Origin of the sequence: Paenibacillus sinensis (assembly GCF_019904155.1) — a bacterium.
GTDB classification, from domain to species: Bacteria; Bacillota; Bacilli; order Paenibacillales; family Paenibacillaceae; genus Paenibacillus_AQ; species Paenibacillus_AQ sinensis.
In genome coordinates, this window is the sequence record NZ_JAHCMB010000148.1 from 1 (window position 1) to 57,671 (window position 57,671).

The 57,671-nt window shown below is 54.3% G+C and carries 51 protein-coding genes and 1 rRNA gene (1 of these 52 running past the window's edge); 15 read left to right on the plus strand and 37 right to left on the minus strand.

Features of this window, described 5'->3' with window-relative positions; translation table 11 throughout:
* A 16S ribosomal RNA gene (locus KIH86_RS16235) occupies positions 1-292 on the minus strand; the annotation flags it as partial.
* A gap of 454 nt (positions 293-746) precedes the next feature.
* On the opposite strand from KIH86_RS16235, the gene KIH86_RS16240 reads away from it, so the two are divergent.
* Positions 747-1,055 (plus strand): carboxymuconolactone decarboxylase family protein, encoded by a 309-nt coding sequence (locus tag KIH86_RS16240; RefSeq protein WP_223087606.1) that lies wholly within the window; start codon positions 747-749, stop codon positions 1,053-1,055.
* Between the two features lie 66 nt (positions 1,056-1,121).
* Here the strand turns inward: KIH86_RS16240 and KIH86_RS16245 are convergent, their stop codons facing one another.
* From KIH86_RS16245 to KIH86_RS16255, 3 genes are all read right to left on the minus strand, one after another.
* Complete coding sequence (locus KIH86_RS16245) at positions 1,122-2,138, minus strand: hypothetical protein (RefSeq protein ID WP_223087603.1); 1,017 nt, start codon at positions 2,136-2,138, stop codon at positions 1,122-1,124.
* A 72-nt stretch (positions 2,139-2,210) separates the two neighbouring features.
* Positions 2,211-2,984 carry an SDR family NAD(P)-dependent oxidoreductase gene (locus KIH86_RS16250; protein WP_223087600.1) on the minus strand — a complete coding sequence of 258 codons (774 nt, stop codon included), beginning with the start codon at positions 2,982-2,984 and terminating at the stop codon, positions 2,211-2,213.
* A gap of 21 nt (positions 2,985-3,005) precedes the next feature.
* Positions 3,006-3,524 (minus strand): GNAT family N-acetyltransferase, encoded by a 519-nt coding sequence (locus KIH86_RS16255; RefSeq protein WP_223087598.1) that lies wholly within the window; start codon positions 3,522-3,524, stop codon positions 3,006-3,008.
* Positions 3,525-3,682: 158 nt separating this feature from the next.
* On the opposite strand from KIH86_RS16255, the gene xerS reads away from it, so the two are divergent.
* Positions 3,683-4,765 carry a tyrosine recombinase XerS gene (xerS, locus tag KIH86_RS16260; protein WP_223087595.1) on the plus strand — a complete coding sequence of 361 codons (1,083 nt, stop codon included), beginning with the start codon at positions 3,683-3,685 and terminating at the stop codon, positions 4,763-4,765.
* 224 nt (positions 4,766-4,989) lie between these two features.
* Here the strand turns inward: xerS and mobB are convergent, their stop codons facing one another.
* The 7 genes from mobB to KIH86_RS16295 form a co-directional block, all read right to left on the minus strand.
* Positions 4,990-5,655: a molybdopterin-guanine dinucleotide biosynthesis protein B gene (gene mobB, locus KIH86_RS16265; protein ID WP_223110562.1), complete on the minus strand. Its 666-nt coding sequence runs from the start codon at positions 5,653-5,655 to the stop codon at positions 4,990-4,992.
* Positions 5,652-6,911 carry a molybdopterin molybdotransferase MoeA gene (locus KIH86_RS16270; RefSeq protein ID WP_223087775.1) on the minus strand — a complete coding sequence of 420 codons (1,260 nt, stop codon included), beginning with the start codon at positions 6,909-6,911 and terminating at the stop codon, positions 5,652-5,654. The genes mobB and KIH86_RS16270 overlap by 4 nt, the downstream gene beginning before the upstream one ends.
* 168 nt (positions 6,912-7,079) lie before the next feature.
* Positions 7,080-7,586 carry a DUF4178 domain-containing protein gene (locus KIH86_RS16275; protein WP_223087591.1) on the minus strand — a complete coding sequence of 169 codons (507 nt, stop codon included), beginning with the start codon at positions 7,584-7,586 and terminating at the stop codon, positions 7,080-7,082.
* A 99-nt stretch (positions 7,587-7,685) separates the two neighbouring features.
* Positions 7,686-8,354, minus strand: a complete 669-nt coding sequence (locus tag KIH86_RS16280; protein ID WP_038696408.1) for a PspA/IM30 family protein — start codon at positions 8,352-8,354, stop codon at positions 7,686-7,688.
* Positions 8,355-8,423: 69 nt separating this feature from the next.
* Complete coding sequence (lpdD, locus tag KIH86_RS16285; protein ID WP_223087588.1) at positions 8,424-8,762, minus strand: prenylated flavin chaperone LpdD; 339 nt, start codon at positions 8,760-8,762, stop codon at positions 8,424-8,426.
* A gap of 39 nt (positions 8,763-8,801) precedes the next feature.
* Positions 8,802-9,770, minus strand: coding sequence for a dihydroorotate dehydrogenase (locus tag KIH86_RS16290; protein ID WP_223087586.1), 969 nt, complete (start codon positions 9,768-9,770; stop codon positions 8,802-8,804).
* Positions 9,763-10,467, minus strand: a complete 705-nt coding sequence (locus KIH86_RS16295) for a dihydroorotate dehydrogenase electron transfer subunit (protein ID WP_223087583.1) — start codon at positions 10,465-10,467, stop codon at positions 9,763-9,765. Before KIH86_RS16295 ends, KIH86_RS16290 begins: the two co-directional genes overlap by 8 nt.
* Positions 10,468-10,611: 144 nt before the next feature.
* Here KIH86_RS16295 and KIH86_RS16300 point away from each other — a divergent pair, with 144 nt between their 5' ends.
* Complete coding sequence (locus KIH86_RS16300) at positions 10,612-11,457, plus strand: polysaccharide deacetylase family protein (protein WP_223087581.1); 846 nt, start codon at positions 10,612-10,614, stop codon at positions 11,455-11,457.
* Between the two features lie 164 nt (positions 11,458-11,621).
* Here the strand turns inward: KIH86_RS16300 and KIH86_RS16305 are convergent, their stop codons facing one another.
* Entirely contained in the window at positions 11,622-12,269 is a 648-nt protein-coding gene (locus KIH86_RS16305; RefSeq protein WP_407672291.1) for a 3D domain-containing protein, read from the minus strand.
* A 455-nt stretch (positions 12,270-12,724) separates the two neighbouring features.
* Here KIH86_RS16305 and ppk1 point away from each other — a divergent pair, with 455 nt between their 5' ends.
* On the plus strand, positions 12,725-14,821 hold the full coding sequence (ppk1, locus tag KIH86_RS16310; protein WP_223087574.1) for a polyphosphate kinase 1: 2,097 nt from the start codon (positions 12,725-12,727) through the stop codon (positions 14,819-14,821).
* Here the strand turns inward: ppk1 and KIH86_RS16315 are convergent.
* From KIH86_RS16315 to KIH86_RS16330, 4 genes are all read right to left on the minus strand, one after another.
* Positions 14,793-16,322 carry a Ppx/GppA phosphatase family protein gene (locus KIH86_RS16315; RefSeq protein WP_223087572.1) on the minus strand — a complete coding sequence of 510 codons (1,530 nt, stop codon included), beginning with the start codon at positions 16,320-16,322 and terminating at the stop codon, positions 14,793-14,795. The genes ppk1 and KIH86_RS16315 overlap by 29 nt on opposite strands.
* 177 nt (positions 16,323-16,499) lie before the next feature.
* The gene (locus tag KIH86_RS16320) at positions 16,500-17,222 is read right to left on the minus strand and encodes an amino acid ABC transporter ATP-binding protein (protein WP_223087570.1); all 723 of its coding nucleotides are present in this window, start codon (positions 17,220-17,222) and stop codon (positions 16,500-16,502) included.
* Positions 17,209-17,871, minus strand: coding sequence for an amino acid ABC transporter permease (locus KIH86_RS16325; protein WP_223087568.1), 663 nt, complete (start codon positions 17,869-17,871; stop codon positions 17,209-17,211). Before KIH86_RS16325 ends, KIH86_RS16320 begins: the two co-directional genes overlap by 14 nt.
* Before the next feature lie 117 nt (positions 17,872-17,988).
* Positions 17,989-18,810 carry a transporter substrate-binding domain-containing protein gene (locus KIH86_RS16330; RefSeq protein WP_223087566.1) on the minus strand — a complete coding sequence of 274 codons (822 nt, stop codon included), beginning with the start codon at positions 18,808-18,810 and terminating at the stop codon, positions 17,989-17,991.
* A gap of 248 nt (positions 18,811-19,058) precedes the next feature.
* Here KIH86_RS16330 and KIH86_RS16335 point away from each other — a divergent pair, with 248 nt between their 5' ends.
* On the plus strand, positions 19,059-20,807 hold the full coding sequence (locus KIH86_RS16335; RefSeq protein ID WP_223087564.1) for an alpha-glycosidase: 1,749 nt from the start codon (positions 19,059-19,061) through the stop codon (positions 20,805-20,807).
* Between the two features lie 160 nt (positions 20,808-20,967).
* Here the strand turns inward: KIH86_RS16335 and glgA are convergent, their stop codons facing one another.
* Together glgA and glgB are read right to left on the minus strand one after the other, a co-directional pair.
* Positions 20,968-22,440 carry a glycogen synthase GlgA gene (glgA, locus tag KIH86_RS16340; protein ID WP_223087562.1) on the minus strand — a complete coding sequence of 491 codons (1,473 nt, stop codon included), beginning with the start codon at positions 22,438-22,440 and terminating at the stop codon, positions 20,968-20,970.
* A 24-nt stretch (positions 22,441-22,464) separates the two neighbouring features.
* Positions 22,465-24,546, minus strand: coding sequence for a 1,4-alpha-glucan branching protein GlgB (glgB, locus tag KIH86_RS16345; RefSeq protein WP_223087773.1), 2,082 nt, complete (start codon positions 24,544-24,546; stop codon positions 22,465-22,467).
* Positions 24,547-24,880: 334 nt separating this feature from the next.
* On the opposite strand from glgB, the gene KIH86_RS16350 reads away from it, so the two are divergent.
* Entirely contained in the window at positions 24,881-26,104 is a 1,224-nt protein-coding gene (locus tag KIH86_RS16350; RefSeq protein WP_223087560.1) for a glucose-1-phosphate adenylyltransferase, read from the plus strand.
* A gap of 115 nt (positions 26,105-26,219) precedes the next feature.
* On the opposite strand, the gene KIH86_RS16355 is transcribed toward KIH86_RS16350, so the two are convergent.
* From KIH86_RS16355 to KIH86_RS16380, 6 genes are all read right to left on the minus strand, one after another.
* Positions 26,220-27,311: a GNAT family N-acetyltransferase gene (locus KIH86_RS16355; RefSeq protein ID WP_223087558.1), complete on the minus strand. Its 1,092-nt coding sequence runs from the start codon at positions 27,309-27,311 to the stop codon at positions 26,220-26,222.
* Positions 27,308-28,774, minus strand: coding sequence for a HAMP domain-containing sensor histidine kinase (locus tag KIH86_RS16360; RefSeq protein ID WP_223087556.1), 1,467 nt, complete (start codon positions 28,772-28,774; stop codon positions 27,308-27,310). The genes KIH86_RS16355 and KIH86_RS16360 overlap by 4 nt, the downstream gene beginning before the upstream one ends.
* The gene (locus tag KIH86_RS16365) at positions 28,771-29,469 is read right to left on the minus strand and encodes a response regulator transcription factor (RefSeq protein WP_038696429.1); all 699 of its coding nucleotides are present in this window, start codon (positions 29,467-29,469) and stop codon (positions 28,771-28,773) included. The genes KIH86_RS16360 and KIH86_RS16365 overlap by 4 nt, the downstream gene beginning before the upstream one ends.
* Positions 29,462-30,778: a hypothetical protein gene (locus tag KIH86_RS16370; protein ID WP_235775449.1), complete on the minus strand. Its 1,317-nt coding sequence runs from the start codon at positions 30,776-30,778 to the stop codon at positions 29,462-29,464. The genes KIH86_RS16365 and KIH86_RS16370 overlap by 8 nt, the downstream gene beginning before the upstream one ends.
* 41 nt (positions 30,779-30,819) lie before the next feature.
* Positions 30,820-31,548: a phosphonate ABC transporter ATP-binding protein gene (locus KIH86_RS16375; RefSeq protein ID WP_223087553.1), complete on the minus strand. Its 729-nt coding sequence runs from the start codon at positions 31,546-31,548 to the stop codon at positions 30,820-30,822.
* Between the two features lie 95 nt (positions 31,549-31,643).
* Positions 31,644-32,819 (minus strand): MFS transporter, encoded by a 1,176-nt coding sequence (locus KIH86_RS16380; RefSeq protein ID WP_235775450.1) that lies wholly within the window; start codon positions 32,817-32,819, stop codon positions 31,644-31,646.
* Between the two features lie 132 nt (positions 32,820-32,951).
* Between KIH86_RS16380 and KIH86_RS16385 the strand changes: the two genes are divergently transcribed.
* From KIH86_RS16385 to KIH86_RS16395, 3 genes are all read left to right on the plus strand, one after another.
* On the plus strand, positions 32,952-33,872 hold the full coding sequence (locus KIH86_RS16385; protein ID WP_223087550.1) for an ArsR/SmtB family transcription factor: 921 nt from the start codon (positions 32,952-32,954) through the stop codon (positions 33,870-33,872).
* Between the two features lie 48 nt (positions 33,873-33,920).
* Positions 33,921-34,679, plus strand: a complete 759-nt coding sequence (locus tag KIH86_RS16390) for an HAD family hydrolase (protein WP_223087548.1) — start codon at positions 33,921-33,923, stop codon at positions 34,677-34,679.
* 103 nt (positions 34,680-34,782) lie between these two features.
* A complete protein-coding gene (locus KIH86_RS16395) occupies positions 34,783-35,520 on the plus strand; it encodes a DsbA family protein (protein WP_223087545.1) in 738 nt (245 codons plus the stop codon).
* Between the two features lie 100 nt (positions 35,521-35,620).
* Here the strand turns inward: KIH86_RS16395 and KIH86_RS16400 are convergent, their stop codons facing one another.
* On the minus strand, positions 35,621-37,777 hold the full coding sequence (locus KIH86_RS16400) for a glycoside hydrolase family 36 protein (RefSeq protein ID WP_223087542.1): 2,157 nt from the start codon (positions 37,775-37,777) through the stop codon (positions 35,621-35,623).
* 246 nt (positions 37,778-38,023) lie between these two features.
* Between KIH86_RS16400 and KIH86_RS16405 the strand changes: the two genes are divergently transcribed.
* From KIH86_RS16405 to KIH86_RS16415, 3 genes are all read left to right on the plus strand, one after another.
* The gene (locus KIH86_RS16405) at positions 38,024-38,890 is read left to right on the plus strand and encodes a helix-turn-helix transcriptional regulator (RefSeq protein WP_223110563.1); all 867 of its coding nucleotides are present in this window, start codon (positions 38,024-38,026) and stop codon (positions 38,888-38,890) included.
* Between the two features lie 114 nt (positions 38,891-39,004).
* Positions 39,005-39,457: a MarR family winged helix-turn-helix transcriptional regulator gene (locus KIH86_RS16410; protein ID WP_223087536.1), complete on the plus strand. Its 453-nt coding sequence runs from the start codon at positions 39,005-39,007 to the stop codon at positions 39,455-39,457.
* Between the two features lie 18 nt (positions 39,458-39,475).
* Positions 39,476-39,997, plus strand: a complete 522-nt coding sequence (locus KIH86_RS16415; protein ID WP_223087532.1) for a GNAT family N-acetyltransferase — start codon at positions 39,476-39,478, stop codon at positions 39,995-39,997.
* An 81-nt stretch (positions 39,998-40,078) separates the two neighbouring features.
* On the opposite strand, the gene KIH86_RS16420 is transcribed toward KIH86_RS16415, so the two are convergent.
* The 9 genes from KIH86_RS16420 to pdhA form a co-directional block, all read right to left on the minus strand.
* Positions 40,079-42,421, minus strand: a complete 2,343-nt coding sequence (locus KIH86_RS16420; RefSeq protein WP_223087530.1) for a type IA DNA topoisomerase — start codon at positions 42,419-42,421, stop codon at positions 40,079-40,081.
* Positions 42,422-42,816: 395 nt separating this feature from the next.
* Entirely contained in the window at positions 42,817-44,649 is a 1,833-nt protein-coding gene (locus KIH86_RS16425; RefSeq protein ID WP_223087528.1) for a proline--tRNA ligase, read from the minus strand.
* A 614-nt stretch (positions 44,650-45,263) separates the two neighbouring features.
* Entirely contained in the window at positions 45,264-46,751 is a 1,488-nt protein-coding gene (locus tag KIH86_RS16430; RefSeq protein WP_223087526.1) for a glutamate synthase subunit beta, read from the minus strand.
* A gap of 211 nt (positions 46,752-46,962) precedes the next feature.
* On the minus strand, positions 46,963-47,469 hold the full coding sequence (locus KIH86_RS16435; RefSeq protein ID WP_223087765.1) for a dihydrofolate reductase: 507 nt from the start codon (positions 47,467-47,469) through the stop codon (positions 46,963-46,965).
* Positions 47,470-47,520: 51 nt separating this feature from the next.
* Entirely contained in the window at positions 47,521-48,315 is a 795-nt protein-coding gene (locus KIH86_RS16440) for a thymidylate synthase (RefSeq protein ID WP_223087523.1), read from the minus strand.
* A 259-nt stretch (positions 48,316-48,574) separates the two neighbouring features.
* Positions 48,575-49,990 carry a dihydrolipoyl dehydrogenase gene (gene lpdA, locus KIH86_RS16445; RefSeq protein ID WP_223087520.1) on the minus strand — a complete coding sequence of 472 codons (1,416 nt, stop codon included), beginning with the start codon at positions 49,988-49,990 and terminating at the stop codon, positions 48,575-48,577.
* 3 nt (positions 49,991-49,993) lie between these two features.
* Positions 49,994-51,319: a dihydrolipoamide acetyltransferase family protein gene (locus KIH86_RS16450; RefSeq protein WP_223087518.1), complete on the minus strand. Its 1,326-nt coding sequence runs from the start codon at positions 51,317-51,319 to the stop codon at positions 49,994-49,996.
* 34 nt (positions 51,320-51,353) lie between these two features.
* Positions 51,354-52,331, minus strand: a complete 978-nt coding sequence (locus KIH86_RS16455; protein ID WP_223087516.1) for an alpha-ketoacid dehydrogenase subunit beta — start codon at positions 52,329-52,331, stop codon at positions 51,354-51,356.
* A gap of 29 nt (positions 52,332-52,360) precedes the next feature.
* Positions 52,361-53,428 (minus strand): pyruvate dehydrogenase (acetyl-transferring) E1 component subunit alpha, encoded by a 1,068-nt coding sequence (pdhA, locus tag KIH86_RS16460; RefSeq protein WP_223087513.1) that lies wholly within the window; start codon positions 53,426-53,428, stop codon positions 52,361-52,363.
* A 267-nt stretch (positions 53,429-53,695) separates the two neighbouring features.
* Here pdhA and KIH86_RS16465 point away from each other — a divergent pair, with 267 nt between their 5' ends.
* Positions 53,696-54,427: an alpha/beta hydrolase gene (locus KIH86_RS16465; protein WP_223087511.1), complete on the plus strand. Its 732-nt coding sequence runs from the start codon at positions 53,696-53,698 to the stop codon at positions 54,425-54,427.
* A gap of 147 nt (positions 54,428-54,574) precedes the next feature.
* Here the strand turns inward: KIH86_RS16465 and KIH86_RS16470 are convergent, their stop codons facing one another.
* On the minus strand, positions 54,575-55,036 hold the full coding sequence (locus KIH86_RS16470; protein WP_223087508.1) for a low molecular weight protein-tyrosine-phosphatase: 462 nt from the start codon (positions 55,034-55,036) through the stop codon (positions 54,575-54,577).
* A 162-nt stretch (positions 55,037-55,198) separates the two neighbouring features.
* Between KIH86_RS16470 and KIH86_RS16475 the strand changes: the two genes are divergently transcribed.
* Together KIH86_RS16475 and KIH86_RS16480 are read left to right on the plus strand one after the other, a co-directional pair.
* Positions 55,199-55,840 carry a thiamine diphosphokinase gene (locus tag KIH86_RS16475; RefSeq protein ID WP_223087506.1) on the plus strand — a complete coding sequence of 214 codons (642 nt, stop codon included), beginning with the start codon at positions 55,199-55,201 and terminating at the stop codon, positions 55,838-55,840.
* 277 nt (positions 55,841-56,117) lie between these two features.
* Positions 56,118-56,621: a C40 family peptidase gene (locus KIH86_RS16480; RefSeq protein ID WP_223087504.1), complete on the plus strand. Its 504-nt coding sequence runs from the start codon at positions 56,118-56,120 to the stop codon at positions 56,619-56,621.
* Between the two features lie 19 nt (positions 56,622-56,640).
* Here KIH86_RS16480 and KIH86_RS16485 read toward each other — a convergent pair whose 3' ends face one another.
* Together KIH86_RS16485 and KIH86_RS16490 are read right to left on the minus strand one after the other, a co-directional pair.
* On the minus strand, positions 56,641-57,510 hold the full coding sequence (locus tag KIH86_RS16485) for a response regulator transcription factor (protein WP_223110566.1): 870 nt from the start codon (positions 57,508-57,510) through the stop codon (positions 56,641-56,643).
* A gap of 67 nt (positions 57,511-57,577) precedes the next feature.
* Positions 57,578-57,671, minus strand: the final stretch of a protein-coding gene (locus tag KIH86_RS16490) for a ThiF family adenylyltransferase (RefSeq protein WP_223087499.1). Its footprint extends 977 nt past the window's final position; 94 of the gene's 1,071 nt are visible here — the last part of the coding sequence; the start codon falls outside the window, past its right edge; the stop codon is at positions 57,578-57,580.

The following is a 57,671-nucleotide window of genomic DNA, read 5'->3' on the forward strand; positions in this document are numbered from 1 at the left end:
GCTACGCATCGTCGCCTTGGTGAGCCGTTACCCCACCAACTAGCTAATGCGCCGCAGGCCCATCCCTCAGTAACAGATTACTCCGTCTTTCATCCTTCCCTCAGGCGAAGAAAGGAATTATCCGGTATTAGCTACCGTTTCCGGTAGTTATCCCAGTCTGAAGGGCAGGTTGCCTACGTGTTACTCACCCGTCCGCCGCTAAGTTATTCGGGAGCAAGCTCCTTCATAACTCCGCTCGACTTGCATGTATTAGGCACGNGATTGGGTCGATCTCAGCTGAGCCGATCATTCCGGAACGAGTATAGAAAGAGCTGATTGCTCATTTTGAATCTGACGAGAAATTAATTCTCATTTAATACTCACTCGTTGTTCAGTTTTCAAAGATCAAGCTTCATTTAAGACTTTCATCGTCGCTTGTGTTCCTCAGCAGCAACTCTTATATCTTATCACAACCAAGTGATCAACGCAAGCTTTTTTATTTCTTTTTGAATCAGCAGCTCGTGTTTCTTGGCCGGAAATAGAATATATCATATTCAGATAGAGTCAATCAAGTGGTAGATTCAACCGGTTGCTAATGCACTGTCCTTTTTTTCATATAGGGATGTATAGCACTGAGCATCATTTTGCACCGGTTGTCGATCCCTTGAAGTACTGTGACTTTTAGAACTGGCACAATTTGCAATTGTGATAGAGTAGGTAGAGACGATAGGATCGAACAATCGCACTTATTATGAGGAGGTATACGAATGAGCATCAGTCAATCTTTTATGACATTTGCCAAAGAAGCGCCGCAGCAGCAAAGTGCCTGGAGAGAACTCGTGGAACGGATGGACAGCGCCAGTAAACTGGATAAGAAGACACAAGCACTTGCATATTTGGCAGTCTTGGCAGCAGCCCGTCTGGAGGGCGGGATTCCTTTTCATGTGAAACAGGCTAAAGAACTCGGTGCAACAAGAGATGAGATTATCAGCAGCATCCTGGTCGGTCTGCCAGCGGTCGGAAATGCTGTCATTCAGGCGCTGCCCGCCGCGCTTTCCGCTTTTGACGAGGAATAGAACAACAACGGCTGCGGAGAACATGCATCTTCCCCACAGCCGTCTTTCCAGTACCCCTGATGCTTACTAATCAATCTGCGCGACCTTCCACTCACCCTGCTTGTTTTTCAGTAGAGAAATTGTATAGATCCCCTCGGACAAATAGCCGTTATCGTGCATGGCCTGATACTCCAGCAGAAAATCCACCCGCTTCGTATCCTTGGGCTGTCCCTCATAGGTCAAGGAACTGAAGCGGAACTTGACGTCCGGACTGAAGAGATAGCTGAAATAATCCGCGGTCTCCGGGGAATACATGGCGGAATTGAACAGTTTCCGGTCATTCCCGGCCCACCCTTTCAGACAGTCCATGACCGCGTCAACCATCTGCTTCTGCCCTTCCCCGCTCAGTTTTGGGCGCGCAACATATACACCGGGCTCGGGCAGCTGTCTCTTCTCCAGATACTGGGCTGAACCCACCATTTGCGTAAAAAGAGGAAGCAGCGCTTCTCTCTCAGCAAGCGTTAACCGGACTTCGGCTGTGTAAGGCTTGCCATGAACGCTGAAGGCAAAATAATCGGCAGACGTATTGCCGTCTTTCACTGTCCCTTTGTATTCTTTGTACAGCAGCAGAACCGGCTCCCGCTCCTCCGTCCGTACCGTCAGCCCGCCCGGGTGAAAGACCACATAATTCCGGTGATCAGGCGTTCCCCAAGCCTTGCTCTTCCCCATCTGGAATTCCGCCATTGTCTCGGGAACAAAAACAGCGATCGGTGTCAGGGAATCACTTAACAGCTTGGCGTTGACATCGCTGCCGTCTATAGTGTAACCGCGCCCCGAACCGTTATAATCCGGCACCTTGCCATCCGAAAAGACCGACTTGGAAGCAGCAGGCAGGGCAGACGGCACCGAAGAAGGCGCAGCGCTCTTGATGGCCGGCATTCCTGATGCGAATGGAACCGGCGAAGACGGGGCGGACGGCGATTTAACGGTATATCCAGGTACAGCTGCTGCACTATTCTGGTTAGCTTCGTTGACCGCCGCACAGCCCATAAGAAGGGTAAGCGGGATTAACGAAGCCGCCGCGCATTTTCGAGTCCAGTTCATGGAACAATCACCTCTACCCCTAGACGGAATGTCTCTGGAAAAAGTTACAGCTTGCCCCGCGATCCGATCGCTCTAGAATCCGAAAATGCTTAATCCGCCGTCAACAAGCAGGGTCTGACCGGTCATATAATTGGACGCCTCCGAAGCGAGGAAGACAACAGGACCCACGAGTTCCTCCAGGCTTCCGACCCGCCCCATCGGGGTCCGGTCCGTAATCCGTTTCAGATAGGCTTCATCATTCAGAAGCTTCTCGGTAAGCGGTGTGCGGAAATACCACGGACCTACCGCGTTGACCCGGATACCGTACTGCGCCCACTCCAACGCCAGATTCTTGGTCATCTGGATCATGGCCGCTTTGGTCGAACCGTATACAACGCCTGTGCGCAGCGCAGTATGGCCGCCGACAGAGGAGATATTAATGATGCTGCCGCCCCCCTGCTCCTTCATGATCCGGGCCGCGATCTGGGAGCCCATGAAGGCTGACTTCAGATTGGTGGACATGATGGTCTCCCATTCCTCATCGGTCACGTCAATGGCGGGGGTGCGGATATTCATTCCCGCATTATTCACCAGAAGATCAAGTCCCCCCAAATCGGCGGAAGCGCGGGTAATGGCATCCTCCAGCTGCTCGCGGCTCGTGACGTCGGCCGGGTAGCAGAAGCTCCGGGACGAAGTATGCTCTGCAATCAGCGCAGCAGTCTCCTCAAGATCGCTCTGTGTACGGGAGAGCAGCGCGACGTCGCACCCGGCCTCAGCCAGACCGACGGCAAGCGCGCGACCGATCCCTTTTCCCGCTCCGGTGACGAGCACCTTTTTACCCTGCAGATTGAAAGATGGCAAGTACATGGTTTCACTCTCCTGATCTCGTTATTTATTGACGCCTCCGGACTTGCCGGCGTGCAGCGTGCTGAAATACTGACTCGGATTGCCCTGCTGGGGATTATGCTTCTCCTCAAAAACTCCGCCGGTGTACTCGCTGATCACCTTATGCCAGAACGTTCTGGCCGGCGTATTGGCGCGGATCTGCGACACCTTCCAATCCCCCTGGAACATGTCGAACAGCCGATGGGCAGCCCAGGTGCCGACGCCGAAGCGGCGGTATTTCTGCATCACAAAAAACTCGGTCATATAGAACTGGCCTTCCTTGCTGCGAAGGAGCCTGTCCACCAAGGCAAAGCCCGCAGGCCGCTCATTGCAGGTAATCAGGTAAGCATATTTATTGTGGCCGCTGTTCCAGTACGCCTCAAGGCCGGGATATGCGGGAAATGCGCCTTCCCGGTCCACATCCAATTCCAGATAGCGGGTGAAATCGTACAGATAGAACTGCATCAGTCTGCTGATAATCGCTTTTCGCTCGGCGGGAACAAGCTCAAGTCCGAGTTCCAATGGAGTCACCTCTGCTAGTCGCTTTTTTCGTTTCTTTCACACATGATATAACTTTGCAATCCAAGGAGCAAGGCGGCAAGGTGATGCCTTTAAAAGTAATCCGCAGCGAAACATGATAAAATGAGTGCATTACGATTTTACCGGAAGAAGGTGACCCCATGAGCATTCAAAAATGGAGCGACCGTCAGAAGCTCGAACTGAAGCTGCCGGCCATGCCCTGGTTCGTTCGCCAGTTCATCGACTTCAAGCTCCCCGATCTTTCTCCTTCCACACTTCTGGAATATGTACGCGATTACGAGTCGTTCTTCGGATGGCTGCGCGCCGAGGGCATCTCGCAGGCCGCTTCCAACGCGGAGGTTACGCTGCTCGATCTGGAGACGCTTCATATGGACAGCATCACCGGTTACCGCCTTCATCTGACCTCGCGTGCCGAAAGCGCCAATTCACGGATCACGGTATCCCGCAAGCTGTCCGCGCTGCGCTCGCTGTTTCATTACCTCAGTCAGATTGCCGAGGACGAAAATTTCTACCCGCTGCTCAAACGAAACATCATGGCTAAGGTGGAGATCAAACGAATTCACAAGCCTAAGGATACGGCAGCCAAGCTGAAGGGTAAAATTCTGGAGGAAGACGAGCTGCTGGAATTCGTCGGGTATATCCTGGAGGGCTATGGAAAGGACGTTGAGGGCAACAAGCAGGCCTACTATGCGTTTCAGCTCAATCGCGAACGGGACGCCTGCATTGCCAGCCTGATTCTCAATTCCGGGCTTCGCGTGTCCGAAGTCGTCAACTTGAACGTGGACGATCTGGATCTGAACAACAAGCTGCTGTATGTATTCCGGAAGGGCAACAATGATGAAACCTTTAAGACTCCGGTCTATTTCCGGGAGCAGGCCAAGGACGAGCTGAGAGCTTATTTGAATCTCCGGCAGACCCGGTACGTCACACCCAAGAAGGAAAAAGCGCTGTTCGTCGCCAAGCCCAACGGCAGCAACGAAGGCAAGCGCATGACGAAGCGGGCGATTCAGGAAATGATCATCAAATATGCCAAGCGGTTCGGCAAGCCGTATTTAACGGTCCACAAGCTTCGGCATTCCTTTGCAACCGACTATTATCTTCAAAATGATATCTATAAAACCAAGGAACAGCTCGGACACGCCTCCACGGAGACAACCGAAGTCTATGCGCATCTTACGGACAAGACAATGTCCGAAGCAATCGAGCGGCGTCAGGATTCCTGAGAACGGTGCGACCAGCTTCAGCCAAATGTCAGTGTCTGCCGTTCACACCAATGATCATGAACCAGTTCCTGAAATCAGGCCGCACCGAACCGGTGCGGCTTTCTTTGCTGATCCGGCCTTCAGATCGCCTTCAAACTGTGAGATAATGTTGGCAAGTTAGGCGCTTGATGGTGGCTTCGGCATGAGGTGAGGGAGCGTATAGATGCTTTTCTATTGTGAATTTTTCATATATTGTAATTTGATAATAAGGTTCGTTGCTGCTGTAAAAAACCGGCGACTGCATGCAGATCGCCGATTTCAAACACTGGACAGGCCAGAGTGTCAAATTCGCCCGAAGCGCGAATTGCTGGCCAGCAGACGGCAGCCCTCACATTCTTCAGACCGCCGATCAGTTCCAGATCCGTATGCTCCCGTACAAGAACCATTTTGGGAAAATCCTCATTCTTAAAGCCCTCGACAAGCACATAATCATAGCTGCAGAAGCCGCTAATGAGTTCCTTCAGTCTTCTGCTTCTCGACTCCCAGACGAAAGAGCTCTCATTCGACGTGATGGACACCCCTTCCGCCCCGGCCTCCCGATGAAGCCAGGTATCCGTTCCAGGCTGATCGGCCTCGAAGCCGTGAACATCATGCTTGATTACAGCCACGCTGAATCCCTGCTCGCGAAGAATTGGAATCAGAGCGGCGATCAGCGTCGTCTTGCCCCTGTTCTTGTAGCCGACGATTTGGCATACGACAGGCCGACGCCTTCCGGCTTGTCCCGCGAAGGAACGAACCCTGCCCGCCATACTTGATCTTGATTCATTGGCCGTAGCCAGTCTGCATGTTTCTCCCCGGCGTCCAAGATGCCGCACCCGCTGCTGAGATAAGATTTCTGCTGCCCGTTTCATGGCAGCTTAATGTAGCGGACCTTGGTGCCTGCGCGGAGCCCCCGCTCATCCGGCGTTACGACCAGCAGACAGTCGCTGTCCTTGATCGTGACCATCACCGAGGATTCATCAATGGAGGCCGGGTAAGCGTGCACCACTCCATCCTGTAGTTCCAGACGCGCTCTCACGAAGCGGGTAAAATTGTTGACCTTATGATAATCCTCCGCCAACACCGCGACACCTTCGGGAAGCAAAGGAGACGAAGACCCCTGCATCACGGCGAGCATCGGGTAAGCGAATAAATGAAAACCGACGAAGCAGGCGCCCGGATTGCCGGATAGTGCAATGATAGGCGTTCCTCCGCGGACAGCCGCTGTCGTTACGCTGCCGGGACGCATGGCAACCTTGTTGAACAGCATGGCGCCCGGATCTTCCCGGATCAGATCGCCCATAATATCATAATCGCCGACAGAGACGCCTCCGATGGTGATCACGAGATCATAGGCTTCCAGCGCCATCTCCACCTTGGCGCGGGCAAGCTCCAGATTGTCGGCGATGGCGCCAAGCATTACCGGCTCACCTCCGGCTTCCCGGATCAGCACCTCCAGCATCGGCGAATTGCTGTCCCGGATCTTGCCGGGCTGCAGCGGGTCGCCAACTCCAAGCAGCTCGCTGCCCGTCGCAAATAGCGCCACCTTGGGCCGGCGGATCACCGGGACTTCAGCGATGCCGAAAGTTGCCAGAACGGCAATATCTCCTGCCCCGATTCTACGGCCTGCCTCCAGCACTTTATCTCCGCTGCGGATTTCAAATCCCCGGGGTGTGATGTTGCGCCCGGCCTGAATGGTCGCGCGCACGCCAACCCATGACACGCCGTCTTCCTCGCGCGTAGTCGTCGCCTCCAGCATGACGACGGCATCCGCCCCCTCCGGAACCTGCGCCCCGGTCATTATTCTCGCTGCCGTCCCCTGCGTCACTATCATTTCGGAGACGAACCCGCAGGGAATTTCATCTACAACCTTGAGCCATACGATCTCCCCTTCTTTCGCCGCAATCGTGTCGGCCGCAATGACGGCGTAGCCGTCCATTCCGGAACGATTGAACGCCGGAAAGGGGTGCGGCGCCGCAATATCCTCTGCCAGTCTGCGTCCGGCTGCATGCCCGATCGGAATTCTCTCCATCTCCAGCGGAGAAGCATATGCCAACAGCTTCTGCTGTGCCTCATGCACCTGAACCACTTTCCTGCCGAACTTGCCGTTCTTGGTGGTCTCCTCCATCATCGCGATTCCTCCCTTTTTCCCAATGAACCCGTTTCATTGTAACATACCAAAATCGATGATCCCAATTCGGCTGATGCACGCCGAACACGAAAAAAGCAGGCATGCCTGACGGCCACCCGCTTTCATTCACAGCTTATTTATTGGCTCTTCCTGCGGAAGAAATGCTTATGAAGCCCGGATGACCTGAACGTCGCCCGGAATGATCGTCTCTCCTTCATATAGCATAAACCGCCCGTTCTGCCACTCAATACGAAGCAGCTCGCCTTCGTCGGATTGATACTGCCATACATGCTGGTCGCCCGCATTCATAAAAGGTGTCTGACCGGTCACTGCCACATGCCCTTCGTACTCTTCCTCCAGATAGTAGAGGATGTCATCGAGCTCCATCGTGGCCGGAACCTCGGCCAGATTATCCAGCCGGCCGTCGATTGCCTTATACAGCGCGTACCGCAGCTCTTCCCGCTGCTCCACATGCAAGTACGCCAGCGCCGCACCGTCGCGAAGCGTCAAGAGCGCGGCATTGCGGCCAAAATTGCTGACCCGCCCAGTCACTTCATAGCTGACGAGCGACACCTCGCAGATATCACCCGGAGACAGCTGAAGCATGCTCTTCGGAGCGGGAAGCGGTTCATCCTTGGCGAACAGATTGCCAATACGTTTCCATATACTCATGGTCGTTCCTCCTGTCGGGTCCCTGTACATACAAGAGCGGGGAGAGCGATTCACCGCTACTCCCCGCCATCGCCTTCACGATATCGTGACAGGAGGCTCTTATTGCTTCTCGTACTGCTTCATCAGAGCGGCCAGTTCATCTTCAACGCCCTGATCTTTGGACAACTGCTCGAATTCGTCATCAAGCGATTTCGTGCCTTTGCTCATTTCGTTGCTTGCTTCCGCCTGGGCTTCGGCCTGGAGCATTTTCTCTTCCATGCGTTTCAGACCGGCTGTCGCGGAATCGGAGCTGAAGCCGCTCATCGCCTTATTAATTTCAGTCTGCGCCTTGGCCGCGTTGTAACGGGCTACCAGCGTCTCGCGCTTGCTCTTCATCTGGCCGAGTTGCTTGCGCATCTCTTCCAGCTTGTCGCGGAGATTGTCAGCCGAAGCCTTGTTCTGGTCGTAGCTCGTCTTGTATTCGGCGAGCTTGCCTTCAGCCGTCTTCTTCTCTTCCAGCGCGCGGCGGGCCAGATCAGCATTGCCGGCCTGTGCGGCGGCGTGGGCTTGCTGATTGCGCTTGTTCACGAGCGCTTCCTGCTCTTCGTACAACTGCTTGAATTTCTTCTCAATCGCGATCTGGGCAGCGACCGCTTTCTCGGCGTCTTCCAGATCTTCGGTCATATCCCGGATATATTGGTCAGTCATTTTGATCGGGTCTTCAGCCTTGTCGATAATCGCATTGATATTGGACATCGTTAAATCGCGCAATCTTTTAAAAATGGACATATGTTCATTCCTCCAAAAGATGGTTTTTAAACTTGTTGATATGTTTTACGCAGATAAGCGGAATCCGTTTCATTTTTTGCTGCTTAAAAACTGATCCACCTTGCGATCCACCGTCTCAACCACGCGAAATATTTGCTCCTTGGTCAGATTGTCGTAATGGATGCCCATTACAACGGTCACGGTTCGCCCAAGCGCCTCGGCTGCTTGCCTGGCGATCCGTTCGCTGATCGTATGCTCCTTGTGTCCGGGAACCGCTGAGGTTCCGGAGGAAACGCCGCCCGTGTCCGGATATGCAATACTGGCCGCCCCGATATGCCTGACCCCGCCGGTAATCACCAATAGAAGATCGCGCCCCACCTCGAAACCGGTGATGACGATGTCTTCAGGGTCAAAAGCTTCCGAAGGCAAGAAAACTCCCTCCTTACTATACCTGCATGACTGCGATGTTTAAACGATGCCGCGGATTTCATCCAGGGAAGAGATATTTTCTTCGATCATAAACTGCCGGAGACCGGTTAGCAAGTCCCGACCGGCCCGCATATTCATGAAATTATAGGTGCCGACCTGAACAACCGCGGCTCCAGCCATGATAAATTCCACAATATCTGTAGCAGAGGCAATCCCGCCCATGCCGATAACCGGTATGCTGACTCTCTTCGCCACCTGATGAACCATGCGAAGCGCGACCGGCTTGATGGCAGGTCCCGAAAGGCCCGCATACAGATTATTGAATACGCTCCGTCTGCGCCGCACATCGATCTTCATGCCGGAGATCGTATTGATCAGGGAGACGGCGTCCGCCCCTTCATCCTGGCACATGGCAGCCATGTCCGCGATATCCTCGGCGTTCGGGGACAGCTTGACGGACAGCGGCAGACTCGTCGCTCTGCGGACGGCTCGGATAAGCTCCCGGGCGTCGCAGGTACGGATGCCGAAAGCGATGCCGCCCTCTTTTACATTAGGACAGGAAATATTGAGCTCAATCATATCCACCGCTTTCGTTCCCAGCTCCGCCCGGCGGTCGGCATCCTGCTGGATCAGCTCCGCTCCAGTGACATAATCCTCGAAGGTGTTGCCTCCAAGATTGACGATCCTCGCGGTGTCCAGCGATTCCCAATATGCGCCCTCCTTCTGCAGAAAGGCATGAATGCCGGGATTCTCCAGACCGACACTGTTCAGCATGCCCGATGGCGTCTCATAGACCCTGATTCCCGGGTTCCCCGCTTTGGGATTCAGCGTAAGGCCTTTGCCCGAAATGCCCCCAAGCTCGTTCACATCGTAAAATTTGGCATATTCCCGTCCGAACCCGAAGGTTCCCGATGCCATCACAATCGGATTCTTGAAGGTGACGCCCGCAATAACGGTGCTGAGGTCAAGCTCGGTTCCGGCTGATCCGGTCGCTTCCGTTCTAATCATGAAATACCACCTCTTCCGCCAAAAATACGGGTCCGTCCGCGCAAGCCTTCCGCTGTCCGTCCTTGCAGGAGACGCTACAGACGAGGCAGGCTCCGATGCCGCACGCCATCCGGTTCTCCAAGGAGAGGTAGACATTCACCCGGCTTCCTTCTGATTGGGAAGCGGCGGCCTTGCGATGCGCAGCCTTCAACATCGGGTGAGGCCCGCAGACGAAGACATGGTCGTACGCCGAGAAATCGACGCTGTCCAGAATGATACCGCCGACATCCACCGTCAGCTTCGCGGCGTAGGGGCGGAATTCTTCAGTCCCGAAGGGCTCCCGGCTATAGCCCAGGTAGACGTCGCAGCCCGGAAGCTCTCGTGCGCAGTACATCAGCGGCGCAATGCCGATTCCGCCCCCTACCAGAGCGATCCGTCCCTCTACCCGGGGAAAGCCGCTGCCGAACGGTCCTTCCAATTGAATGGAATCGCCGGGGACCAGTTTCGCGAACAGTTCCGTTCCTTCGCCTACAACATGATATAAGAAATCGATGCCGTCTTCCCCGACCTGATGGATGCTGAGAGGTCTCGACAGCACCGGATAGTTGTCCCATGCGCGCAGCATGTAGAATTGGCCCATTTGGCCGCCATAATCTCCGCCCACCCGGAGATGGTAAACATTATCAGCCAGCACTTCATTACTAATAACTGTCCCCACGTTATCAAGCTCCTTCAAATTTTATCTTAATAAACATGCCTGAGAAGAAACTTAAAATCTGTGATATTCTTCACACCTTTGAATGTTTTTCGGATGAAAGACAAATAATAGACGGAAACGCCACTACGGGAAGGAGAACATGTAATGAGACTTTTTGCAGCGGCGCGCTTCCTGGCGGCCGTTCTGATCCTGACATTGGTCTGCGGCCTGTCGGGCTGCTCCGGTTATACTCCAGAGGCACGTTCATCCGGAGCATCATCCTTCGGGGAATGGAACCTTCCCAAGAAAGAGTCGGCAAATCAAGCGTCCCGGCCGGTGTTGGCCAATGCCTCCCCCCTTACCCTTAGCCAGCTGATCCGCAAATATCCGAATGCGATCAAGACAAGCGGCCCCCGGGTCAAACAGATCGCCCTGACCTTCGACGATGTACCTGATCCCCGGTTCACCCCGAAAATTCTGGATATTCTGAAAAAGTACAATGTCAAGGCAACGTTCTTTCTGGTCGGAAGCCGATCGGCCAAGCATCCCGCGCTCGTCCGGAGGATCGTTCGGGAAGGGCACAGCATCGGCAATCATTCTTACAGTCATCCGCAGTTCAGAAAGCTGAATCTGCAGGGCTTCCGGAAACAGATCAAAAGGTCGGAGGATACGATAGCGGGAATAGTCGGCATTCGGCCCAGATTGATACGCCCGCCATACGGCGACATTACCGAACAGCAGCTGAGATGGGCCGCCGCGAACGGCTACACGCTCGTTAATTGGAATGTCGATTCCGAGGACTGGAAGGGAATATCGGCCGAACAGATCAAAGCGAATGTGCTGCCTCATGCCGGCCGCGGGGCGATTATACTCCAGCATGGAGGCGGTGGCAAAGGCAGCGACCTGAGGGGAACGATTCAAGCGCTGCCCGATATCATCAACACCCTCCGCCAGAGGGGATATACCTTCGTAACGGTTCCCCAGATGCTTCATCTCTCGCAAAGCCGTTAAAACCGGATGCATTAATGGGCAAACATCCTGTGCCTCCCTTGATGAAGCGAAACAAACAAAGCCGGACGGGCTGAGCCCGTCCGGCTTTGTTTGGGGAAGGCTAACGGGACCGGGATATTACTCCTGTATCCTGCCAACCGTGGCCGTTAACTTGATCGTGATGATTAATTAATCAAATAGAGTTCCACGTTCTGAAATCCGAATTCCGAGACAAAGCTCTGGCTGCCAGGAATGAAGATGTCGATCCGGTTGCCTTTAATGGCGCTTCCCGTATCCAGAGCTGTAGCGACAAATGCCTGCTTCGGCAGTCCAGGATGAGTATACCCCGTGACCAGCACTTTCGTGCCGAGCGGGATCACAGAAGGATCGACGGCGATTGTTCCCAGCTTCAGCGGATTGCCGAAATAATCGACGGCGCCCCAAGGTCCGTTCTCGTCCAGAGCCGAAGAATATGCGGTTGCCTTGACCTGCAAGGTTTTCTCATAGCTAAAGACCTTGCCCCATGCCTCCACTGTCTTGTCTCCCTGATCCGATTCTTTGGCTGAGGCGGCGCTGGCCACTTCCGATAAGGCCAGGGCGCTGTTGTCAGGGACGACGAGACGCAGGCCCGGATATATATTCTGAGGGTCGACACTCGGATTGGCCTGTACCAGTTTATCCACGCTTACACCATATTTTTGAGCAACTCTGTAAAAGGTGGTTTGATCCCCGGCGACATGGATGCGCTCGGCTTGAGCGGGCGCGGCCATCAGCATCACGCTGAGTCCGAGCAGGGCGGCTGCGGCTTTAACCGTCTTGATGTTCTTGATCATGATCATGGTGCCTCCTTAAGGTTCTGCGCACAAGCTTATGTAGGTTTCTTGCGGCAACGCGAATTTGGATTTGCTGTTCAACAGGTTTGAATATATCACAATTTTGTAACCATTGCACTTGTAAATGCTGCCAGTGGGTGCGAAACTCCGTGAAAAGTCCTCTATTTTCTGCCTGAATTTGTTTCTGATAGAAGAAAAAGCGGCTTTTTTCATGTCAGATTTGTTATATTTAAGTACAAGAGTTCATATGCTGCACACTAATAACCGGACCTTATTCAACGGTAAATATCCGTCGCGATCATGGACACCGGCAAGATGTATCTTCTTATGGCAGGTTTTTTTTCGATTTTACACTGCGTTAACATTTCATCGCTCTGGAGAAGGTACAATGAATACGATGCAGGCAATATGATAAAATGGAGTATATTCATTCTGGTAGCCAATTTGGAGGAAACATGAGCGAAGAAGAGAAAAAACAACACAGCAGTCCATCCGCCGCCTATCTGAACCGGGACCTAAGCTGGATCGAGTTTAACCGGAGAGTCCTTCATGAGGCTCAGGACCCGGACAACCCTCTGCTGGAGCGGGCGAAGTTTCTAGGCATCGTATCAAGCAATCTCGATGAATTCATCAGTGTGCGTGTTGCGGGGATTCAGGACCAGATCCGGGCAGGCTATACCAAGAAGGATTTTACCGGATATACCCCTTCCGGTCTGCTCAAACGGCTGTATAAGCGCATCGGCCAGAGTGTGAACGAACAGTACCGCGCTTTCCGCGATCTGTCCCGCAGCTTACATAAAGAAGGCATCGTCTTCGTGGATTATGAGGGTTTGACCCATGCGCAGGAGACAGCCGTTGAGGACTATTACCGGGACATTATTTTTCCCGTGCTGACACCGATGGCCGTGGATCAAAGCCGCCCCTTTCCGCTTGTGCACAGCCTGTTCATCTACCTGGCTGTCGTACTGGGCAAGAAGGATCAGAAGGACCAAGAGGACGACGAGCTGTTCTTCGCCATCTTGCAAATTCCATCCAATCTGCCCCGGTGCATTCCGCTTCCTCACCGTTCGAACAGCAAGCGCCGGCAATTCATCTTCATTGAAGATGTGATCAGGGCTCATATCGGAACGCTCTTCAGCGGCTATCAGGCGCTTGCGGTGAATGAATTCCGGCTGACCCGAAACTCCGACCTCAGCATCGACGAGGAAGGCGCCGAGGACCTGCTCGAAGAGATTGAAAAAGAGCTCCGCAAACGGCGCCGCGGCGTACCTGTCCGGCTGGAGGTTCAGAAGGGCATCCACCCGTTCGCGCTGGAGCAGCTGCAGACCGAATTTGAAACCGAGCATTTTACCTTTGAAATTGATGGTCCCCTTGATCTTGGCTTCTTCCGCCAGTTCACCTCGGGTCTCAAGGGATACGGCTATCTCAATTATCCGCCGATAGAACCTGTCTATCCGGCCGAATTCGATGAAACGGAAGATTTCTTCGAGGTATTATCCAAGCGGGATGTTCTGGTGTACCATCCTTATGAATCGTTTGAGGCGATGATCGACTTCATTACCCAGGCCTCGGAGGATGATCAGGTTATGGCGATCAAAATGACGCTGTACCGCGTGAGCGGCAACTCGCCGCTAATCGGAGCGCTTGCGCATGCCGCGGAATCGGGCAAGCAGGTTACGGTTGTGGTTGAACTGAAGGCGAGGTTCGACGAGGAACGCAACATCGCCTGGGCCCGGAAGCTGGAGCAAGCAGGATGCCACGTCGTGTACGGTCTGGTCGGGCTGAAGACACATGCCAAGATCACGCTGATCGTCCGCCAAGAAGACAATGAGCTGCGTCGTTATGTTCATATCGGTACCGGCAATTATAATGAAAATACCGCCAAAATGTATACGGATATCAGCCTGTTCACCTCAAAGGACGAAATCGGACTTGACGCCTCGGAGCTATTCAATCAAATTACCGGTTATTCCTCGAACCGGGAATGGAACGCAATCGTCGTGGCTCCGAGCAGCATGAGCCTCAATCTGCGGAGATTGATCCAGCGGGAAAGTGAACATGCCGCCGCGGGACGTCCGGCCAGAGTCATCGCCAAGATGAACTCGCTGTCGAACCAGCAGGTCATCGACGATCTGTATGAAGCCAACGCGGCCGGCGTTACGATCGACCTGATCGTGCGGGGCGTATGCTGTCTTCGTCCGGGCGTACCTGATCTGAGCGAGCATATTACGGTCCGGAGCATTGTCGACCGGTTCCTGGAGCATTCCCGGATTTATTATTTCGAGAACGGCGGGGAGCCGGAAGTCTACATGTCCAGCGCCGACTGGATGACTCGGAATTTGACCCGGCGTGTAGAGCTGATGTGTCCAGTGAAAGATAAAGAGGCGCGTGAGCAGGTCGTTGAGATTCTGCGAATTTCGCTCCGGGACAATCTGAAATCCAGCTTCCTGACTCCAAGCGGGAATTATGAACGCCCGGACGACAAAGAGGCTCCTTATCGGAGCCAGTTCGAAGCCATGAAGGTCAGTGAGTGGAAGTATAAATCAAAGTAACCTTTAGATCCCAAGCGCTCTTGAATGCCTTGAGCGCATTATCGATTTCCTCAAGCCGAAGAAGCGGGCGTTCGCGTCCTGTCAGTTCGATGTCCAGCGTACTGCCTCTTTTTACCGGCTTGATCTGCTGTTCAATACCTAAATCGCTGCTGTCCAGAGCGGCGCTCAATTGCACTAGCGATCCGAGCTTATGAATCCAATTCTCGTCGGAAGCCAGAAGAATGTCCTTATGCTCGGCGGACAGCTTCTGCTTCCGGCTTTTTGTGCTGAAGGAAGCAATCAAGGCGCTGAGCACAAGCTGACGATGCGTCAATCCGCGAATCGGCGAGTTCATGAGCCAATACTGAGTGTGACGTTTGGACTGGTAATAATTGATGTTGGCTCCAAGGCGGTACAGCATGACGGAGACATAGATCAGCATCTTCTGCTCTTCCGTATGCTCATCCTCTTGCAGCGCATCATACAGAGCGCAGGCCAGCTTGCTGACAGAGTGCATAAAGCCGCTGGAGGCCTCCCGGTTAAGGCGCTGAAGCGTACCGAGACTGTACTCAAGAGCGCTTGCCCGGACCGGATGCTCCGGCTCCAGCAGATCATGCAGCATCCCTTCGCGCAGGCCTTCGCCGCTGATAACAGCCCCGCCTGCATCGATATACTGGTATACCGTATGAAAAATGATCAGTCCCGATACAATAATATCGGCACGGCTCTTGGATAGGCCATCTACATTTTTGCGCTTGTCGAAAGGCATAACCGGCAGCGTCTCCATGAATTTCTTCACCGTATCGGTGGACAGCGTGTACCCATGCGAATTGGGCAGCGAGTAATTCCGCTGCTTCTGGTCAATCTTGCCCAGGGTTCGGATCGTTCCGCCCAGCCCGTAGAGCAGAAGTCCTCTTCCCTCACGCAGCCATTCGCATTCCTCCAGACGTCCCTGCACATAGCTTTCCAGCTTCCGCACCTGCTCTCCGCTCCAGTTGCCGTTCTGCCCGAACATGACATTGGTGTTGACGGCTCCGAAGGGGAATGAGATGCTGTAGCAGTGTTTTCGGTTCCGGAACAAGGTGATTTCCGTACTCCCCCCGCCGATATCGATAACAAATCCATCCTGTGCATCAAAGGCGTTGATAACGCCGAGAAAACCGAAGTAAGCCTCCTGATGGCCGCTTACGATCTCAATAGGCAGTGAAGCCTGCTCCGACAGGTAATCAATGATTTCTACCGAATTGGCCGCATTGCGGATCGCCGCCGTTGCACCGGCGCGGATGCGTTCTGCACCATACATCCGGCACACGCTCTTGAACTGAAGCAGCACCGGCACTACCGGCTGCAGCTCATCCCGCTCCAGATATCCGTCTTTCGTAATTTTTTCGCTTAATCTGGCCGAATTTTTGCATTCCTTGATAATCCGGAACCCGCCCTCCGGCGTCGTCTCATAGATGACCAGCCTGATCGAGTTGGAGCCGATGTCGATGATCCCCACCCGGCTTAAGTAGTTATCCATACTTTGTCCCCTTTTTTTGTCGCTGAGCCTTATTATACATCCCTTTGCAGCATATTTACATTTTAAACGGTCCACATTTTTCTAAACCATAGCTTTCTTTCATGCAAAAATATTACATAAAAAACAAAGCTGCCCCATGCAGCCATTTCATGGCTTGTGGGACAGCTTCTAATCGCGTTACAATACTTTGCTGAGAAAATCCTTCGTACGGGAATGCTGCGGATTGCCGAACACCTCGGTCGGCGTGCCCTGCTCAACGATTACGCCGTCGTCCATGAACAAGATCCGGTCCCCCACTTCGCGTGCAAAGCCCATTTCATGGGTGACAATGACCATCGTCATCCCTTGAAGAGCCAGCTTCTTCATAACTTCCAGCACTTCTCCGACCATTTCGGGGTCAAGCGCGGAAGTCGGCTCGTCGAACAGCATGACATGCGGCTGCATCGCGAGCGCCCGGGCAATGGCGATCCGCTGCTTCTGGCCGCCGGAGAGCTGTGATGGATAGGCATCCATCTTGTCCTCAAGGCCAACCGTCCGCAGCAGCTCCATCGCCACCCGCTCCGCTTCGGCCGCTGACTGCTTCTTCACTTTAACCGGCGCCAGCGTAATATTCTCCAGTACCGTTTTATGCGGGAACAGATTAAACTGCTGGAAGACCATCCCCATTTTCTCACGAGTCGCATTGATGTCATGCTTGCGGTCTGTAATCGATGCCCCTTCGAAGGAAATCTCGCCACCGGTCGGCTGCTCCAGCAAATTCAGACAGCGCAGGAAGGTGCTTTTTCCCGAGCCGCTCGGCCCGATAACGACCACAACTTCTCCCTTTTGAATCGTCAAATCGATGCCTTTCAGAATTTCCAGTCTTCCGAATGATTTCTGCAGTTGATTAACGGTGATCACTGGCGCTCAATCTCCTTTCCAGTAGCCCAAGCAGCTTGGACAGCGCAAAGGTCAGCACAAAATACATCAAGGCGATGATCAGCAGCGGCGTCAGGCCGTCATAGGTAATGGACGTAATGGTACGCGCCTGCAGCAGCAGATCCGTAACACCGATCATGGCGACAATGGAGGATTCTTTGATAATGGTAATGAATTCGTTGCCGATCGCCGGCAGCACGCTCTTAAGCGCCTGGGGGAGCACAATGTACCGCATGGTCATCGCCTGTGTCATTCCGAGCGAGCGGGACGCTTCGGTCTGCCCCCGGTCAACGCCCTGAATGCCGGCCCGGAATATTTCCGCCAGGTAAGCGGAGCTGTTGATGGTCAAGGTGATAGCGCCCGACTGGATCGGCGAAAATTCCAGACCGACGGCTGGAAGACCGTAATGAATGAGGAAGAGCTGTACAAGCATCGGCGTGCCGCGCAGGAACTCAACCCAGGCCGTGGCGATCCATCGGAGAACAGCCCAGCGTGACATCCGCAGCAAGGCGACCACAATGCCCAGTACAAAGCCGCACAGCACCCCTATAACCGCCAGCAGCAGCGTATATTGAAGACCCGTCAGTAGCAGGTGACGGTAATCGTAAATCATATTGAAAAAAGTTGACATATAGCTATGGATAACCTCCTAGTCAGCAGGAATAAACAAGCGTGCAGCCATTATGCCTTAGCCTTCCAGAGGTAAGAGCGGGCGCACGCTTGTCCTGTTATTTGGGAAACCCCGGAATTATTTCGACTCGGCGAGCTCAGCGGCCTTGGTGACATATTCGTCGATTTTGCCGGAGGATTTCAGTTCGGCCAGCTTGTCGTTGATCTGCTTCAACAGATCGTCATTGCCCTTCTTCACACCAATCACGTATCCGTCATCTTCCACTTCAGGCTTGGCATCGGTGATGGCGAGTCCCTTGACGTTCTTCACAAAAGACTTCGCAACCGGGCCTTCCATGATGGAGGCATCCACGCGGTTGGATTGAAGCTGCAGCACGATATCCGAAATCTTGGCCAGCGAAGTCAGCTTCGCCCCTTCGATTCCCTTGGCGATATCTTCCTGAATCGATCCGGTCTGAATGCCGAGCTTGGCGCCTTTCAGCGAATCCATTGTGCTGAATTTGTCCTTGTCGGCTTCACGTACAACTACGGCCTGCTCTGCCTTGTAGTAGATGTCGGACAGACCGACGGCTTTGGCTCTTTCCGGCGTCGGGCTGAGGCCAGAGATGACCATATCCACCCGTCCGCTGGACAGCTCGTTCAGCAGCGAATCGAAAGGCAGATCCTTGATCTCCAGTTCCGCCCCCATGCTGGAAGCGATGTCCTTGGCGATATCGATGTCGAAGCCTACGATGGTATCTTTGCCATCAATGACCTTGTGGAATTCATAAGGCGGAAAATCCGCGCTTGTTCCAAGCGTAAGCGTCTTAGTCTGCGTGCTGTCAGCGTTGTTACCCGAAGCGGAACTCTCATTCGATGTATTTTTACTGTTCTGACCGCAGCCGGAAATAAGGCTTGCCGCAAGCAGCATCCCCATGGACATTTTTACCCATCTGTTCATCTGGATGTATCTCCCCTGTTCTCTCGTCGGGCGTCTTCACAGCCCTGTTCTATTTGTTAGGTGTTAGTTACATGTTACTTCGTCCCGGACCGATTTATTATAATTCATGTCGCATGATTATGCAAAGTTTTTTTCCGATATTATAGGCACACTATTTGGTAAGGGCGGGTTTCACCGGATGAAGATTGCGGGTATTTAGCTTCGTGACTTTGCTCCGTGTACGAACTACGCTGATTGGAGGAACTGTTATGCAATTGGAAGCTTTGTATCATGTACCGCGGGATAAATGGGCCTATGCTTACGACAGGGAAACCTTGCATCTGCGGATTCGGACCAAACGGGACGACGCCGCTGCAATAACCGTCATGACCGGTGATAAATATGATTGGGAGATAACCTGTGCCGAAGCCCAAATGGAGATTGCCGCATCGGATGACCTGTTCGATTATTGGGAAGCCTGCGTGAAGCCGAAATTCAGGCGCTTGTCCTATTATTTTCGGATTGAATCCGGGAGCGAGACGTTCTTCGTATGCGAAAAAGACATTCTGCGGGAAGCGCCTGTCCCACCCGTCGGCAATTTCGAATACCCGTTTATCCATCCGGTTGATTTGTTTGAGGTGCCTGCATGGGCCAAAGACGCCGTCTTCTACCAGATTATGCCGGAGCGGTTCGCCAATGGTGATTCCGGCAATGATCCGGAAGTAACGGAGCCTTGGGGCGGCAAGCCCGGGAGGGAAAATTTCTTCGGCGGGGATATTCAGGGGGTCATTGATCATCTGGATTACCTGACCGATCTCGGAATCAATGCGATCTATTTCACTCCCGTGTTCCTGTCACCCTCCAATCACAAGTACGATATCATCGATTACAAGCAGGTTGATCCCCATTTTGGTGATAACAATCTCCTGAAAGAACTGGTTGAGCGATGTCATGCCAGCGGTATCCGCGTGCTGCTCGATGCGGTATTTAACCATTGCAGCCGGGAATTTCCGGCTTTTCAGGATGTGTTGAAGCATGGAAAAGATTCAAAGTATGCGGAGTGGTTTCATATCAAGTCCTTCCCGCTTGAGGTTGTGGATGGCGTTCCGACGTACGACACCTTTGGGTTCTACCCGGATATGCCCAAATTCAATACGGCAAATCCGGAGGTGAAGGCCTATTTGCTGGATGTGGCTGAATACTGGATCAAGGAGATCAAGCTGGACGGCTGGAGGCTCGATGTCGCGGATGAAATCGACCACCGGTTCTGGCGGGAATTCCGTCAGGTCGCGAAGCGGGCAAATCCGGAGGCCTATATCGTCGGCGAGGTATGGAGCGATTCGCTGTCCTGGCTGCTTGGCGACCAGTTCGACTCGGTCATGAACTATCCGTTCGCACGAACGGTTCTGGAGTTCTTTGGGGGCAAAATGGACAGCCGGACGTTCAGCTGCAAAATCAGCTCACTCCTGATGCGCTATCCGCAGCAGACCAATGAAGTGATCTTCAATCTGCTGTGCAGCCATGATACCCCCCGCCTGTTGAGCTGCCTGGAGGAAGACAAACGGCGGATGAAGCTGGCGGTCGCTTTTCTGTTCACCTTCATCGGCACGCCTTGTATTTTCTATGGCGATGAGGTAGGACTGACGGGCGGAGTCGATCCGGACTGCCGGAAGTGCATGGAATGGGACCCGAATAAACAGGACCGTGAGCTTCATGATTTTTACCGGACCCTGATCAAGCTGCGAAAAGACCACGCTGCCCTCCGCAGCGGCCGTTACCGGATACTGAAAGCTTGCCGGGACGAACTCTGCTTCGTGTTCGAGAGAGCTGACAATAAGCAGCATATTACGGTCTGGATGAACAATTTTGATGAGCCGCGCATCCTTTCGCTTCCACTTGAGGGGGATGACTGGAAGGATGTCTTTACCGGGGACACTGTGAAGACGGAAGGCGGCAATATGAGCCTCCCGTTAGAGCCGTTCGGCTTCCGGATTTTATCGCGAGGGCTGAAAGCATAAGGCTTAGAGAAGATTAAATCTTTCTCATTACGCTGGCATGCACACCTGCAGCTCATAGCCGATGCTTCATCTGCAACAAAAAGGCGTGCTTTCTTCCCGAGCCGATGCCCGGCGGAAAGCACGCCTTTGTTGATGTTATCTCCTGTAATTAGGGAGGATTTTAGTCTTCGTCCACCGCAACGCCGGAAGTGGCGGATTCGAATTCGGGCTGCGGCGATAAACTCCGGTAGATTGCGGCATATTGCTCTGCCGATACATCCCAGCTATAATCGCCGGCGAAGGCATTGCGGGTCACACGCTTCCAATGCTCCGGCTGATGGTAGAAGGACACGGCACGGCGCAGCGTATACATCATGTCATGAGCGTTGTAATCATGGAACGTGAAGCCGTTCCCTTCTCCGGTTAATTCATTATAGGCATGCACGGTATCGTTCAGACCTCCCGTCTCCCGGACAACCGGAATGCTGCCGTATCGCAGCGCCAGCAGCTGGCTGATACCGCATGGCTCGAACTTCGACGGCATCAGGAACAGATCGCTGGCGGCGTATATTTTGCGCGAGAGCTCGTCGCTGAACCTGATCTGGGATGAGAGCTTCGTCGGATAGCGCCATGCCGCTTCACGGAACCAGCTTTCATAGGCCCCGTCTCCGGTTCCCAGCAGCACGAACTGGATATTGTCGTAATAGAGCATTTCGTCCATCACCCGGGTAACCAGATCCAGACCTTTGGAATCGACGAGCCGGGTCACCATGGCAACCATCGGAATATGCGGTGCGACCGGAAGTCCAAGCTCTTGCTGAAGCCCTAGTTTGTTCTCAAGCTTCTTGGCCAGACTCGTGCGGTATTTGGAGAAAATTTTGGAATCGGTGGCGGGGTTATATGCTTTTGTATCTATGCCGTTGACGATTCCGCTCAAATGATCGGCGCGGGCGTTAAGCAGCCCGTCCAGACCGTACCCGAAATATGGTGTCCGGATTTCCTCGGAGTAGGTTGGACTGACCGTTGTGACATGATCGCTGAATACGATTCCGCCCTTCATAAAATTCACGTTGCCGTAATACTCCACGCTGGGGAAGTAGCTGCTGTCCAGCCCCAGCAGATCGCCCAGAACCTCGTAAGGGAATACACCCTGATACAGGAGGTTATGTATGGTGAAGACGGTGCGCATCTTGCTGTAGAACGGCTGGCTGCGGTAATGCCCCTCCAGCAGCAGGGGAACGACGGCGGTGTGCCAGTCATGGCAATGAATAACATCCGCCTGAAAGCCAATTACCGGCAGGATCTCAAGCACCGCCCGGTTGAAGAAAGAGAAGCGTTCGCCATCGTCCATGTAGCCGTAGATGCCGTCCCGGGCGAAATAGTATTCGTTATCAATGAAGTAAAACGGGACGCCCTCATGTACGATGCGCTCGATCCCGCAGTATTGGTTCCGCCAGCCGACAGGAACCTGGATCACCCCGACCGGCTCCATCCGGGAACGGTACTGCTCGGGAATGCCTCGATATTTGGGGAGCACCACCCTCACGTCCACTCCGGCTTCCTTCAGCGCTTTGGGCAGTGCTCCGATCACATCGGCAAGACCACCTGTCTTGATAAAAGGATGACCTTCCGCAGCGGCAAACAGCACTTTCATGGCTTTTCCTCCTCTGGTTATAAGTTATTTCTTCTCCTTGCCGCCGGACTTGGAGCCAGAAGCATGATCCGCAGAACCGGACTTCTCTATCCTGGATGATGCCCTGCTTGTCTTGGAACGCGCTGTACGGCTGCTCCTTGTAGTTGTAGCAGTTTCACCGGGCGTACCGGATGAGACCTGCAGGGCTGCCGGATCATCCTCTTTAGCCCGGCGTCCTCGCTTCTTCAGAATAACCATGCTGAGAGGAGACAGCGTCAGCTCCAGGCTGTTCGGCTGATGATGCATCTCTTTCTTCTGCGTCTTCAGCGGCTCCAGATCGGTCCCTGTGCCACCGAACTCCTCCTTGCCGGAGTGAAAGACGATATCGTATGTTCCCGGCTTCGGAACGCCGATCCGGTAAGAATGCCGCTCCACCGGCTGGAAATTAATCAGGATGATGAGCATATCGCCCGGTTTTTTTCCCTTGCGGATGTAAGAGAGGACGCTTTGCCCGCTGTCGTTGGCCGAGATCCATTGATATCCCTCGAAGCTGTGATCCAGCTCCCAGAGCGCTTTTTCAGCCAAATAAAAATGATTCAGCGCAGCCGTATAAGCCCGCATCTTCCGGTGGCTGTCGTAAGCGAGCAGCAGCCAGTCCAGTTCCTCCTGATCCTTCCACTCGATGAACTGTCCGAACTCTCCGCCCATGAATAGCAGCTTCTTGCCAGGGCTTGTCATCTGGTACCCCAGCAGCAGCCGCAGTCCGGCGAATTTCTGCTCATAAGTGCCAGGCATTTTGCTAAGCAGCGACTTCTTGCCGTGAACCACCTCGTCATGAGACAACGGCAGCGTATAGTTCTCGGAGTATGCATATGCAATCGGGAAGGTGAGCAGGTTATGATGATGCGGCCGTTCGATGAAATCCTTCTCGACATAAGCCAGCGTATCGTTCATCCAGCCCATGTTCCATTTATAGTTGAATCCCAGTCCGCCTTCGTACACAGGGGCCGTTACACCCGGCCACGCGCTGGATTCTTCAGCCATCATCAGCGCGTTCGGATAGTGATGGAACACGACCGTATTCAGCTTCTGGATAAATTCGATGGCCTCCAGATTCTCCATCCCTCCGTTGGCGTTGCGCCGGTACTGCCCTTCGCGCTTCTCGAAATCGAGACGGAGCATGCTGGTTACGGCATCCACCCTCATTCCGTCGATATGGTAGTACTCATACCAGAAGAGCGCATTGGAGATCAGGAACGAGCGCACCTCCGGCTTGCCGAAGTCAAAAGACAGCGTGCCCCATCCCGGCTTCTCCGCCATCAAGGGATCGCGATATTCAAAGGCTGGGGTTCCGTCAAACATTCGCAGACCTGGAGCGTCTTTGGCAAAATGGGCGGGTACCCAGTCGAGAATGACGCCAATGTTCGCCTGATGGAGCCGGTCAATCAGTGTCATGAGCCCATGCGGCTCGCCGAACCGGCTGGTCGCGGCGTAATAGCCTGTACCTTGATAACCCCATGACAGGTCATAAGGATGCTCAGCCAGCGGCATAAATTCAACGTGAGTGTAACCCAGCTCCCGGAGATAAGGAATCAGCAGATCTGCGATTTCGATATAGGAATACAGCTCTCCGCCTTCCTTGCGGTGAATGTTCTCCTTCTGCCGCCATGTCGCCAGATGCATTTCGTAAATATTCAAGGGCTTGTCATACAGCAATTTGCTGCGGCGCCTCCAGGAAGCGTCTCCCCACTTATAGCCGTCCAGCTTCGTTACAACCGAGGCTGTCGCGGGGCGAACTTCGGACATGAAGCCGTAAGGATCGGCTTTTAGAAAGCTGGACCCGTCCGGTCCCTTGATGCGGTATTTGTAAAATGTTCCCTGCAAAACTCCGGGAAAAAAACGAGTCCATATTCCCGATTCGGGTATCTTATATAACGAGTCCTCTTCGCGGTTTCCGTCCCATCCGTTCCGGTCGCAGGCCAGGCCTACATATTCCGCGTTGGGAGCCCAAACAGTGAAACGCACTCCGGATTGGCCCTCCTCCACTGCAGTATGAGCGCCCAGCATCCGGTAGCTGCGATAATTTGTGCCTTCATGAAACAAATAAATATCCTCGGGTGACGGCATGGTTACTCCTGCTTGTCGCTCAGCCAAATGAATACCACCTTTTCTAATAAATAGAGACATGTCTTTTTTGTGTTAGCAAAGCTGCGCATGCGGGGTATTTCCATACAGGATACACCTAATACATTAACCCAATTCCTAACATTTGAAAATAACGCTAAGGGGAGTTTATTTGAGCAAAAAATCACGAGTTTTTTTCGTTGGAATCAACCGAAACATTACCTCATATACTTCATCCATGCTCATTTTGGCGTCGATTCAAACCTAAATCGCCAGGTTATATAACATACATTGGCAATGACAATGACAAACATCACCACTAGATGGAGGGGTTCACATGAGTAAAAAAGATTGCATCGCCATGCTTCTTGCAGGAGGCGAAGGGCGCAGACTTGCTCCTCTTACATCAGGCATGGCCAAACCCGCCGTGCCATTCGGCGGACATTACCGAATCATAGACTTTCCCCTCAGCAACTGTGTGAATTCCGGAATTGATACGGTCGGAGTCCTGACGCAATATGCGGCGGAGTCCCTGCACAGCCATATCGGAGAAGGTGAGCCCTGGGGCCTCCGGACCGAGGCAGACAAAGGAATCGCGCTCCTGCCTTCCGGCACCGAGCAAAAAGGCAGCTATGCAGGAACCGCTGACGCAATTTATAAGAACATCAATTATATAGACAGCCTGGACCCGGAGCATGTGCTGATCCTCTCCGGCGACCATATTTATCATATGGACTACCGCCAAATGCTGGAATACCATCAGCAGACGGATGCGAATGCAACCATTTCCGTTATGGAGGTTCCATGGGAACAGGCGAGCCGTTTCGGCGTAATGAATGTAAATGAGAAGCTCCAAATTACGGACTTTGTCGAAAAACCCCCGAAGCCGCTGAGCAATCTTGCCTCGATGGGCATTTACCTGTTCCGCTGGAGCTACCTCAAGTCGCATCTTCTAGAGGATGCAGCGTGCAGCGCTTCCAGCCATGACTTCGGCAAGGATGTTATTCCTGCGATGCTGCGAAGCGACGATTCCCTGTTCGCCTACCGCTTCAAGGGGTACTGGCGCGATGTCGGCACCGTTGAGAGCCTGTGGGAAGCCCACATGGATCTGCTGGCCGGCGACAATGATTGGGGTCTCGACATCAGCCAGTGGCCGATGTACAGCCGCAAGCTGGTAACCAGACCGGCGGCTATCCGCTGCAAGGCACAGGGTTCATCACATAATGCTCTGATCAGCGAGCTCGCCTCCATCGAAGGCGTTGTGAAGCGCTCCGTCGTATTCGCCAATGTGGAAATCGGCAAATCGTCAACCGTCAAGAACAGTGTCATCATGCCCGGTGCCCGGATCGGCAAAAGCGTCTATATCGAAAATGCCATTATCGGCGAGGACGCCGTCATCATGGACGGCACTGTTGTGACGGGCAGCGTAGATACGATTACCGTAATCGGCCCGCGCGAGACGGTCGCCCCCAAGCCGGTCATCCGCACCCAGCCTTCCCGGCTGTTCCAGGAAGTCTACGAGAACACAAGCCGGCTGCGCGCCGGCGGATTGCTGTCCTGAACGGGTGCAGCTTGCCTTCAGGAAGGCCGCTTCAGTCCTTCGCCTGCGCGATAAGAAAAAGGGTGGTTTCCCGATCCTTTCCGGAAACCACCCTTTTTGTGCTGCTGCTAAATACTCATTGGAAGATTGAGCCTCTGATCTCCTTCCATTCCCTGTCCAGCATCGCCATGTCGATCAGATTGACATAGCGGTCGCCGAAGCGGGCGGCTTCCACCTGCTCGCCTTCTCTGCGAAACCCGAGCGACTCGTATAAGGAGATGGCGGAAGCATTGAAATCGAACACGCCCAGAGCCAGCCGGTGCAGCTTCAAGCCCTCAAAGCCGATTCGCATGGCTTCAGCCATCATGCGCCGGCCATAGCCCTGGCCCCGGCTATCAGGGGCCAGCACGACGCGGCCGATTCGGCCATGCCCATTATCGCGGTCAATGCCCGCGAGACTGATATGGCCGATGATGCGGCCGCTGGCGGAATGGACGGCGCTGTATGCCAGTAGTCCGGATACGGCGGGCCGGTTCGCCTCGCGGATATACTCCGCGAGCTCTTCTTGCGGCAGCGGGAAATGCAGCGAAGGACCCGCCCATTGCTTCAGCGACTCGGCGGAAGCACTCCAGCTCGCAAGAACGCCGAAGTCCGGCTCAGCAAAATACTGAAGCCGGATCGCCTTTACGTCATCGCCATCCTCTATTTTCTCATACAGATTCACCAGCCGGCCGCCCCCGGCATCATTCGTTCCCATGTATCGGAAGCCCTGCGTCTGGTAGTAACGGTTAAGCTTCACGTTGTACTCGATCGTATCAAGCCGCAGACCTTGGTGGCCGCAGGCTTTCGCATTCACAGCCGCATACTTCAGCAGCTCCCCGCCGATGCCCGAGCCCCGGAAGGGAAGTGCCACAGCCAGCCGGTGCAGATAGGCATAACGGTCATCGTTGCGCCCTCCCCAGTATTGGGGATCGCCGAACTGCAGCGTGAATACAGCCGCAGGGATGTCGTCCTTGAAGGCCATATAGACTTCTCTTTCAGTGAAATACCGCCGCACTTCTCCGTCGGTGAACTGATCCGGATTCCATTGGGTCAGCCCTGTCGTCTGCATCCAGCCCGCCGCGTCGCGCAGCAGCTTCACTGCCGCCTCCGTCTGATCCTCCTGAACGCGTCTCACTGCAAGATGCCCTATCGATGTCTCAATCTCTCCCGTGTTCGGCAAACTCACTGTTCCTTCTCCTCCTGCTCCCCATGTTCCTCGGCCGCCGGCAAGGCGCGTGGCTGCCCTTCACCCGGGAGCACTACAGGCTCCGCCTGCGGCAAATAGACCGTAACCTGCGTTCCTTTGCCTAGTTCGCTGTCTATTTCGATGGTGCCGCCATGCAGCTCCACAATCTGTTGGGAAATCGCGAGTCCCAGACCGGTGCCGCCGTTGAGCGAGTCGACCTGGAAGAACCGGTCCTTCACGCGGTGCAAATGCTCCTGGCTGATTCCGATTCCGCTGTCCTGAACGATAATCTCCGCTTCCTCCGCATTCACCTTGCGGGCGGAGATCAGAATATTGGAATCTTCATACGAGAATTTGACCGCATTATCGGCCAGGTTCAGAAATACCTGCTTCAGCCGGTTCGCATCCCCTCTTACATAAAGGCCTTCCTCGGCCTCCAATACGAGACGGATACTCTTCTTCTCCGCTTTGGCCCATAAATTCAACACGATCTCCTGTAGCAGCTCTCTAACGGCCACCGTTCCGATCGACAGCTTCATCTCGTTCTGCTGCAGTTTGGAGAAATCCAGAATTTCCTCCACCAAGCCGATCAGCCGGTCGCTTTCCTTCGAAATAATGCTCATCCCGAGCTTGGTCTCCTCGGGATCATACCCGCCGGAGATCAGCGTCTCGCTCCAGCCCTTGATGCTGGTCAGCGGGGTTCTCAGCTCATGGGAAATCGAGGAGATGAAATCATCCTTGATCTGATTGCTCCTTACGATCTCCTGGGCCATGTAATTCAGGGTGCTCGCAAGCTCCCCGATCTCGTACCGGTAGTCGCCCTTGATTCTCATGTTGAACTTGCCCTTGGCCATCTGGGCGGAGACGGCGGTAATATTATTCAGCGGCTTGATAATGGAATTGGCAAGTCCGAAGCTGAACGCAGTCACAACCGCCAGAACCGCGACCACAATTCCAGCCGACAGAAGAGTCACGTTGAACAGGTCGCTGTCCACACGCTCCACGGATGTGACATATCGCAGGACGTATGTATCCCGTCCATGGATTTGCAGCACCTTTGACACCGCCATTACGCTCTCGTTCGTACCCGGCTGGCGGCCAACCCATCTGCCGACACCGCCGCCCACCGCCTCCGGCACATCGCTCGTCGTGATCGTCCGGTCAGGCTGAAAGCCCGTCGAGCTTGTAATCATGTTGCCGTCCAGGGTAAGCAGCTGAAGCTCCGTATTACTCAGCTCAAAGGTGCTCAGCAGCTCCTGGAGCGACACCGGAGAATCCTCTCCGTTCGATAGCCTGTAGAAATATTCCGCCTGGCTGATTTGCGTCGTGATCCGTGTGTATATACTGTCGTAATAGTAGGTCCTTATGACGATCAGAAAGATGACTTCAACCAGGAGAAGCGCCAGAAAGACAACCAGGATATAGTGTAAAACAATTTGTCTGCGCATCCCCTTCTTGATCATTGTCCCTGGCCTTTCCACTTATAGCCATGTCCCCAGACGGTCTGCAGATATTCGGGTTCGGAAGGGTTTCTCTCGATCTTCTGGCGGAGACGGCGGATATTGACATCAACGATCTTCGGATCGCCCATGTATTCCTTGCCCCACACATGGTCAAGCAGCAGATCGCGGCTGAGCGGCGTATTCTCCTTCTCCAGAAAGAACTGTACGAGCGAGAATTCGGTCGGAGTCAGCTCGATAAGCTCCCCCTCCCGTTTGAACTGTTTGGCGATCAGATCGAGCGTGAACGGTCCGGAGTGGAAGGACACCTTGGCCGATTGCTCCCGGTGCACGTTCACTCTCCGCAGAAGCGACTGGATGCGGGCGATCAGCTCCGTCGGACTGAAGGGCTTGCTGACATGGTCGTCAGCGCCTACAGACAAGGCATAGACCTTATCCTGCTCCTGCACTTTGGCTGTCAGAAAAATAATCCCGATCCGTTCGTTGCTCTCCCGGACGCGCCGGCATACTTCAAACCCGTCGATGCCCGGAACCATAACGTCCAGCAGAGCGATATCGATATCGGGATTGGCGTTCAGCTTGGACAGCGCTTCGTTGCCGTCCGCCGCCTCCAGCACCTCGAACCCGTTCCGCTTCAAATTGATGACGATAAAACTGCGGATTGAATCTTCATCTTCCAGTATCAGTACCTTACTCATTGATTCCCTTCCTCTCTACAGGTGCCGTTCCGGCTCCCTTCTTGATTCCGTTCGCATTCTGCTCCAGCTTGCCCCGGTAGGCGATAATGCGGTCCGCGTCGCGTCCCCAGAACTGCCAGCCGTTGTTCTTCATTAAATCCCATTCCTCCGCCGAGAAGAAGGAGATTTCGGCCACCGTCTCGCCCGTGTCCGAGAGAACGAACCGGAGATACTGGTTCTGTACCGATTTGGGGTCTACGGTTACCTTGCCATGCCAAGAAGGCGGAAAGTCCAGCGTATACCGATCCGAAGGATCGCGGTACTGCTGCAGGGCGAAGATCAACCCCTCCTTGCCGTCCCATTTATAGTAGGAGTAGAACCAGGGGACTGCGTCGGCGTCGACGTTCTCCCAGCCTGACGGCCTTTCCATCAATCCGATTTCAATAATGCCGTCGCCGTCGATATCCGTGCTCGGAATGCGGCTGTCCTTGAAGGTGCGATCGTCGCCCGACAGCACTACCCGGAAACGGTTGTTCTCCATGACCACCATGTAGCTGTATGCCGAATGGGAATTCACAGCTGCATCAAGCACGATGCCCTCCTTGTTCTGGGCAACCTTGCCGACGACGATATTGTAGTAATTATTGATATAGGGGTCCAGGTTCTCCAGACGGTCCAGCTCCTTGAATGCTCCCGAGCTGTACTGATAGGTTGTCAGCGTCGAGGATTCATTCCGCTTCAGGGAGACAACGGTAATATCATCCTTGCCGTCCCCGTTCAGATCGTCAATTACGTACTTGGTGTAAGAGAGCGTCAGCTTCTCCTCCAGCGTATTCCCCGAATAGCTGTATACGACGAGACCCTTCTGAAGTCCTTCGTCTCCGCGCGAATATCCGACGACGATCTCCGGTATTCCATCTCCGGTCACATCGCGAATCTCCACGGATTCCAGCACAGTACCCGCGCCGTCGAAAGTCAGTTTCTTCACCCAGGAGTCTCCCTGCTTCGCAAGGATCATCCCGTGAATCTGGACCGCCTCGCCGGGCGTCTCGTAGAAGACAAGCGATTCCTCAACGCCGTCCCCGTTCAAATCCTCCGTCCGGATGGAGCTGTCGTCATCATTGGTCGGACGGATTAGCTTAAGCGAGTTGATGGCGGCCATTAGCGTCGCCTTATCCTCGGAGAGTCTCGGGGTCTTCATCCGCGATACAGGATCGCTGATGAAGGTGCAGCCCGACAGCAGCGTCAGGGCGAGCATCGCCGCAGACGCCCTCCGGATGGTCGATCTTCCCGCCGGAAATACCCTTGCGGCTAGACTGCGAATATTCAATGAAATCACTCTTTCATAGCTGATATGAAATCCCGGCCGCTTCAGATTAATCCTGCGCGCTCTGCGCTCGTCAACCGCCGGCCGGTCACGTCATGCTTAATGACGCCTTTGTCGAGCACCCAGAGCCGGGTCGAGTACTTCTCGGCCAGTTCCATAGGCAGGACGGCAATCACCGTAAGCCCGGTCTCTTTGCAGAGTGTCATAAGCGTCTCAAGCACACTCTGCGCCGACTTCGGATCAAGCCCGGTTACAGGCTCGTCTGCCAGGATAACCTTGGCGCCGTGAACGAGAGCCCTGGCAATGGCCACACGCTGGCGCTCTCCCCCGCTGAGCTGGCCGGTCTTCATCTTCGCCTTGTCCAAGAGTCCGAGCAGTTCCAGTTCGTCCATGGCGCCCATATAATCATCGGAGCGCACGACGCCTGTCAGCCTTCTCCACCACGGCGTCTGCGCCGCCTGGCCGATCAGTACGTTCTTCAGCGCCGTCCGGTCCTTGTTCAGTTCCGAATTCTGTTCCAGAAACGCCCATTCGCGGCTGATCTTGCGCTTCGCTCCTAGCCCTCCGCTCAGTATATCCGCCCCGTCGATCCGGAAATTCCCTTTATCCCATTTGTCGCGCAGCGCAAGGCAGCGCAGCAGCGTCGTCTTGCCGCTGCCGCTGGCGCCCAGCAGCCCGATCATCTCGCCTGATTCCATTCGAAAGCCAACGTCGCGCAGCACCGGAACCTGTTCCGGACCGACCGCCTTGGCCAAGTGCTCAACGATTATCATAGACTGAAGTCTCCCCTGTTTCGTATCGATTTCCACATCTAGTGTACTTGAAAAACGAGATCAAATGCCATGCGAGCAGCTGTTCCTATTTTACCTCAATTCTCCCTGTTTGGCGAGAATAACAGACCTGATGCGGCGAACAAGACATACAGGAGACCGAGCAGCATAAATATCGTTCCGCCATAGCCGTATTGCAGCAGAACACCTCCGGCGGCAGGACCGATGATGCTCCCGACGCAGAAATGAAAAGACGAGGCCACATTGGCGGCGGGAATCAGGCTGCGGGGCAGTATATCAGCGGCGTAGGCAAGCCCCAGCGAGAAGAAGGAACCGACCAGGCCGCCGGCAATCAGCAGCAGCAGCATGGCGGACCAGAAGTCTGCGCCTGCAGCCAGCAGCGCGAAAGCGAGCCCCCCGCCGATCCCGGCCAGCATCAGCACCGGCTTGCGGCCGATCCGGTCGCTGAGCAAGCCGAGCGGAAACTGCAGCACCAGTCCACCGATCCCCGCGAAAGGCAGCAGCGTCGCGATCTGCTCCTCGCTGAAGCCTGCCCGCAGACCGTACACGGGGAAGCTGCTGTTCAGGCTGGCTTCCATATATCCGTAGAGCAGCGCGGGCAGCAGCGCATACCAGGCCAGCCGGTACACCTTGCCGAACCGGCCGGCGCCGCTGTCTTGATAAGCGGCCTTCTCCGGCCGCGAATCGGGAAGCTTCCAAGCCGCGAGCAGCAGCACGATCATGAAGAGCAGCGCCAGAGCCATAAAAGGCGCCCATTCGCCGAACTTCAGCAGCCCGATGCCAAGCGGACCGAGGCTGAAGCCAAGACCGTAAGACATGCCATAGAATGAAAGATTCCGTCCCCGATGCTCCGCCGGAGTCATCAGCAGCACCCACAGCTGGGCCGCATAATTGATGGCCGAATCCCCGGCCCCGATCAGCAGCCGGAGGATAAACCATGCTCTTACGCCGGGAAGCACCGGGAACAGAAGAAAGATGACCAGCACCAGCACGAGTCCGCCCACCATCAGCTTCTTGAAGCCGACAGCCGCAAGCAGCCGTTCCGCGATCAGTGTCATGGCGAAGGAGCCTATGTATAGAGCGGTCGCATTAATCCCGTTCAACGAGGAAGATACACCCCGCTGCTCCAGAATAATGGATATGACGGGAAGCAGCAGCCCTTGGCTGAGCCCCGCCGCGATAATGACGGCAATCAGGATGAAGTAATGAATCGTTCCGCCGCGCCTCAGATGAGCAGCGCTTGTGTCTGACACGGATGATATCCCCCTTGAATTTCGGTATAATTGAAGGCAAACCTTCAATATTATAGTGGACAACCTTATTCCAAACAAGAGATAATAGCCTGAGCCAAGCCAAAGTGATCTTCTGGGAGGACTGCATGCCACATGGATTATGAGTTGAAAATCGATGTGTCTTCCGTATACGAGCTGCTCGACAGCTTCATGCTATATGTAACGAGAAAATGGATTTCGAATCTCGATATCGGTCCGGACTGGGTGCGTGATATTGACGGACGCATTCCCCCGCTCAAAATCGCGGCGCTCCGGACCGCCGCCGACTGGCCCTTCAGCGATTACGATGTGCTGTACGCCTGGGCCTACACCCACGGACCCGCCGCCAAGGTCGAACTGTTCCTTCGGGACATGGAATCCGCCACAGCGGAAGAATGGTTCGAGATGGCCGCCCCGTATCTTCCGGACTTCACCCTGGAAGAATGCCGGCGGATCAAGGACGGATACGGCCCCCTGCTGCGGTTGTGGCATGAGCAGTATTTCCGCCATGTCGAATCCAAGATGCTGGCGCTGCTGATCCAGGACGCCTCCGAGAAGAAGCTGCTCCAGAGCAAGATGGATTCCGCCGCGCTGATCGAATACGCCTCAGGCGGCATTGTGATTGAGGACATTCCGGAGCTGGAGACAGTCGTGCTTCTGCCGACGGTGCATCACCGGCCGATCAATACGTACTGCTTCTACAAGAAGCTTATACTGGTTCAATACCCTGTTGATGTCCCCGTGGAAAATGAAGAGGAGCCGCCAACACTGCTGCTCCGCATGACCAAGGCGCTGTCGGACCCCGTCCGGCTTCGGCTGCTCCGTTACGTGGCGGATGAGCCCAAGTCGATGTGGGAGATTCAATCGGATTTCTCTAACCAGCCAGGGGACATCCTCATGCACCATCTCCTCATGCTGAGAGTAGCCGGACTGCTGCGCATCCATCTGCGCGAAGAACAGAACGAACGCTTCAGCATAAGGGCAGACGGCGCTTCGGAACTTCAGATGTTCCTGGAGTCGTATATTCGTTTATAATACTTTTACAGTCAATAGAAGGCCCAACCCGACCAAGGAGTGAGCGATATGAAATATTGGACACAACAAGTGATTTTCGACCTGGACGATACTCTGGTCCACTGCAACAAGTATTTTGACCTCATTCTGGGACAATATTTCGAGCTGATGGGCGAATGGTTCAAGTCGGAGGGCGCAACCACCGAGGAAATGCGGCGCAAGCAGGTGGAAATCGATGTCGAGACGGTCAGCATCAAAGGTCTGGCCAGCGACAACTTCCCGAAATCCCTGATCGCCACCTACCGTTATTTCTGCGACAAATACGGCCGTCCGGCCGACCCCTTTCACGAAGAACAGCTGATGAAGCTCGGTCTCAGCGTATACGACCAGGAGATCGAGGCTTATCCGGGAATGGTGGAGACACTCGACTCCATGAAGCAGGACGGGCATCAGCTCCATCTGTATACCGGGGGCGACCACACCATTCAGCGCCGCAAAATCGAGCAGATGAAGCTGGATTTGTATTTTGAAGACCGGATCTATATCCGTCAGCATAAAAATGTCGAAGCGCTTGAAGCGATTTTGCGGGGAGGCAGCTTCACCCGCGAGCGCACCTGGATGATCGGGAACTCCCTGCGAACCGATGTACAGCCTGCGGTGACAGCCGGCATCAAGAGCATTTACCTGAAGCAGAAGAACGAATGGCTCTACAATATGATTGAGCTTCAGCGCGACATGCAGCAGTCCGTCATTACGATTGCCTCCATCAATGAAGCGGTGCATGTCATCCGCGGGGCCTCCCTCCGCCGTAGCTCCAGTCACGGCTAATAGCGGCATACCGTTCATACCTGTTACATATGGCATATCGGAACGGTAGTCCGAGCCTTTATACTCCTGTTTGTGAAAAACAAGAGAACACAGGAGGAGCGGTATGAGCAGCAATCCCGCCAAGAACGGAAAGTCCCGTAGTCCGAACACCCTTGCCATGATTCTGGGAATTCTGGTCGTGGTCCTGGCCGCGGTGCTTTTGTACACATTAACACAGGGAAGGAACTCGGAGGCGGCCGAACTGGACAACCTGCCCAACTATACCGATGTGAAGGGCACGATCAAGGTCGATGGCATCAAGTATGAGAAGCAGCCTCATCTCGGTGTCCAGAACGCCCCGGTCAAGGTCGTTGAATTCGCCGATTTCAAATGCCCTGTCTGCAAAAAATGGACGGAGGACTACATGAAGACGTTCATTCAGGACTATGTGGATACCGGGAAGGCCGATTATTATTTCATGAACTTTGCCTTCATCGACCGGGATTCCTACCTGGCTGCCAGCGCAGGAGAAGCGATCTATCATCAGAGCAACGAGAAGTTCTGGGAATATGTAGTGAAGCTGTATGAGCATCAGGGCGACGAGAGCAAAATCTGGGCCACCCAGAGTTTCATCCTGAGTTTCGTCAAACAGAACCTCGACGGCATCGATTACGCCCGCTTCGAGCAGGATCTGAAGAACCAGACTTATATGCTCGATGTCAAGGAAGATTTCAAAACCGCCGGCTCGCTCGGCGTGAACGGCACCCCGAAATTTATGGTTAACGGCGTCCTTCTGAGTGATTCGAATTACAGTGCGCTGACCGCCGCCATCGATAAAGAGCTGGAGCATGCGGGCAAATAGCGACTGGTGGATTATCCCGGAACACAGCGAATACGGAAGGCCAAAAAGACACCTCGAAGCAAGGTGTCTTTTTGGCGTACAGCAGCCGCTTTCAATTGTGTTATCCTAGCAGGATAGCAGCGGCTTCCATTTCGCCCGTCGGGTATATCCGGAGCGTCCGGTTCGTGATTTCCGCCCGGATATCCGTACCCGCATACAGACCGGATATCTTGTTCGGGCAACCCTCCGGCAGCGGAATCGCAATGACCTCCGGAACTTCGCCGCGAAAAATATGAACCGTCACATAGGCCATCCGGTGAAGCCCTTCATACAGCTCCTTGCCCTGCGCAATCAGATCGGCTTCACGCTGTACCCGGATCACAGCCTGATAACCGGTCAGATGCCTGTCGCTCGGCCCTTTGCCAGATATGATATAGCTGTACCCGGAGTTGATAGCCGGGACAATCGCCTTGTAGAACGCTATTCCCCGTTCAATGACAGCCCACTGCTCCGGTTTAAGCTCTGTAACGTCTCCCGACAAGCACATTCTTCCCAGAAAAGCGCTGGTCAGAGAGTAGGCAATCCTTCTGACCGAATCATCCTTCCGGATCACGGCCCAAATCTGGCTCTGCCTCGGCAGAATCGCCCGGTGCAGGCCTGCCGCGATGACAGGAATCTCTTCGGTCTCATGAGCATCCGAGAAGGAGGCCATGCTGCACAGGCTCATCAGCAGGGGCTCGAGCTTATGGCCGCCGGACGCGCAGTTCTCCAGAATGAGATCAGGCAGCTCCTCTCTTACCTTGCGGACGAACTGCATGGAGGCCTCCATATTCTGCCTCAGCCCTTCCCCCAGCGACTCGGCTCCGTCGCATCCAAGGCCGATGGTATCATTGTAATCCATCTTCATATACTCGATGCCATAGGTCTTCAGTTGCCCGATTACCTTCTCCTCCAGATAGGCCTGCACTTCGGGCTTCCTCATATCGAAGTACCGGCGGTTCTCGGTGGTGATCGGAATGCCGTCCCGGTGAAGCAGCAGCTCATCCCGGTGATACACGGCGGCATCCCGGCCCACATTGTCGATCTCAAACCACAATCCGGGCTTCATGCCCGCTTCCCGGATCGCCTGTATCGTCATCTGCATTCCCTCCGGGAACAGCCGGTCCGATGGAATATAATCCCCCATGCCGTCTCCCCAGCTCTTGCCCTCTTCCACGAACCAGCCGCAATCGATTACGAAATAATCGATCCCCTTGCCCTTGATGGCTTCAACAATGCGGGTTATGTTGTCATGTGACGGCAGTCCCCAGGTCGTGCAGTATTCGTTAAACAGAATCGGCAGGCTCTCTTCGCTCCGAGGCGCATTCCGGAGGTACTTCTCTCCGAACTGTGTCAGGCGCTGGCAGGCATAGTCAACTCCGCCCGTACAGACAGTCAGAATGGCCTCAGGCGTCGTGAACGATTGGCCAGGCTCCACAGCTTTGAGCCAATGTCCGAATTCGCGGTCAGCCAGGCCTCCCGACAGGGCAATGCCTTCGTCTCTCCGGTAAATCTCCAACTGCCACGAGCTTTCAACGGCGAGCTGTACCCCCCAGGTGACATTGGCCCTCGTATCCTCAAGCGCCGCGAACGGGAAATACCCCTTGACCGGCATCGAGCCTACCTGCCCGAACCGGATGGAATTCGGCTGCCACTGCACCCAGTTCGGCTCCAGCTGCAAATCCTCGATCGTCTCGGTGACGAGCCTCGCTTCCTGGCTCCATTTGCTCCGCAGCCGGTGAAAGAGCAGCGAACCGGACGCGTCCCCTGTCTGAAAAGGCGTCATTTCGCTCATCGAGAAGCTGGACAGCATCTCAAGCGTCATTACCTCGGATGAGCGGTTCACGGCGGTCGTCCGGCTGGCTACGCCGGCATCGCCCTCGCACCAGATCAGCTCATGTAAGAATTCGTGATCTCTCCCATCTTCCAGTACGGTCCGGATCGTGAACCTTCCACCGGCGCTCTCGGTCTCCTGTGCTCTGAACCGGCACTGCTGAACGGTTCCGCTGTTGCGCATCGTCATTCCGCCAGCATATGAGCCCGGATAGATATCGCCAAGCAGCTTCACCTGAACCAGACTGTCCCCCCTTGAGAACTTCAGCTCCTGTACATCATCCTCCCTGTTGGCCGGAATGAGTTGAAGCTCTACCTGTCCGTTCTCTTCTCCCATGAAATACCGGGCGAGCATATCACCCAATCTGAATTGGCTTAACAGCTGCTTGTTCATTCCCTTGTCCATGTTGAAGCCCTCCTGCCACTGTATCGACGTGCCCGCCTGCTGCGGGCCTATGTTTCCTCTTTATCTTACCCCTTTCAGTCCGCAAGAAAATGCTTGCAGGCGACAAATTCTTATCTGTCAGCGACTATTCCGGATATCCGATCTTATGCTAGAATGGGGCTATTAACGGGAACATTCAAAAGAAACGGAAGGAAAAAACCAATGTATTTTTATCTCTCAACCGACAAGTTTCCGAAAGCTTCGTTTATGCAGCGCAATATTTTTCCCGATGACTGGATGCACTTCCCCCGTAAGCCGTCCGAATATATGCTGTTTATGATCAATGAAGGCGTGCTCTATATTCAGGAAAATGAGGTCCGGTACGAGTTGCATCATGGCGACATGCTGCTGCTGGAGCCCGGACATTTTCATATTGGCTACAAGAAAGCTTTCGTCGATTTTTACTTTATTCACATGCCCCCGGACACCCTCACCCCCAGCATGATCGATTCCCAGGAAGGGCTGACCGCGCAGCTTCATCGGAAAAAGCACCAATACTACAGAGGCAATCCGTTTGATTACGATCTGTACGATTCCTGCAAATCCCTCATCCCCAAGACCATGAAGGTCCCTGAGACGGCTTTTAAGCACATTCGCGGACTAATGGAGGAAGCTATGCAGGCGCTCGCCGCCGGAGATGAAGATTACAAGCTGATTTGTTCCCGGAATATGCTCGACATTCTGATCCGCCTCGCCAAAAGCTTCGCGCTCTCGGTCCTCTCCGAAGCCCCGGCATCATCGGAGCTGTCCAGGAAGGGTAAACAGGTTGAAGAGATTTTGAGCCTGCTGCATGAACGCTATTCCTATAAATGGACCGGAGACGAGATCGAGAGCCGCCTGCATTCGAACTTTGACTATTTGAACCGGATCTTCAAAGAACAGACGGGCCTGACCATCTTCGAGTATTTAACGATCTTCCGGATCAACAGGGCCAAGGAATTTCTGACAAACGGCAGTCTGAGAATCCACGAAATCGCCGCGCTGACCGGCTTCGCTAACGAATACCATTTCAACCGGGTTTTTGCCCGGCTGACCGGCATACCTCCGGGAAAGTACCGGAAAGCCAATCCATGACAAAAGTCGTTTCAGGATGGAATATCTAATATAAAATATTGTTGTAAATACAACATAAATATTGTACCCTTGCCTTATCACAGTTGAAAACACATGACTAGCGGGGTCTATAATATGAAGGAGATTCTGCGTGAAATCGGGATGATCGCCCGGGCATTGGATTCAATAAGCAACATCGAATTCAAAGAATATGACCTTACAAAAGGGCAGTACTTGTACCTCTCGCGAATTGTTGAAAATCCGGGAATTATTCAGGAAAAGTTAGCCGAAATGATAAAGGTAGACCGAACAACAGCTGCTCGCGCTGTACAAAAACTTGAGATTAATGGTTTTATCGAGAAGCTGGAGGATCAAGGCAACAAAAAAAATAAAAAACTGTTTCCTACAGAGAAGGGGAATACGGTTTACCCATTTATCAAACGGGAGAACGATTATTCCAATAGCGTCGCACTATCCGGATTCTCCGAAAGCGAAGTTGAATCGATCTTCAACCTCCTGCAAAGAGTCCGGGCAAATGTAGAAAAAGATTGGGCATTTGTAAAAAAGGGAAACACGAGAAATTATTGATCAGTGGGGGGAGTACAAATGACACTACGTACAAAAAAATGCGTGTCTGAAGATTTGGAATTACTTCAAGCTATAAGTGTTGAGACATTCCATGAGACATTCAGGAATCAAAACACAACTGAAAATATACAAGCCTACCTCGAAAGAGCTTATAACTTAAAACAATTAGAACAAGAAATATTAAACCGCTCTTCGGAGTTCTATTTTATTTATTCCAATGAAGAAATTGCCGGTTATCTTAAAGTAAACATCAATGATGCTCAGAGCGAAAAAATGGGTATGGATTCGCTTGAAGTCGAGAGGATATATTTAAAGCAAAAGTTTCATAAACAGGGACTTGGTAAATACCTGATAAATAAAGCTATTGAGATAGCAATTGAGCAGAATAAAAAGAAGATCTGGCTGGGAGTTTGGGAAAAAAATGAGAGCGCCATTGCCTTTTATACCAAAATGGAGTTTGTTCAATCTGGCGTCCACTCTTTCTATATGGGCGATGAAGAGCAAATCGATTTTATAATGACAAAGACTCTTGTTAGCTAAAAAACAGCGGCAGCCCGGGACTGCATGATCCTGTCCCGGGCTTGCCGCTGTTTGTAAAATGAGTTCAGGCTATTTGCCGCTCTAGAGCGATTCCACGCCAAGCTCGCCGGTCTGCGGGTTTCTCAGCGTCAGCTTGCCCTCCACGGGGGTGCCGTCCGGCAGGACAAGCTTCAGCTTCGCCGTCTTGCCCTTCTCCAGCAGCGACTTGATCTGCGTGTCCGTCAGCTGCCGGCCGAAGCTCATCTTCCAGATGACGAAGCCGCAGCCTTCTTTGTAATGGGAGCAGCCGTAGCCTTTGCGTCCCATGAAGATCATGCCGCCGCAGCCTGGACGCGGGCAGGGGCCGATGAACTTCGGCCCCGCTCCGGACGCAGGCTGCGCGGCCTGTGCCGGCGCACTGCCCGCCGGCACGGCCCTGCCAGGCCCGCCGCCCGCCGGGGCGGGCCGGCTTCCGCGGGCGCCGGCTTCGCTGCCGGCGCCGTCCGCGCCGCGCCCTGCTGCGGCGCTCTTCCCGGCGCGCTGCGTGCGGCCGCGCGCCTTGCCGCCGCCCGGCGCGGCCGGAGCCGCCGCGCCTTCGAAGGCGAGCTTGTCCGCGCGGGTCTGCGCGCGGACCTTATCCACGATCATCGCGGCGAATTTCTTCACGTTCTCCATGAACTGGAGATCCGAGGCCGAGCCGCGTGAAATCTCATTGAGCCGGCGCTCCCACTGGCCGGTCATTTCCGGCGACGTCAGCAGCTCGACACCGGCTCCCCGGATCAGCTCAATGGCGGTCCGGCCCTTTTGCGTGATGAGGATTTTTTTACCCTGCATGTCGATATAGCCGACTTTCTTCAACCGCTCGATTGTCGCTGCCCGGGTCGCCGGCGTTCCGAGCCCCGAGTCCTTCATCGCGTCCCGCAGCTCTTCGTCCTCGATCTGCTTGCCCGCGCTCTCCATTGCCTTCAGCAGGGTCCCTTCCGTGAAAGACTTCGGAGGCTGCGTCTCCTTCTCCTTGACAACCGCGTCCTCGCACCGGACTTCACCGGCCCGTTCAACGGAAAAGGGCTCCTGCACCTCCGTCTCTTCTTCCTCATCCTCATTCTTGTCCATAGCCTTGCCTCTTGAAGGCTTGTCGGTCTTCTGTCCGGCATAAATGACCTTCCAGCCCAGGCTGAGCAGCTCTTTCACCGTCGTCTTGAACGTTTCACCTTCCACTTCAGTCAGCACCGTATGCATCTTGTACTCGGCGGCCGGATAGAACTGGGCCAGAAAGCGCCGGACAATAAGGTCATAGAGCTTCTGCTCGTCCGGGCCAAGGTTGTTCGGCCTTTTGCCCGTAGGAAGGATGGCATGGTGGTCCTCGACCTTGGAGGGGTTGCAGACGAATCGGTTGCCTTTATGCACGAGACTGCGGTCCGCTCCCCGGGCCAGTTCTTCATAGGCCGTTCCGCCGAGCGAGGACAGTGCTTTGTGCATCTCCGGAATATTTTGCTCGGTGACAAAATTGGAATTCGTTCTCGGATAAGAGATCACCTTATGCTTCTCATACAGCGCTTGGGCGATATCCAGCGTCTTCTTGGCGGAGAATCCGAACTTGCCGTTCGCCTCCCGCTGAAGCAGCGTCAGGTCATACAGGCGGAACGGATACTCCTTCGTCTCTTTCATCTCGTAGGAAGCGATCCGGCCAGTCTTGCCCTTGACCTTGGACGCTATGGCGTCGGCCTTCTCCTTCTCCGTCAGCCGGTCTCCCTGCCACAATCCCTTGTAAGCTGTCTCGCCCTGCCTGAAGGCGCCCTCCACCTGATAATATTTGAGCGAGGAAAAGGCCTCGATTATCTTCTGCCGCTCATAAATGAGCGCCAGCACCGGCGTCTGCACCCGGCCGACCGACAGCAGCACATTATGCTTCGTAGTGAAAGCGCGGGAGCCGTTCATCCCGATCAGCCAGTCCGCCTCGCTGCGGGCCTTCGCTGCTTTGGTCAGATTCTCATATTCCGAGCCGTCCTTAAGCTCCTGGAAGCCCCGCCGGATCGTCTCCGGCGTCAGGTCCGAGATCCACAGCCGTTTGACCGGCTGTTTGAGCTTCAGATGCCGCTGTATCAGCGAAAAAATATGCTGTCCCTCGCGCCCGGCGTCACAGCAGTTGATCAGAGCGTCGCAGCGCTTCGCCAGTTCTCCGATCTGCTTCAGCTGATCAATCGTCTTGCGGTTTGGCACCAGCTTGAACGTCTCGGGAATAATCGGCAGGTCGGCGATATTCCACTTCTTGTACTTCGGATCATAGGCATCGGGCTCAGCCAGTTCGATCAGATGCCCGATGGCCCAGGTGATGATATACTGCTCCCCTTCCAGATAGGAACGGCGATTTTGGGCTTTCGGGTCGATTGCGGCGGCGATGTTGCGCCCCATATCCGGTTTTTCCGCAATGATCAATGTCTTCAAAACAATCGCTCCCGTTCATCTCTAAAGTACAATCTACTGTCTTGGTCCCGATCACGGGCAACAGTTAATTATACTACAAATCCGTACCAAACGGGGCGGCGCCGGTCATCCGGTATTCAGTTACTCGCTAACTCGGTACTCGGTTATTCGGTACTCGGTTACTCGGCAACTCGGCACTCCGTTATTCGGTACTCGGCACTCGGTACTCGGTTACTCGGTTACTCGGTTACTCGGCAACTCGGCAACTCGGCACTCGGTTATTCGGTACTCGATACTCGGCACTCGGTACTCGGTACTCGGTTACTCGGCAACTCGGCACTCGGTTATTCGGTACTCGGTTACTCGGTACTCGATACTCGGCACTCAACACTCGGCAACTCCGCATTCGATGTCCGTTATTCGGTTATCCGGCGAATTGCTTCCCGGTAATCGATGGTCTCCTTGCCGCCGGTTCCGCGATGCTCGAACTCCACTCTGCCCTCGCCCGCCTCCCTGCCAATCACGATGACATGCGGCGCACCGATCAGTTCCGAATCCTTGAATTTAACACCCGGCCGTTCCTGTCTGTCGTCCAGCAGCACCTCTGCACCCGAGCGTTTCAACGCTTCATACAGCTCATCCGCCAGCTTCGTCTGCGCCTCGTCCCGCATGGACACGACAATCAAATGAACGTCAAAAGGGGCAAGCTCCGCAGGCCAGGCGATCCCTTCCTCTCCCGCATGCTGCTCAGCAATAGCCGCAACCAGCCGGGATACACCGATGCCATAGCAGCCCATAATTATCGGCCGGCCTCTGCCGGTATCGTCGAGAAAGGAGGCCGACAGAGGCTCGCTGTAGCGGGTTCCCAGCTTGAACACATGGCCGATTTCGATGCCCTTGTGCACCCCGATTACCCCGCTGCGGCAGCGCGGACAGATGTCGCCTTCGGCTGCATTACGGAGATCACCCGTATGCAGGAGCGCAAAATGTACGCCCGGCACAACGCCGCGCAGATGATAATCCGGCTGGCCTGCTCCGGCAATGCCAGAAGTCATTTCCGCCACTGCATAATCAACGAGCAAAGTCACAGGCAGCTTGAGCGACGTTGGTCCGACATAGCCGGGTAAGACACCGGCTGCCGCCAAGACAGCGGATTCTTCGGCGAGAGACACTTCCGGCACGCCAAGGTATTTGGCGACCTTCAGCTCATTGACCTCATGGTCGCCGCGCACCAGCACGGCTGCGGTTTCCTCGCCTGCCGTGTAGATCAATGTTTTGATAATGTCTGCGGCCTGTAGCCCGAAAGCCAATACCAGCTGATCGATCGTCCGCACACCAGGGGTGTGGAAGAGCTCCGGTTCATGAGCCTGATCAGCGTTATGCACAAAGGCTGTCCCGGCGACTTCCCCGCTGCCTCCTTCTCGGTCTGCTGCCATACTGATCTGTATGTCCGTGAATGCCGCTCTGTCCGGCGTTGCGGCAGTTCCCCGGGAAGGCGATTCAGTTGCTTCTGGCATCTCTTTCGTTCCCTCCGTCTCCGCTTGCTCCACATTCGCCGCGTAGCCGCAGGAACCGCACACAGCAATGGCATCTTCACCTATGGACGAGATCGCGGTGAACTCGTGGCTGCCGCCTTCGCCTCCGATGGAGCCGGCATCCGCTTCAACGGCTCGGAAGTCCAGCCCGCAGCGGGCAAAGATCCGGTGATACGCCTCATACATAACGCGGTACGACCGATCCAGTCCTTCCTCCGTGGTATCGAAGGAATAGGCGTCCTTCATGATGAACTCGCGCCCCCGGAGCAGACCGGAGCGCGGACGCAGCTCGTCTCGGAACTTGGTTCCGATCTGATAGACGCGAACCGGCAGCCTCTTGTAGGAGCTCACCTCATTCTTCAGCAGCCAGGTCACCGCTTCCTCATGGGTCGGTCCCAGCACGAATGTCCGGCCGTGCCGGTCCTCCGCTTTCATCAGATTGGGACCGTAGGTGGCGAAGCGTCCACTCTCCATCCACAGCTCGGCGGGCTGCAGCGACGGCAGGAGAACTTCCTGCACGTCGGCCCGTTCCATCTCTTCTCTGATGATTCCCTCTACCTTTCGCAGAACCCTTCGTCCAAGCGGCAAATAGCTGTACACGCCGGCGGCAAGCTGCCGGACGTAGCCCCCGCGCAGCAGCAGGCTATGGCCCTGCGTATCGGCTTCGGACGGACGCTCCCGAAGTGTGTTCTGTAGCAAATGACTCTGGCGCATCTTACGACCTCCTTCAAAATAAAAAAGACACACTCGTCAGGGACGAATGTGTCGTTATACCACCCTAAGACGCCTTCGAACAGAAGGCGGCAATATGAAGCACCGGAACCGCTAGAAGACATGGCAGACCCCGTTCGCAGCCCTGTCCATCGCTTCTTGGACGCAAGGCGCGGCTTCAACCCGGAAATAACGGTCCGAACCGGCGGCGATTCACGCATGCCTGTTTCGATTGATCCTGCTGGATCGAATCTAGAATCTACAGTCAGGCGCTTCTTCACCGCAGCTACCGGGGCGGGGGGCGTCCGCACGCTTCGGGGAGCCTCTCAGCCGGTGAGCTCCCTTTCTGTACCTGACGTTATGGCGGCATGCCTTCCCTGGTCATTGCAGATGATATATCAAAAGTTCTTAAATGGTTCAACTGAAAGCTTATACATTCTTATACTTGAAAAAAGCGGGTTCGTCAAGTGCGAACCCGCCTGAATAACGTATCAGAGCCTATTTCGTATCGCTGCTTAATGCGCATGTCGCAGCAGCATGTATTTCGTGATATCTGGTATACCATGATCACTTGCATATTCCGGCAAGGCATGAATTTCGGCTAATAACGCTGCCGATCAGGGAAGCACGGTGGAGCCCATCAAATACTTGTCCACCTCGCGTGCGGCTGCGCGGCCTTCATTGATTGCCCACACCACAAGGCTCTGTCCGCGGCGCATGTCGCCGGCGGCGAACACTTTGTCCACGCTGGTGTTGAACTTGCCATATGCGGCTTTGACGTTCGTACGGCGGTCCGTATCCAGCTTCAGGTCCTGGATGAGGTCTTGCTCCGGTCCGTCGAAGCCGATGGCGATGAGGGCCAGCTGGGCCGGATATACTTTCTCCGTGCCTGCGATCGGCTGATAGATTTTGCGGCCTGTTTCGTCGACCGTCCGGTGAATCTGCACAGTGTGCAGCTCCTTCAGATTGCCGTTCTCGTCGCCGACGAATTTCGTCGTCATGATCGAGAATTCACGGGGGTCCTTGCCGAATACGGCTTTGGCTTCTTCCTGGGCGTAATCCAGGGTGTATACGTTCGGGAACTGCGGCCAAGGGTTCGCAATCGGATCGCGGACGAGCGGCGCTTTCTCATGCGTGCCAAACTGGGTCACGCTCTTGCAGCCATGGCGGAGCGCCGTTGCCACACAGTCGGAACCCGTATCGCCACCGCCGAGGACGATAACGTCCTTGCCTTCGGCAGACAGATAATCGCCATCCTCAAGTCCCGATTCCAGGTAGCTCTTGATCGTTCCGTTCAGGTAATCCATCGCATAGACGACGCCGTTCAGATCGCCGCCTTCTGCGGTGAAACGGCGGGCTTTGGTTGCGCCTCCGCAGAGCACGACAGCATCATACTCGTCAACGAGCTGCTGCGACGGAATATCCTTGCCGATCTCCGTGTTCACGACGAAGTTCACGCCTTCGGCTTCCAACAGATCCACACGGCGCTGCACGATGCGCTTGTCAAGCTTCATCGTCGGAATGCCGTAGGTCAGCAGGCCGCCGACACGGTCGCTGCGCTCATAGACGGTAACCGTATGACCGGCCTTGTTCAATTGGGCGGCTGCAGCGAGTCCGGACGGACCGGAGCCGACGATTGCCACCTTCTTGCCCGTGCGCTTCTCCGGCGGCTCGGGAACGACCCAGCCCTCTTCAAAACCCTTGTCGATAATCGCCAGCTCGATGGTCTTGATCGTTACCGGCTGTCCGATCAGACCGACGGTACAGGAGCCCTCGCAGGGAGCCGGACAGATGCTGCCTGTAAATTCCGGGAAGTTGTTCGTCTTGTGCAGACGCTCCAGCGCTTCTCTCCAGAGTCCGCGGTAGACGAGATTATTCCACTCCGGAATCAGATTATGAACCGGGCAGCCGAGCGTAGCTCCCGCCATGTCGATTCCCGTATGGCAGTACGGCGTACCGCAATCCATGCAGCGGGCGCCCTGTGTCCGCAGCTCTTCTTCGGACAGATGGTGGTGAAACTCTTCCCAGTCCTTCACACGCTGCTCCGGGTCGCGATCGCCCGGGAGCTGTCTTTTGTACTCCATAAATCCTGTAGGTGTCGACATTGTTCTTCCCCCATCCGTTCTCTTCTGTGGTGTTGCCGTTCATACCGGCACCCGCCCAGGCGGGACGCATATGACATGTAAATATACGCGCATATGTTTCAACATTCCGCGAAATGTTTAATTACTTTAATTTTAATTATATTAGCATTCAGCACTTTGTCACGTTAATGGACTAATTTGCCGATTGTTTGTACTTTTTTCACATGAAGTGTCAGGTCGCCGTATTGCGGTCCAGACGTTCATATACGACGAAACGGTAGCCATACCGATTCTTCTCATCCCGGATTCCCGGTTCGCTTGAAACCTCAGTCCACTGGCTCCAGTCAATCTCCGGAAAAAAGGTATCCCCGTCGAACGACTCTTCGATCAGCGTGACGATCAGCCGGTTGGCAACAGGCAGCGTTATCTTGTAAATCTCCGCTCCCCCGATCACCATCAGTTCTGTCTCGTCACCCGCCGCCTGAAGAGCCTCTTCAAGACTGTGAACAACCTTCGCTCCCTCGGCGCTGAAGCTTGCGTCTCGCGTCAGGACAATGCTTGTTCTGCCCGGCAGCGGCTTTCCTCCAAGAGAGTCCCAGGTTTTGCGGCCCATCAGCATCGTCCTGCCCATCGTCCGCTCCTTGAAAAAGGCAAAATCACGAGGCAAATGCCAGGGCATGGTGCCCCCTTTGCCAATGACGCCATCCAGCCCCATAGCCCAAATCAGACTGATCTCCACCGCTGTATTCCGCTCCTTTCGGCCATTTCTGTTCAAGCGCGCCTCCCGGTTCTAAACCGATACAGGCGCCTTAATGCCCGGATGGTACCGGTAATCCACAAATTCGAAGTCATCGTACGTGTAATCGAAAATGCTGTCCGGCTTGCGGCGGATAACCAGCTTCGGCAGCTCGTAAGGCTCACGGGCCAGCTGGGTCGCCACCTGCTCCAGATGATTGGTGTATATGTGCACATCGCCGCCAGACCAAATAAATTCACCCGGTGCAAGTCCCGTCTGATGGGCGACCATATGGGTCAGCAGCGCATAACTGGCAATATTGAACGGAAGACCGAGGAACGTGTCCACCGATCGCATGGTCAGCATGCAGCTCAGCTTGCCGTCCGCCACATAGAATTGAAAGACGAAATGGCAGGGAGGCAGCTTCATCTGATCAATCTCCCCGACATTCCAGGCGCTGACGATATGTCGGCGGGAATCCGGGCTAGTGCGGATCGCTTCGATGACCTGTGAAATCTGGTCGATATGCCGTCCGTCAGCGCTCTCCCATGCCCTCCACTGCGAGCCGTACACCGGCCCGAGATTTCCATTCTCGTCCGCCCATTCGTCCCAGATGGTGACGCCGTTCTCCTTCAAGTAGGAGATGTTCGTCTCACCCTTTAGGAACCACAGCAGTTCATGTATTACCGACTTCAAATGAATCCGCTTGGTCGTGAGCAGCGGAAACCCTTCCGAGAGATCAAAATGCAGCTGGCGGCCGAATACGGATATCGTACCCGTTCCCGTACGGTCGCTCTTGCGCGTGCCGTGATCCAGAATGTCCTGCAACAAATCGAGATATTTACGCAAGCTTCCAACGCTCCTCCATACATAATCTCTTTCCAGTGTACCATGACTCACGCTACATGTAACATACCAAACTCTAGAAAAGGGAGGAAAACGTGATGAGAGTCATAGAAAGCACAGATCCTCAGAATATCGAGAGTGACCGGGCAATTGAGTACCATAGATCATAATTTCAGTTATTGTTGGAAAAAAGGAGCGAAAACGCGTCGCGTCTTCGCTCCTTCTGTGTAAACCCGGTGTAATGCGGGACTCTTGACGTATATTAGCGAGTCAGTACGTGGATCGGATGCCCTTCAACCAGCTCGGCTGCTTCCATGACCACTTCGCCGAGAGTCGGATGCGCATGGATGGTCAGGGAGATGTCTTCAAGCGTTGCGCCCATCTCAATAGCCAGACCAAGCTCGGCGATCAGGTTCGAAGCTTCGATGCCGACGATTTGTGCGCCCAGCACCAGATTGTTCTCTTCGTTCGCCACAATCTTGATGAAGCCGTCTGCATTGTTCAAGGACAGTGCGCGGCCGTTGCCAGCGAACGGGAATTTGCCAGCCTTCACCTTGTAGCCCTTATCCTTCGCTTCCTTCTCCGTCAGACCGACACTGGAGCATTCCGGATCGGTGAACACAACGGCCGGGATGACCTTGTAATCCACGACGGATTTATGTCCTGCGATCGCTTCTGCGGCGATTTTGCCTTCGTAAGAAGCTTTATGAGCCAGTGCCAGACCCGGTACAATGTCGCCGATAGCGAAGATGTGCGGGATGTTGGTGCGTCCCTGATGATCGACCTTGATCAGGCCGCGCTCATCCAGCTCGACGCCGATCAGATCGAGACCCAGCTCGCCGTCAGTGTTCGGACGGCGTCCGACCGTCACGAGCAGATAGTCAGCCGTAACTTCCTTGGACTCGCCGTTGACGGAGTACTTAACCGTTACATCCTTGTCAGTCTGCTCGGCGCTTTCTGCCTTGGCATTCGTTACGATTTCAATGCCGGTCTTCGCCATGCTCTTGGCAACGAGACGGGTCATATCCTTGTCGAAGCCTGGGAGCACGGTATCCATGCCCTCGATGATTGTCACCTTTGTGCCGAATTTCGAGTACATTTGGCCAAGCTCGGCGCCAATGTAGCCGCCGCCGATAACGATCAGGCTCTTCGGAATTTCCGGCAGCTCCAGCGCTTCCGTGGAGGACAGGATACGTCCGCCGAACGGGAATGGCTTGAGCTCAATCGGACGGGAGCCCGTCGCGATAATGCAGTTCTTGAAGCGATAGCGCGGCGACTCGTGATCGTTGAACACACGGGCCTCCGTCGTGCTGATGAACATGCATTCACCGTTGAAGACTTCTACCTTGTTGCCTTTCAGCAGTCCGGCTACTCCGCCGGTGAGCTTCTTCACGACGCCGGCTTTGAATTCCTGCGTCTTCGCGAAGTCAACCTTCACGTTCTCGGCGCTGATGCCGAATGCCTCGCCGTGCTTGGCGGACTCATATTGATGAGCCGCCGAGATCAGCGCTTTGGAAGGGATACAGCCGCGGTTCAAGCACACGCCGCCAACCTCGGACTTGTCGACGATGAGAACCTTCTGGCCCAGCTGTGCGGCGCGGATGGCCGCCACATATCCGCCGGGACCGGCACCAATTACCAATGTATCAATATCGAGTGAAGCGTCTCCCACTACCATATGTTACACCTCCATAACCAGCAGCTCGGGATTGGCGAGCAGCGATTTAATGTAGTTCATAAAGTTCTGTGCGGTTGCGCCGTCGATGAGACGATGGTCGAAGCTCAAGGACAGAGCCATAACCGGAGCGGCGACGATTTCGCCGTTCTTCACAACCGGCTTCTCGCTGATGCGGCCAGTTCCAAGGATGGCCACTTCCGGATAGTTGATGATCGGAGTGAAGAACATGCCGCCGGCAGAGCCGATGTTCGTGATGGAGATCGTGCTGCCCTTCATTTCGTTCGGGCTCAGCTTGCCTTCGCGGCCGCGGGCGGCCAGGTCGCTGATAGCCGAAGCGATCATCCAGATGCTCTTGCGGTCGGCATCCTTGATTACCGGAACGATCAGACCGTTATCCGTGTCTGTAGCGATACCGATGTTGTAGTATTTCTTGTACACGATTTCGTTCGCTTCTTCGTCGATGGTTGCATTCAGCGCCGGGAACTGGCGCGAAGCCGCAACGAGAGCCTTGACGATGAACGGAAGGTAAGTCACCTTCACACCCTTCTTCTCGGCAACAGGCTTCATGCGGGTACGGAAAGCTACGAGCTCGGTTACGTCCACTTCGTCCATAATCGTAACATGAGGAGCGGTGTATGCCGATTTGACCATCGCATTGGCGATCGCCTTGCGGATGCCCTTGAACGGCACGCGTTCTTCTTCCAGGCTGACGTTGCCGGATGCCGCAGCTGCAGGAGCAGCAGCTTTCTCGGCTGGAGCACTTTCGGCTGCCGCAGCAGCGGATGCCGGAGCCGCGCTCTGTCCGCCGTTCAGGAAGGCTTCCACGTCTTCGCGGGTAATCTTGCCGCCCTTGCCGGTTCCGTTCACCTTGCCGATGTCCACGCTGTTGTCGCGGGCGAACTTGCGGACGCTCGGCGTAGCCAGTACATCGCGGTCCGGAGCCGGTACCGCTTCTGCACCGCCGGCTTTGGCGTCAGACGGGCTGGATTCTGCAGGAGAGGATGCTGTATCAGCGCTTCCTTTGGCCGAATCGGCTTCCTGGGTGGCCTGTTCTTCCTCATGGCCGCCTTCCTGCTCCGGAATATCGCCTTCCGCGTCGATAACAGCCACAGTCTGGCCTACGCGGAATACATCTCCATCCTTCGCAAGCACTTCAAGAACGGTACCGTTAACGGGACAAGGAACTTCAACAACTGCCTTGTCGTTTTGCACTTCCATGATGATATCTTCGTCGGTTACTTTGTCCCCGGCCTTAATATGCATTTTGATAATTTCGCCTTCATGCAGACCTTCGCCAAGTTCGGGGAACGGGTAATTAAATTTAGCCACGTTCGATTACCTCCCTATATAAGTTTGAGTACGATTAGAATTCCAGTACTTTCTTGACGCCGGCAATAATGCGCGACGGGTTCGGCAGCCAGGTATCTTCGATCTGGGCATACGGATATACAGTGTCAGGACCGGTTATGCGGAGAACAGGAGCTTCCAGATGCAGCAGCGCTTTTTCATTGACCTGAGCAATTACTTCTGCGGCTACGCCGGCGCTCTTCTGGGCTTCCTGAACGACGATTACGCGGTTCGTCTTCTTGACAGATTCGACAATTGTATCGATATCGATCGGGCTGACGGTGCGCAGGTCAATAATCTCGGCCTTGATTCCGCTCTTCTCGAGCTCATCTGCAGCCTTGGTGGCGGTATGTACCATCAGGCCGTAGGCGATAATTGTAACATCGGAGCCTTCGCGCACAACGTTGGCTTTGCCGATCTCAACCGTATAATCTTCTTCCGGAACTTCCGCACGGAACGCATGATAGAGGTTCAGGTGTTCCATGAAGAATACCGGGTCATTGTCGCGGATCGCGGCAATCAGCAAGCCTTTTGCATCGTAAGGGTTGGACGGAATAACAACCTTGATGCCAGGGCTCTGTGCGATCAGGCCTTCCAGGGAGTCAGTGTGCAGCTCCGCCGCTTTAACCCCGCCGCCGAAAGGCGTACGGAATACGACCGGCGCATTGTACTTGCCGCCTGTGCGGTAGCGCAGACGAGCGGCTTGAACGACGATTTGGTCCAGCGCTTCAAAGATGAAGCCGACGAACTGAATTTCGGCGATCGGCCGGAAGCCCTGTACGCCCAGTCCGACAGCAAGGCCGCCGATTGCGGACTCAGCCAGCGGTGTATCAAATACGCGGTCTTCGCCGAATTCTTTCTGAAGTCCTTCCGTTGCGCGAAACACGCCGCCGACATGGCCTACGTCTTCGCCGAAGATCAGGACATTCGGGTCGCGCTTTAATTCGACGCGCATTGCGTCGCGAATCGCTTCTTTCATATTCATTTGTGCCATAGCCTTCAGTTCCTCCTTATTCAAAATCCTTATTCAAAATCGGCTTTTTGTTCTTCAAGATACTTCGGCGTCTTCTCGAACATGCTGTCGATCAGGCCGGGAACGGTCATTTTTTCGGTTTTTTCCGCGATCTTGATCTCTTCGTTCACCTTGGCCTTCGCTTCGTCCTTCACGCGCTGGGTATCTTCGTCGCTCCAGAGACCCTTGGATTCCAGATACTTCACGACGCGCGCGATCGGGTCCTTCTCGTTCCATTCTCCCTCTTCTTCCTTCGTACGGTACTTGGAAGCGTCGTCGGACAGGGAGTGTGGACGGAAACGGTACGTTACAGCCTCGATCAGCGTCGGGCCTTCTCCATTGCGTGCGCGCTCTGCGGCTTCACGAACTGCCTGGATGACTGCGAAGATGTCCATCCCGTCAACCTTCACGCCGGTAATGCCTGCTGCAACCGCTTTGTGGGCGATCGATTTGGCAGCCGTCTGCTTCGCGAAAGGTGTTGTGATGGCGTAGCCGTTATTCTGAACAAAGAAGATAACCGGCAGTTTGAAGCGTCCTGCATAGTTCAAACCTTCGTAGAAATCGCCTTCGGAGGAACCGCCGTCACCGGTGTAGGTAATGGCGACATTCTTCTGATTCTTCAATTTAAAGCCCATTGCGATGCCCGTGGCATGCAGGATCTGGGCTCCGATAATAATTTGCGGAGGCAATACGCTGACATCCTCAGGAATTTCACCGCCGTGCTGATGGCCGCGGGAATAGAGGAATGCCTGGTGAAGCGGAAGTCCGTGCCATACGAGCTGCGGAATATCGCGGTAGCCCGGGCAGACGAAATCTTCCTTCTCAAGAGCGAACTCGCTGCCGACCATCGTCGCTTCCTGTCCGGATGTCGGAGCATAGAAGCCAAGGCGGCCCTGGCGACCCAAGTTAACGGCGCGGTCATCCCAGGTGCGGGTGAAAATCATGCGGTAGGCAATTTCTTTCAATTGATCGTCGGTAAGAGCAGGCATCTTATCTTTGTTGATCACTTCTCCAGCCGGGGAAAGGACCGAAAGAGCCTCTACATCCTCCGTATAAACTTCGTAAGGAACTTTACTCATTATCTTCACCTCAGCAAAAAAATTTGAATAACAATTTGAATATTGGCTGCCTCTGTTATAGAATTATTATACACCTGTTTCTTGTATTTCGTCAAAGGAATACGCATAAAATTTAACACTGCGTATACTTTGTATGTATAACAGGATAATATTTTTCATATAACAGATTTGATCATTTTCAAGAAGTAAATGATTTTTGCCACAAAATCCATTTTAACGCAACACGTAACTCAATGCAAAATCCGACAGGAAAGGTGTCGATCTGCCATGGATGAATCTGTTTTTCTGAAACGAACAATTGTCAAGCATACCCTCTGGAGCGAGCAGCTGCAGGAGAACCGCAAGCTTCGCGTCTACCTTCCGCCCGGTTATAATGAGCTCCTCAGCTATCCGGCCGTGTACTGTCAGGATGGCGAAGAGTTCTTCAATTTCGGACGGATCGCAACGATTGCCGGCAGACTCATTCTCGAGGAAGGCGCCGAGCCTTTCATTATAGTAGGAGTCGAAGTCAACGTAGCCGTCCGGACACAGGAATACGCGCCTTTCGGCAGCCGGTTCGATGCCTACCTGAATTGCTTCGCCGAAGAGATTATCCCCTATATCGAAGAGAATTATCCGGTGCGTCAGACTCCTTCGGAACGAATAGTGGCCGGCGACTCGCTCGGAGGAAGCGTCTCTTTGCACATGGCGCTGCGCTATCCCGATCTGTTCCACCGGGTTCTCAGCCTGTCGGGAGCCTTCTACCCGCTGAGTCTGGAATGGATCGAGGATGAAACCGATCTGTCCTGGCTCGATATCAACATGGTCGTCGGTCTTCAGGAGAGAGACTATCAGACCGATACTGGCGTATATGATTTTGTCCAACTGAACCGCGACGCGAAGAAGCTGCTGGAGGAACGCGGCGCCAAGGTGGTTTACCGGGAGAAGGACGGACGCCACCTGTGGGGCTTCTGGCAGAAAGAGCTTCCGGAATCGCTCCTCTATTTTTTAAACAGTTGAACAGGGCTTGATAGCCTAAAATCGTGAACAAACTCTTACAAATTGCAGGAAACAGGCACCATGATTACGCTTTCAAAAGAGGACGCGGAAGAGAACCGCGTTCTCTTCTTTGATTTCATTGCCGATCCCCAAGCTTAAGCTTCATTATCAGATCTCCGACTTTAGCTTGTCCATCAGAACCGAACAGCCTGCGTCGACCAGACGGTAGACCTCATCGAAGTTGCCTGTAAAATAGGGGTCGGGCACTTCCTTCAACTCTTCGTCCGGCAGAAGATCCATAAAGAACATGATCCGGGCCTTCTCGCTACCCGGCAGCTTGCGGACATTGACGCCGTTGGATTGATCCATGCAGATCAAATAATCGAAGGCGCCGAAGTCCTCCGGGACGACTCTGCGAGCAGCCATGCCTTCATAACTGATTCCGAACGAATCCAGTACGGTTCTCGTTCCTTTATGCGGCGGCTTTCCGATATGCCAGTCTCCCGTACCGGCCGAATCGACCGAGATTTGATGCTCCAGGCCGGCTTCCTTCACTTTATGACGGAGAACCGCCTCGGCCATCGGTGAACGGCAGATGTTGCCCAGACAGACAAACAGCACTTTCAGCATTCATGTTCCTCCAGGTATATATATGTAGAGTTATCGCAGCACCCAGCGGAACTTCGTCCGTGCTGTCTGCGTGTACCCTCTTCCATTTTAGCCTTGACGCCATCAATTGTACAACTCCCTGATCTGCTTTATACTGGATCAAGTAGCGGAAGGAGGATTGCAATGCCGGTACACAGAGCCGTCATTTTTGCCGGGGGAGTTCTGTCAGACCAGTTCCTGAACGAACTTGCACCGGATGATTATATTATCGGCGCCGACCGCGGAGCGCTGTTTCTGGTGAAGAACGGGATCATTCCGGACCTAGCCGTCGGGGATTTCGATTCCATTACAGCGGAGGACTTCAAGCTGATTCAGGACAAATGCGAAAGAGTGATCTCCTGCGACGCTGTGGACAAGGATTTGACAGATAGCGAGCTTGCGCTGGATCTCGCCCTGGAGGAGCAGCCTGAAGAAATTCTGCTGCTGGGCGTCACCGGTACCCGTATCGATCAGACGCTGGCCTGCATACAGATGATGACGCGCCCCCTTCAACGCCAGATCCGCTGCGCAGCCATGGATCTTCACAATTACATCACGCTGACGGGAACGCAGGCGCTGGTGCAGGATCGGGGTTATGAATATGTATCGCTGCTTCCGATTACACCCGAGGTGACCGGAATTACGCTGCAGGGCTTTCAATACCCCCTTCAGGGAGCGACACTGAAGCTCGGTATGTCACTGGCCGTCAGCAACCGCCTGATTGCTCCGACCGGCACGGTAACCATTGAGAGCGGCCTGCTGCTTATCATACAGAGCAGGGATTAGACTGACAGAATCCATACAGCTTTGTAACCAATTCGCCAGATTTGAATCAAGACGAGAAACCCTTATACACCAAGGGTTTTTCGTCTTTTTTTATGTGAAGGGCGATGTAAAGATTAATTTTTTGTAACTTTTAATCGAAATTTAATAAATCGCTTACAGTCCTTGCGCCCCATAGGTTTCAGCCCTCCGATCCAAAATTTAGGGAACCTCCGGCCTGTTATACTACAATCAAGCCAAGCAGATAGACTTGGACAAACATCTTTGGAGGTACTACAACATGAAAAAAACAACATTGATCCAAAAAGCGATTGTCGTAGGCGTCTGCACAGCTATTGGTTTCGGAGGAGTAATGGCCGGCGGCTTGGCGACACCGACTGCACAGGCCGCTTCTGCTTCAACCAGCGCTTCCGGTATTATTTCATTGGGCAAAAAATTCATGGGCACACCTTATAAATTCGGAGCCTCGACCTCTACAACCCGTTACTTCGACTGCTCTTCCTTTACTAAATATATTTTCAATAAATACGGTGTGGATCTTCCCCGCACTTCGGTAGCTCAATCCAAGGTTGGACAGGCCGTATCGAAATCGAATCTGCGTGCAGGCGATCTGGTCTTCTTCTCCAGCGGCGCCCGCGCCAACGGCAGTAATGTCACCCATGTGGCAGTATACATCGGCGGAGGTAAAATTCTTCACACGTACGGTTCTCCGGGGGTAACGATCTCCGACCTGAACGCCGGCAACTGGAAGAGAACTTATCTGAAAGCCCGCCGAGTTCTGTAAACCGGGCAGATTACGGGAATTACGAATACGGCGCCTCATCCGGCGCCCTAACTACATAGCCCTCCCCCCGGACTGTGTGAATCAGCTTCTGACGGTGGCCTTTATCCACTTTTACCCGAAGATGACGGATGTACACATCGACGACATTCGTCCCGGCATGAAAATGATAACCCCATACCCGGCGGAGAATCATCTCACGGGAGCAGACTTCCCCGCAGTTCTCTGCGAGAAAATACAGAAGGGCGAACTCCTTGGAAGTCAGCTGCAGATTTTGACCTTCGCGCATCGCGCATCGGCGGGGACGGTCCAGCACCAGTCCTCCGATCTTCAGTACGGACTGCCGGCTCCTTATGCCTGCCAATTCGAGCAGGTTCATAACCCGTGCAGCCAGTTCCCCTTCGTGCAGCGGATATGCCATGTAGTCATTCGCTCCCGATTTTAGGGACGCTTCCGCTGCATCGCCGCCGCTGGCGCCGGAAATGGCCAATACCGGAAGGCGCTTGCCGTCGCTCCTTGCCTGGTCCACGACCTGCCACCCTTCCCATCCGGGTACATCTACAAGCTGGGCGACAAGCAGAGAAGCCTCTCCGCGCTTCAGAAGCTCTCCGAGCTGGTCTGTGCGGCTGCACATCTGAACAGACAACCCGATATCGTCCAGCACCCGGGCTATAAGTGAAGACTGCGGGGATGCCTCCTTCCTTGCATTCCCCGCGTCTTCATACTCCCCGATGGAGATGCTGTCATCTGAGATTCGGTCATCTGCCGCAGCTTCCCCGGTATACCAGATGATATTTTCATTCACCATGCATCCCCCATATCCGTTCGCTTCCGGCTCACAGGAAGCGTCATAGGCATATGGGTTAGGATACCCCCACAGCAAAACGGCCATTCCTGCACAGGATGGCCGTTTTGCTATGCGCAGCATCAGCAGCTTTATTAGAAGACTCGTATCCCGATTAACCGAAGTAGCGGTGGTACACGCTTCTCGCAGCCGAGATATCATTCGTACCGTGAATCAATGCTCTCCCATCTCCAAAGATCACCACCCGG

Coding starts and splice junctions, on each gene's coding strand:
- KIH86_RS16305 (WP_407672291.1), bottom strand. CDS start 12,269: ATGATCAAGAACATCAAGACGGTTAAAGCCGCAGCCGCCCTGCTCGGA.
- ppk1 (WP_223087574.1), top strand. CDS start 12,725: ATGAGCGAAGAAGAGAAAAAACAACACAGCAGTCCATCCGCCGCCTAT.
- KIH86_RS16425 (WP_223087528.1), bottom strand. CDS start 44,649: ATGCGCCAGAGTCATTTGCTACAGAACACACTTCGGGAGCGTCCGTCC.
- KIH86_RS16350 (WP_223087560.1), top strand. CDS start 24,881: ATGAGTAAAAAAGATTGCATCGCCATGCTTCTTGCAGGAGGCGAAGGG.
- KIH86_RS16415 (WP_223087532.1), top strand. CDS start 39,476: ATGACACTACGTACAAAAAAATGCGTGTCTGAAGATTTGGAATTACTT.
- pdhA (WP_223087513.1), bottom strand. CDS start 53,428: ATGAGTAAAGTTCCTTACGAAGTTTATACGGAGGATGTAGAGGCTCTT.
- KIH86_RS16330 (WP_223087566.1), bottom strand. CDS start 18,810: ATGAACAGATGGGTAAAAATGTCCATGGGGATGCTGCTTGCGGCAAGC.
- KIH86_RS16485 (WP_223110566.1), bottom strand. CDS start 57,510: ATGGCCGTTTTGCTGTGGGGGTATCCTAACCCATATGCCTATGACGCT.
- xerS (WP_223087595.1), top strand. CDS start 3,683: ATGAGCATTCAAAAATGGAGCGACCGTCAGAAGCTCGAACTGAAGCTG.
- KIH86_RS16250 (WP_223087600.1), bottom strand. CDS start 2,984: ATGTACTTGCCATCTTTCAATCTGCAGGGTAAAAAGGTGCTCGTCACC.
- glgA (WP_223087562.1), bottom strand. CDS start 22,440: ATGAAAGTGCTGTTTGCCGCTGCGGAAGGTCATCCTTTTATCAAGACA.
- glgB (WP_223087773.1), bottom strand. CDS start 24,546: ATGCCGTCACCCGAGGATATTTATTTGTTTCATGAAGGCACAAATTAT.
- KIH86_RS16365 (WP_038696429.1), bottom strand. CDS start 29,469: ATGAGTAAGGTACTGATACTGGAAGATGAAGATTCAATCCGCAGTTTT.
- KIH86_RS16395 (WP_223087545.1), top strand. CDS start 34,783: ATGAGCAGCAATCCCGCCAAGAACGGAAAGTCCCGTAGTCCGAACACC.
- KIH86_RS16475 (WP_223087506.1), top strand. CDS start 55,199: ATGCCGGTACACAGAGCCGTCATTTTTGCCGGGGGAGTTCTGTCAGAC.
- KIH86_RS16335 (WP_223087564.1), top strand. CDS start 19,059: ATGCAATTGGAAGCTTTGTATCATGTACCGCGGGATAAATGGGCCTAT.
- KIH86_RS16385 (WP_223087550.1), top strand. CDS start 32,952: ATGGATTATGAGTTGAAAATCGATGTGTCTTCCGTATACGAGCTGCTC.
- lpdA (WP_223087520.1), bottom strand. CDS start 49,990: ATGGTAGTGGGAGACGCTTCACTCGATATTGATACATTGGTAATTGGT.
- KIH86_RS16390 (WP_223087548.1), top strand. CDS start 33,921: ATGAAATATTGGACACAACAAGTGATTTTCGACCTGGACGATACTCTG.
- KIH86_RS16430 (WP_223087526.1), bottom strand. CDS start 46,751: ATGTCGACACCTACAGGATTTATGGAGTACAAAAGACAGCTCCCGGGC.
- mobB (WP_223110562.1), bottom strand. CDS start 5,655: ATGAAACGGGCAGCAGAAATCTTATCTCAGCAGCGGGTGCGGCATCTT.
- KIH86_RS16480 (WP_223087504.1), top strand. CDS start 56,118: ATGAAAAAAACAACATTGATCCAAAAAGCGATTGTCGTAGGCGTCTGC.
- KIH86_RS16405 (WP_223110563.1), top strand. CDS start 38,024: ATGCAGCGCAATATTTTTCCCGATGACTGGATGCACTTCCCCCGTAAG.
- KIH86_RS16275 (WP_223087591.1), bottom strand. CDS start 7,586: ATGAGTATATGGAAACGTATTGGCAATCTGTTCGCCAAGGATGAACCG.
- KIH86_RS16375 (WP_223087553.1), bottom strand. CDS start 31,548: ATGATAATCGTTGAGCACTTGGCCAAGGCGGTCGGTCCGGAACAGGTT.
- KIH86_RS16465 (WP_223087511.1), top strand. CDS start 53,696: ATGGATGAATCTGTTTTTCTGAAACGAACAATTGTCAAGCATACCCTC.
- KIH86_RS16410 (WP_223087536.1), top strand. CDS start 39,005: ATGAAGGAGATTCTGCGTGAAATCGGGATGATCGCCCGGGCATTGGAT.
- KIH86_RS16290 (WP_223087586.1), bottom strand. CDS start 9,770: ATGATTAGAACGGAAGCGACCGGATCAGCCGGAACCGAGCTTGACCTC.
- KIH86_RS16360 (WP_223087556.1), bottom strand. CDS start 28,774: ATGATCAAGAAGGGGATGCGCAGACAAATTGTTTTACACTATATCCTG.
- KIH86_RS16315 (WP_223087572.1), bottom strand. CDS start 16,322: ATGGATAACTACTTAAGCCGGGTGGGGATCATCGACATCGGCTCCAAC.
- KIH86_RS16300 (WP_223087581.1), top strand. CDS start 10,612: ATGAGACTTTTTGCAGCGGCGCGCTTCCTGGCGGCCGTTCTGATCCTG.
- KIH86_RS16280 (WP_038696408.1), bottom strand. CDS start 8,354: ATGTCCATTTTTAAAAGATTGCGCGATTTAACGATGTCCAATATCAAT.
- KIH86_RS16470 (WP_223087508.1), bottom strand. CDS start 55,036: ATGCTGAAAGTGCTGTTTGTCTGTCTGGGCAACATCTGCCGTTCACCG.
- KIH86_RS16240 (WP_223087606.1), top strand. CDS start 747: ATGAGCATCAGTCAATCTTTTATGACATTTGCCAAAGAAGCGCCGCAG.
- KIH86_RS16455 (WP_223087516.1), bottom strand. CDS start 52,331: ATGGCACAAATGAATATGAAAGAAGCGATTCGCGACGCAATGCGCGTC.
- KIH86_RS16400 (WP_223087542.1), bottom strand. CDS start 37,777: ATGGACAAGGGAATGAACAAGCAGCTGTTAAGCCAATTCAGATTGGGT.
- KIH86_RS16270 (WP_223087775.1), bottom strand. CDS start 6,911: ATGGAGGAGACCACCAAGAACGGCAAGTTCGGCAGGAAAGTGGTTCAG.
- KIH86_RS16325 (WP_223087568.1), bottom strand. CDS start 17,871: ATGTCAACTTTTTTCAATATGATTTACGATTACCGTCACCTGCTACTG.
- KIH86_RS16245 (WP_223087603.1), bottom strand. CDS start 2,138: ATGAACTGGACTCGAAAATGCGCGGCGGCTTCGTTAATCCCGCTTACC.